Source organism: Geobacillus sp. YF-1 (assembly GCF_052692335.1).
Map to the genome: position 1 here is coordinate 1,251,817 of NZ_CP199850.1, position 57,671 is coordinate 1,309,487.

Annotated in this window: 51 protein-coding genes and 3 pseudogenes (1 of these 54 running past the window's edge); 47 read left to right on the top strand and 7 right to left on the bottom strand. The window is 55.2% G+C overall.

Going from position 1 to position 57,671, the window contains the following annotated elements; translation table 11 throughout:
* Positions 1-42 precede the first annotated feature (42 nt).
* From recA to spoVS, 4 genes are all read left to right on the top strand, one after another.
* On the top strand, positions 43-1,086 hold the full coding sequence (gene recA / locus ACTVIM_RS06340; RefSeq protein WP_033023151.1) for a recombinase RecA: 1,044 nt from the start codon (positions 43-45) through the stop codon (positions 1,084-1,086).
* A 476-nt stretch (positions 1,087-1,562) separates the two neighbouring features.
* Positions 1,563-3,119 carry a ribonuclease Y gene (gene rny, locus ACTVIM_RS06345; protein WP_033023152.1) on the top strand — a complete coding sequence of 519 codons (1,557 nt, stop codon included), beginning with the start codon at positions 1,563-1,565 and terminating at the stop codon, positions 3,117-3,119.
* Positions 3,120-3,217: 98 nt separating this feature from the next.
* Positions 3,218-4,012, top strand: coding sequence for a TIGR00282 family metallophosphoesterase (locus tag ACTVIM_RS06350; protein ID WP_445613974.1), 795 nt, complete (start codon positions 3,218-3,220; stop codon positions 4,010-4,012).
* A 130-nt stretch (positions 4,013-4,142) separates the two neighbouring features.
* Entirely contained in the window at positions 4,143-4,403 is a 261-nt protein-coding gene (gene spoVS / locus ACTVIM_RS06355; protein ID WP_003251598.1) for a stage V sporulation protein SpoVS, read from the top strand.
* Positions 4,404-4,744: 341 nt separating this feature from the next.
* On the opposite strand, the gene ACTVIM_RS06360 is transcribed toward spoVS, so the two are convergent.
* A complete protein-coding gene (locus tag ACTVIM_RS06360) occupies positions 4,745-6,181 on the bottom strand; it encodes a DDE-type integrase/transposase/recombinase (protein ID WP_445613975.1) in 1,437 nt (478 codons plus the stop codon).
* A gap of 167 nt (positions 6,182-6,348) precedes the next feature.
* Here ACTVIM_RS06360 and ACTVIM_RS06365 point away from each other — a divergent pair, with 167 nt between their 5' ends.
* The 22 genes and pseudogenes from ACTVIM_RS06365 (at position 6,349) to ACTVIM_RS06470 (ending at position 33,945) form a co-directional block, all read left to right on the top strand.
* A complete protein-coding gene (locus ACTVIM_RS06365; protein WP_445613976.1) occupies positions 6,349-7,272 on the top strand; it encodes a dipeptidase in 924 nt (307 codons plus the stop codon).
* Positions 7,273-7,430: 158 nt separating this feature from the next.
* The gene (locus tag ACTVIM_RS06370; RefSeq protein ID WP_033023157.1) at positions 7,431-9,203 is read left to right on the top strand and encodes a 2-oxoacid:acceptor oxidoreductase subunit alpha; all 1,773 of its coding nucleotides are present in this window, start codon (positions 7,431-7,433) and stop codon (positions 9,201-9,203) included.
* Positions 9,170-10,036 (top strand): 2-oxoacid:ferredoxin oxidoreductase subunit beta, encoded by an 867-nt coding sequence (locus ACTVIM_RS06375; RefSeq protein ID WP_033023159.1) that lies wholly within the window; start codon positions 9,170-9,172, stop codon positions 10,034-10,036. Before ACTVIM_RS06370 ends, ACTVIM_RS06375 begins: the two co-directional genes overlap by 34 nt.
* A gap of 193 nt (positions 10,037-10,229) precedes the next feature.
* Positions 10,230-11,825 carry a tRNA (N6-isopentenyl adenosine(37)-C2)-methylthiotransferase MiaB gene (miaB, locus tag ACTVIM_RS06380; RefSeq protein WP_033023160.1) on the top strand — a complete coding sequence of 532 codons (1,596 nt, stop codon included), beginning with the start codon at positions 10,230-10,232 and terminating at the stop codon, positions 11,823-11,825.
* Positions 11,803-12,234, top strand: a complete 432-nt coding sequence (locus ACTVIM_RS06385; protein WP_033023162.1) for a RicAFT regulatory complex protein RicA family protein — start codon at positions 11,803-11,805, stop codon at positions 12,232-12,234. Before miaB ends, ACTVIM_RS06385 begins: the two co-directional genes overlap by 23 nt.
* Before the next feature lie 282 nt (positions 12,235-12,516).
* Positions 12,517-13,065, top strand: coding sequence for an outer spore coat protein CotE (locus ACTVIM_RS06390; protein WP_033023165.1), 549 nt, complete (start codon positions 12,517-12,519; stop codon positions 13,063-13,065).
* Positions 13,066-13,160: 95 nt separating this feature from the next.
* Positions 13,161-15,848, top strand: coding sequence for a DNA mismatch repair protein MutS (gene mutS, locus ACTVIM_RS06395; RefSeq protein ID WP_033023168.1), 2,688 nt, complete (start codon positions 13,161-13,163; stop codon positions 15,846-15,848).
* 13 nt (positions 15,849-15,861) lie between these two features.
* A complete protein-coding gene (gene mutL, locus ACTVIM_RS06400; protein ID WP_033023179.1) occupies positions 15,862-17,811 on the top strand; it encodes a DNA mismatch repair endonuclease MutL in 1,950 nt (649 codons plus the stop codon).
* Positions 17,812-18,096: 285 nt separating this feature from the next.
* Entirely contained in the window at positions 18,097-19,116 is a 1,020-nt protein-coding gene (locus ACTVIM_RS06405) for a C40 family peptidase (RefSeq protein WP_033023180.1), read from the top strand.
* Between the two features lie 364 nt (positions 19,117-19,480).
* Positions 19,481-20,830 carry an MDR family MFS transporter gene (locus ACTVIM_RS06410; RefSeq protein ID WP_445613977.1) on the top strand — a complete coding sequence of 450 codons (1,350 nt, stop codon included), beginning with the start codon at positions 19,481-19,483 and terminating at the stop codon, positions 20,828-20,830.
* A 331-nt stretch (positions 20,831-21,161) separates the two neighbouring features.
* A complete protein-coding gene (locus ACTVIM_RS06415) occupies positions 21,162-22,859 on the top strand; it encodes a methyl-accepting chemotaxis protein (RefSeq protein ID WP_445613978.1) in 1,698 nt (565 codons plus the stop codon).
* A gap of 351 nt (positions 22,860-23,210) precedes the next feature.
* The gene (miaA, locus tag ACTVIM_RS06420; protein ID WP_445613979.1) at positions 23,211-24,158 is read left to right on the top strand and encodes a tRNA (adenosine(37)-N6)-dimethylallyltransferase MiaA; all 948 of its coding nucleotides are present in this window, start codon (positions 23,211-23,213) and stop codon (positions 24,156-24,158) included.
* A 35-nt stretch (positions 24,159-24,193) separates the two neighbouring features.
* Complete coding sequence (gene hfq / locus ACTVIM_RS06425) at positions 24,194-24,421, top strand: RNA chaperone Hfq (RefSeq protein ID WP_445613980.1); 228 nt, start codon at positions 24,194-24,196, stop codon at positions 24,419-24,421.
* Between the two features lie 303 nt (positions 24,422-24,724).
* Positions 24,725-25,657, top strand: a complete 933-nt coding sequence (gene spoVK / locus ACTVIM_RS06430) for a stage V sporulation protein K (protein ID WP_033023188.1) — start codon at positions 24,725-24,727, stop codon at positions 25,655-25,657.
* Positions 25,658-25,858: 201 nt separating this feature from the next.
* Positions 25,859-27,433 (top strand): fatty acid--CoA ligase, encoded by a 1,575-nt coding sequence (locus ACTVIM_RS06435; RefSeq protein ID WP_445613981.1) that lies wholly within the window; start codon positions 25,859-25,861, stop codon positions 27,431-27,433.
* Between the two features lie 24 nt (positions 27,434-27,457).
* On the top strand, positions 27,458-28,603 hold the full coding sequence (locus ACTVIM_RS06440; RefSeq protein WP_445613982.1) for an acyl-CoA dehydrogenase family protein: 1,146 nt from the start codon (positions 27,458-27,460) through the stop codon (positions 28,601-28,603).
* 15 nt (positions 28,604-28,618) lie between these two features.
* On the top strand, positions 28,619-29,698 hold the full coding sequence (locus tag ACTVIM_RS06445; protein WP_445613983.1) for a CaiB/BaiF CoA transferase family protein: 1,080 nt from the start codon (positions 28,619-28,621) through the stop codon (positions 29,696-29,698).
* Positions 29,695-31,314: a long-chain fatty acid--CoA ligase gene (locus tag ACTVIM_RS06450; RefSeq protein ID WP_171660256.1), complete on the top strand. Its 1,620-nt coding sequence runs from the start codon at positions 29,695-29,697 to the stop codon at positions 31,312-31,314. Before ACTVIM_RS06445 ends, ACTVIM_RS06450 begins: the two co-directional genes overlap by 4 nt.
* Before the next feature lie 14 nt (positions 31,315-31,328).
* Positions 31,329-31,550 (top strand): annotated as a pseudogene (locus ACTVIM_RS06455) (3-hydroxyacyl-CoA dehydrogenase NAD-binding domain-containing protein); the annotation flags it as partial.
* A pseudogene (locus tag ACTVIM_RS06460) lies at positions 31,544-31,642 on the top strand (3-hydroxyacyl-CoA dehydrogenase family protein); the annotation flags it as partial. The pseudogenes ACTVIM_RS06455 and ACTVIM_RS06460, both read left to right, overlap by 7 nt.
* A 127-nt stretch (positions 31,643-31,769) precedes the next feature.
* Entirely contained in the window at positions 31,770-32,921 is a 1,152-nt protein-coding gene (locus ACTVIM_RS06465; RefSeq protein WP_445614318.1) for a thiolase family protein, read from the top strand.
* 145 nt (positions 32,922-33,066) lie between these two features.
* Positions 33,067-33,945: a DMT family transporter gene (locus ACTVIM_RS06470; RefSeq protein WP_445613984.1), complete on the top strand. Its 879-nt coding sequence runs from the start codon at positions 33,067-33,069 to the stop codon at positions 33,943-33,945.
* Positions 33,946-34,041: 96 nt separating this feature from the next.
* Here ACTVIM_RS06470 and ACTVIM_RS06475 read toward each other — a convergent pair whose 3' ends face one another.
* Positions 34,042-34,656 (bottom strand): trimeric intracellular cation channel family protein, encoded by a 615-nt coding sequence (locus ACTVIM_RS06475; protein WP_033023200.1) that lies wholly within the window; start codon positions 34,654-34,656, stop codon positions 34,042-34,044.
* Between the two features lie 265 nt (positions 34,657-34,921).
* On the opposite strand from ACTVIM_RS06475, the gene hflX reads away from it, so the two are divergent.
* From hflX to glnA, 4 genes are all read left to right on the top strand, one after another.
* Complete coding sequence (gene hflX, locus ACTVIM_RS06480) at positions 34,922-36,166, top strand: GTPase HflX (RefSeq protein ID WP_445613985.1); 1,245 nt, start codon at positions 34,922-34,924, stop codon at positions 36,164-36,166.
* 16 nt (positions 36,167-36,182) lie between these two features.
* Positions 36,183-37,454, top strand: coding sequence for a methionine gamma-lyase family protein (locus ACTVIM_RS06485; RefSeq protein ID WP_342443805.1), 1,272 nt, complete (start codon positions 36,183-36,185; stop codon positions 37,452-37,454).
* A 76-nt stretch (positions 37,455-37,530) separates the two neighbouring features.
* Entirely contained in the window at positions 37,531-37,932 is a 402-nt protein-coding gene (locus ACTVIM_RS06490) for a MerR family transcriptional regulator (protein WP_033023211.1), read from the top strand.
* A 39-nt stretch (positions 37,933-37,971) separates the two neighbouring features.
* Entirely contained in the window at positions 37,972-39,306 is a 1,335-nt protein-coding gene (glnA, locus tag ACTVIM_RS06495; RefSeq protein ID WP_033023213.1) for a type I glutamate--ammonia ligase, read from the top strand.
* A gap of 418 nt (positions 39,307-39,724) precedes the next feature.
* Here glnA and lexA read toward each other — a convergent pair whose 3' ends face one another.
* Positions 39,725-40,348, bottom strand: coding sequence for a transcriptional repressor LexA (gene lexA, locus ACTVIM_RS06500; protein WP_033023215.1), 624 nt, complete (start codon positions 40,346-40,348; stop codon positions 39,725-39,727).
* A gap of 151 nt (positions 40,349-40,499) precedes the next feature.
* Between lexA and yneA the strand changes: the two genes are divergently transcribed.
* The 8 genes from yneA (at position 40,500) to ACTVIM_RS06540 (ending at position 48,817) form a co-directional block, all read left to right on the top strand.
* Complete coding sequence (gene yneA, locus ACTVIM_RS06505) at positions 40,500-40,805, top strand: cell division suppressor protein YneA (protein WP_033023273.1); 306 nt, start codon at positions 40,500-40,502, stop codon at positions 40,803-40,805.
* Positions 40,806-40,824: 19 nt separating this feature from the next.
* Entirely contained in the window at positions 40,825-41,556 is a 732-nt protein-coding gene (locus tag ACTVIM_RS06510) for a YneB family resolvase-like protein (protein ID WP_445613986.1), read from the top strand.
* 105 nt (positions 41,557-41,661) lie between these two features.
* Positions 41,662-41,892, top strand: coding sequence for a DUF896 domain-containing protein (locus ACTVIM_RS06515; protein WP_033023217.1), 231 nt, complete (start codon positions 41,662-41,664; stop codon positions 41,890-41,892).
* 117 nt (positions 41,893-42,009) lie between these two features.
* Positions 42,010-44,016, top strand: coding sequence for a transketolase (tkt, locus tag ACTVIM_RS06520; RefSeq protein WP_144973879.1), 2,007 nt, complete (start codon positions 42,010-42,012; stop codon positions 44,014-44,016).
* A 399-nt stretch (positions 44,017-44,415) separates the two neighbouring features.
* Positions 44,416-44,853: a sporulation inhibitor of replication protein SirA gene (gene sirA / locus ACTVIM_RS06525; protein WP_144973881.1), complete on the top strand. Its 438-nt coding sequence runs from the start codon at positions 44,416-44,418 to the stop codon at positions 44,851-44,853.
* Positions 44,854-44,943: 90 nt separating this feature from the next.
* Entirely contained in the window at positions 44,944-45,156 is a 213-nt protein-coding gene (locus ACTVIM_RS06530; protein ID WP_033023223.1) for a YneF family protein, read from the top strand.
* Positions 45,157-45,278: 122 nt separating this feature from the next.
* Complete coding sequence (locus ACTVIM_RS06535; RefSeq protein ID WP_445613987.1) at positions 45,279-47,042, top strand: ABC transporter transmembrane domain-containing protein; 1,764 nt, start codon at positions 45,279-45,281, stop codon at positions 47,040-47,042.
* Positions 47,039-48,817: an ABC transporter ATP-binding protein gene (locus ACTVIM_RS06540; RefSeq protein WP_445613988.1), complete on the top strand. Its 1,779-nt coding sequence runs from the start codon at positions 47,039-47,041 to the stop codon at positions 48,815-48,817. The genes ACTVIM_RS06535 and ACTVIM_RS06540 overlap by 4 nt, the downstream gene beginning before the upstream one ends.
* Before the next feature lie 85 nt (positions 48,818-48,902).
* Here the strand turns inward: ACTVIM_RS06540 and ACTVIM_RS06545 are convergent, their stop codons facing one another.
* On the bottom strand, positions 48,903-49,082 hold the full coding sequence (locus tag ACTVIM_RS06545) for an aspartyl-phosphate phosphatase Spo0E family protein (RefSeq protein ID WP_033023226.1): 180 nt from the start codon (positions 49,080-49,082) through the stop codon (positions 48,903-48,905).
* A gap of 357 nt (positions 49,083-49,439) precedes the next feature.
* Here ACTVIM_RS06545 and ACTVIM_RS06550 point away from each other — a divergent pair, with 357 nt between their 5' ends.
* The 5 genes from ACTVIM_RS06550 (at position 49,440) to ACTVIM_RS06570 (ending at position 52,495) form a co-directional block, all read left to right on the top strand.
* Entirely contained in the window at positions 49,440-50,147 is a 708-nt protein-coding gene (locus tag ACTVIM_RS06550) for a cytochrome c biogenesis CcdA family protein (RefSeq protein ID WP_033023228.1), read from the top strand.
* 105 nt (positions 50,148-50,252) lie between these two features.
* Positions 50,253-50,609, top strand: coding sequence for a response regulator (locus tag ACTVIM_RS06555; protein ID WP_033023231.1), 357 nt, complete (start codon positions 50,253-50,255; stop codon positions 50,607-50,609).
* A 117-nt stretch (positions 50,610-50,726) separates the two neighbouring features.
* Positions 50,727-51,206 carry a CcdC family protein gene (locus ACTVIM_RS06560; protein ID WP_445613989.1) on the top strand — a complete coding sequence of 160 codons (480 nt, stop codon included), beginning with the start codon at positions 50,727-50,729 and terminating at the stop codon, positions 51,204-51,206.
* Between the two features lie 165 nt (positions 51,207-51,371).
* Positions 51,372-51,626 carry a helix-turn-helix domain-containing protein gene (locus tag ACTVIM_RS06565; RefSeq protein WP_108430427.1) on the top strand — a complete coding sequence of 85 codons (255 nt, stop codon included), beginning with the start codon at positions 51,372-51,374 and terminating at the stop codon, positions 51,624-51,626.
* Positions 51,623-52,495 (top strand): IS3 family transposase, encoded by an 873-nt coding sequence (locus ACTVIM_RS06570; protein ID WP_011231374.1) that lies wholly within the window; start codon positions 51,623-51,625, stop codon positions 52,493-52,495. Before ACTVIM_RS06565 ends, ACTVIM_RS06570 begins: the two co-directional genes overlap by 4 nt.
* A 229-nt stretch (positions 52,496-52,724) precedes the next feature.
* Here ACTVIM_RS06570 and ACTVIM_RS06575 read toward each other — a convergent pair whose 3' ends face one another.
* Positions 52,725-53,159, bottom strand: coding sequence for a DUF2621 domain-containing protein (locus ACTVIM_RS06575; RefSeq protein WP_445613990.1), 435 nt, complete (start codon positions 53,157-53,159; stop codon positions 52,725-52,727).
* Positions 53,160-53,587: 428 nt separating this feature from the next.
* Between ACTVIM_RS06575 and ACTVIM_RS06580 the strand changes: the two genes are divergently transcribed.
* Positions 53,588-54,238 (top strand): cell wall hydrolase, encoded by a 651-nt coding sequence (locus tag ACTVIM_RS06580; RefSeq protein ID WP_445613991.1) that lies wholly within the window; start codon positions 53,588-53,590, stop codon positions 54,236-54,238.
* A gap of 489 nt (positions 54,239-54,727) precedes the next feature.
* Positions 54,728-54,868 (top strand): annotated as a pseudogene (locus tag ACTVIM_RS06585) (PTS lactose/cellobiose transporter subunit IIA); the annotation flags it as partial.
* 504 nt (positions 54,869-55,372) lie between these two features.
* On the opposite strand, the gene ACTVIM_RS06590 reads toward ACTVIM_RS06585, so the two are convergent.
* Positions 55,373-55,519 carry a small acid-soluble spore protein P gene (locus ACTVIM_RS06590; protein WP_011230843.1) on the bottom strand — a complete coding sequence of 49 codons (147 nt, stop codon included), beginning with the start codon at positions 55,517-55,519 and terminating at the stop codon, positions 55,373-55,375.
* Between the two features lie 116 nt (positions 55,520-55,635).
* Between ACTVIM_RS06590 and ACTVIM_RS06595 the strand changes: the two genes are divergently transcribed.
* Positions 55,636-55,896 carry a hypothetical protein gene (locus tag ACTVIM_RS06595; RefSeq protein WP_033022437.1) on the top strand — a complete coding sequence of 87 codons (261 nt, stop codon included), beginning with the start codon at positions 55,636-55,638 and terminating at the stop codon, positions 55,894-55,896.
* 71 nt (positions 55,897-55,967) lie between these two features.
* Here the strand turns inward: ACTVIM_RS06595 and sspO are convergent, their stop codons facing one another.
* Positions 55,968-56,117 carry a small acid-soluble spore protein O gene (gene sspO / locus ACTVIM_RS06600; RefSeq protein ID WP_008879509.1) on the bottom strand — a complete coding sequence of 50 codons (150 nt, stop codon included), beginning with the start codon at positions 56,115-56,117 and terminating at the stop codon, positions 55,968-55,970.
* 234 nt (positions 56,118-56,351) lie between these two features.
* Here sspO and acnA point away from each other — a divergent pair, with 234 nt between their 5' ends.
* A protein-coding gene (gene acnA / locus ACTVIM_RS06605; RefSeq protein WP_033022436.1) for an aconitate hydratase AcnA crosses the window boundary here: on the top strand, positions 56,352-57,671 show its start. It continues 1,401 nt past the right edge of the window; 1,320 of the gene's 2,721 nt are visible here — the first part of the coding sequence; it begins with the start codon at positions 56,352-56,354; the stop codon falls past the right edge of the window.

Below are 57,671 nucleotides of genomic sequence, written 5' to 3' on the forward strand. Positions count from 1 at the left end.
GGTGTATAGTATAAGTAGCCTTACAAAAGGAGGAGGAAATGAGTGAATCAAGATCGTCAAGCCGCGTTGGAGCAGGCGTTAAAACAAATTGAACGACAGTTTGGCAAGGGGGCCATCATGAAGCTCGGTGAGCAAGTGGAACGAAAAGTTTCCGTTGTGCCGAGCGGTTCGCTGGCGCTCGATATCGCGTTAGGCGTCGGCGGCTATCCGCGCGGGCGGATTGTGGAAATTTACGGCCCGGAATCATCAGGGAAGACGACCGTTGCCCTTCACGCGATCGCTGAGGTGCAAAAGCGAGGCGGGCAAGCAGCTTTCATCGATGCCGAGCACGCGCTCGATCCAATCTATGCGCAAAAATTAGGAGTCAATATCGATGAACTGTTGCTTTCCCAGCCCGACACCGGCGAGCAGGCGCTCGAAATCGCCGAAGCGCTCGTACGAAGCGGCGCGGTCGATATTATCGTCATCGACTCGGTGGCGGCGCTCGTGCCGAAAGCGGAAATTGAAGGAGAGATGGGCGATGCCCACGTCGGCTTGCAAGCCCGCCTCATGTCGCAGGCGCTCCGCAAGCTGTCTGGCGCCATCAACAAATCAAAAACGATCGCCATTTTCATCAACCAAATCCGCGAGAAAGTCGGCGTCATGTTTGGCAATCCAGAAACAACGCCGGGGGGGCGGGCGCTGAAGTTTTACGCTTCCGTCCGCCTAGAAGTGCGCCGCGCCGAACAAATCAAGCAAGGCAACGACATGGTCGGCAACAAGACGAAAATCAAAGTCGTCAAAAACAAAGTCGCGCCGCCGTTTAAAACAGCTGATGTCGACATCATGTACGGCGAAGGCATTTCCCGCGAAGGGGAAATCATCGATATGGCGTCCGAACTCGACATCGTGCAAAAGAGCGGTTCGTGGTATTCGTACAAAGACGAACGGCTTGGCCAAGGCCGGGAAAACGCGAAGCAATTTTTGAAAGAAAATCCGCATATTGCCGATGAAATCGCCCGGGCCATCCGTCAACATTACGGCATTGACGGCAGCGAGGCGGGTGGTGAACCGCAGCAAGACGAGTTCGCGTTGCTTGAGGAATAAGCGCCCCGGAGGGTGTCCCGAAAGGATCGGGACACCCTCTTTCGTTGCTCGATATACGTACGGACTGCTTCTGCCGCACCATCGGTTGTGCTGATCTTGAAGGCGGACAACCTTTTGCGTCAGCCCCTTTCCGAGTTCGCTTTCCCAAACGTGACGGCGCGTCTATACGATGCGAAAGATAAGCGTCAGCTCCTTTCCATGTTCGCTTTCCCCTAGGCGGCGGGCGTGGGCCTGTGTAATATCTTGACAATTGCTACGGGCGCCTTTACAATGAACATGTATATTTGTCCATACGCATGGCGGGGTCAAACGATCGTCCGCCGCGGCGGGACGGGAAGATGCCGAAAGCCGCGCGGGCGATCGCTGTGCAAAATGGGTCGAGCCAATACGTTGAAAATGGGAACATCCATCCGCGCCAACGATGGCGGCGCGCGAAAAATGCAGGGGAACATTGAACAGCAAGAGGAGGTGAAACGATGGGTCCAATCATCATCTCCGCTTTGCTTGCCTTAGTCATTGGTGCCGTTGTTGGCTTTTTTGTTCGCAAATCGATTGCCGAAGCGAAAATTGGCGGGGCGAAAGCAGCTGCCGAGCAGCTGATCGAGGAGGCGAAACGCGAGGCGGACGCCTTGAAAAAAGAAGCGCTTCTTGAAGCCAAAGATGAGATTCATAAACTGCGTACGGAAGCGGAGCGCGACATCCGCGACCGGAGAAGCGAGCTTCAAAAACAAGAAAACCGTCTCATGCAAAAAGAGGAAAATCTCGACCGCAAAGACGAAGCGCTCAATAAGCGCGAGGCGCTGCTCGAAGCGAAGGAAGAAGCGCTAAACGAAAGGCAACAGCATATTGAACAAATGGAAAGCAAAGTGGAAATGCTCGTCCAACAGCAACAAGCCGAACTGGAACGTATTTCCGGATTGACCCGCGACGACGCGCGCCAGCTTGTTTTAGAGCGTGTCGAAAAAGAGCTGTCGCATGAAGTCGCCATGATGATCAAAGAGGCGGAAACGCGGGCGAAAGAGGAAGCGGATAAGCGAGCTAAGGCGATTTTGTCGCTCGCCATTCAGCGCTGCGCCGCTGACCATGTCGCCGAAACGACGGTTTCGGTCGTCAATTTGCCTAACGATGAAATGAAAGGGCGCATTATCGGGCGCGAAGGGCGGAACATTCGTACGCTCGAGACGCTGACCGGCATCGATTTGATCATCGACGATACGCCGGAGGCCGTTATTTTGTCGGGATTTGACCCGATTCGCCGCGAAACGGCGCGCATCGCCTTGGATAAGCTCGTCCAAGACGGCCGCATTCATCCGGCCCGCATCGAAGAGATGGTCGAAAAGGCGCGCCGCGAAGTGGACGAACATATTCGCGAAGTCGGCGAACAAACGACGTTTGAAGTCGGGGTTCATGGGCTGCATCCGGATTTGATTAAGATTTTGGGACGGCTCAAATTCCGGACGAGCTACGGGCAAAACGTTTTGAAACACTCGGTTGAAGTGGCGTTTTTAGCCGGGTTGATGGCGGCTGAGCTCGGAGAGGACGAAATGCTGGCGCGCCGGGCCGGCTTGCTTCATGATATCGGCAAGGCGATTGACCATGAAGTGGAAGGAAGCCATGTGGAAATCGGCGTCGAGCTGGCGACAAAATATAAAGAGCATCCGGTCGTCATCAACAGCATCGCTTCGCACCACGGCGACACCGAACCGACGTCGGTCATCGCCGTGCTCGTTGCCGCAGCCGATGCGCTGTCGGCAGCGCGGCCGGGAGCGCGCAGCGAAACGCTGGAAAACTACATTCGCCGCTTAGAGAAGCTGGAAGAAATTGCCGAATCTTACGAAGGCGTGGAAAAATCATACGCCATCCAAGCGGGCCGCGAAGTGCGGATCATGGTCAAACCGGATATGATCGACGACTTGGAAGCGCATCGGTTGGCGCGCGATATCCGCAAACGGATCGAGGAAGAGCTCGATTATCCGGGCCATATTAAAGTCACGGTCATCCGCGAAACGCGGGCGGTAGAGTACGCGAAGTAAAAAGTGGCAGGCTGTTGCCACTTTCTTTTTTTGCCCGTACAATAAACATAAACGGCGATCGCTGACGGTGATCGTGTTGAGGTAGAAAGGGATCTGGGATGAGAATATTATTTATTGGTGATGTGGTCGGCGCGCCGGGACAAAAAATGGTCGAGCACTATGTGCCGAAGCTGAAGGAAAAATACCGTCCCGATGTCGTCATCATCAACGGTGAAAACGCGGCCGGCGGAAAAGGGATCACCGAATCGATTTACCGATCGTTGCTTGCCTGCGGCGCTCATGCCATCACCTTAGGAAACCATGCATGGGACCAGCGCGAGATTTTTGAGTTTATCGATCAGGCGAAGGCGCTCATTCGCCCAGCGAACTACCCGTCCGGCACGCCGGGGACGGGGATCGTCTATGTGGCGACGGAACAAGGGGAAGCGGCGATCATCAATTTGCAAGGGCGGGCGTTTTTGCCGGCGATTGACTGCCCGTTTCAAAAGGCGGACGAGCTAATTGCCGTTGCTTCCGCACGCACGCCTGTCATCATCGTTGATTTTCACGCCGAAGCGACGAGCGAAAAACAGGCGATGGGCTGGTATTTGGACGGCCGCGTGTCCGCCGTCATCGGCACGCACACGCACGTTCAGACGGCTGATAACCGCATTTTGCCAAAAGGGACGGCGTATATTACCGATGTCGGTATGACCGGGCCGTACGACGGCATTTTAGGCGTCGATCGCGAAGCGGTGTTGCGCAAATTTTTAACCGGCTTGCCGGTCCGTTTTGGCGTTAAGGAAGGGAGAAGCCAGCTGAACGCCGTGCTTGTCGATGTGGACGCCAAAAGCGGACGGGCGCTTCAAATCGAGCGGCTGATCATTAATGACGATCATCCTTATTTTGAATAGTTCATCTTTTGAAAATTTTAAAAAATGTGTCCCTCCCTAGCAGGAATAGTTGTTGAAACCGTGAATATAGTTACTAATGAAGACCTTTTCACGAAATCATTTTTCCAAGGGGACGAGGGAGGAACTAGGGATGGAAATATTAAAAGTGTCAGCCAAATCGAATCCGAACTCTGTAGCCGGCGCCCTGGCTGGTGTGCTGCGCGAGCGCGGCGCGGCGGAGATTCAGGCGATCGGCGCAGGCGCGTTGAATCAAGCCGTTAAGGCAGTAGCGATCGCACGAGGGTTTGTGGCACCGAGCGGCATGGACTTGATTTGCATTCCGGCGTTTACCGATATTATTATCGATGGCGAAGAGCGGACCGCGATCAAATTGATCGTTGAACCTCGTTAACTCGATGATTGGCGAATGGTAAAATATAACCTGTTGGCGCCTTCAACCTTGAAGGCAGGCAGGTTATTTTGTTTTTGGTAGCGTCAAAAGTTCTATGAAAACTCCACACAGACCATCCCATTGAGCATCGTGGGGCATGCAGAGAGCCGGATTCGCCCTTGACCAACACCCACCAAAGGTGCGGAAGAGTCGTCAAGGGCGACGGGGACAAAAAAGAAGGCAATAGGAAAGCCGCCCTTGTTTTTACCGAATTTTACCTTTGGCGGTGTTCGGTTGGTCAAGGGTTCGCTTCGCCGAATCCGGCAGGAGTTCTGTTCAACGGGCTCTGGAGGACAAAAAAGTTAGGCTGCCTCGTTTTGAAGGAAGTCCTGAGCCATGGTGATGAGCTTCGTCCACCGGGCCGGCATATGCGGCAGTTCAGCGAGCTCCGGGATGACGACCGGTACCCGGCCTTCGAGCGCGCTATGCGGGCGCAGAAAGTTGAAATACGCCACAAACAGCGTCACAAAGGACACCGAGCCTTCCTCGGCGCCAAACCCATGGGTCGGGCGGTAGTTGCCTTTAAAGGTCCGGTTGAATCGCTCGATGATCTGCTTGAGAGGGCGAAACTCTTCCGAGACCGGATCTTCGTTGGTCAGGCCGATCACCTGGCGGACGTCAAACGAAATCCCGTGCTGGGCAAAGAAGTGTTGCGCCAACAGGTAAATCGGGTTGCCATCCACGACGAACGACAAGTCGTCTGGAAGGGACGGCAGCTTCCTGAGGACATCATTGATCGCCTTGATGGCCGAGAGCGTGTCCCGGTTGGGCGAGACGCGATAGGACAGCACGATCTTTTTGACGGCGTCAAACATAAAGAACAGGTAATGCCAGCGCCCTTTGACGCGAATATACGTCTCGTCCCCACAGAACGAACCGGACAGCTCATACGGGAACCGGTCGACAAAGGGCTTGATCCAAAGCGCGACGCTGTTGGCGTAGTTGAGCACCGTCTGATGGGAGATCGAGACGCCATGGATGTCCTTCAGGGCGGCGGCGGTTTCCCTCGAGGACATCCCAAAGTTGACGTAGTACGTCAACACGAGCCCCAACACGTGCGGCGACGCAGCCAGCCGGGACAAATCGACCTTCGGCTTGATGGGCGACGAGGAAGCCAACGGGAGAAAGTCAAACAAGAACTCCCGAAACAAATACCGCACCTTGAAGGCTTGAGGATCCTGTTGAAACTGTTGGCGCTCTTTCTTCGTCATCCGGCGAAGGTTGGCCTGGTAAAACGGGCAATCGTTGTTCTTGCACTTATAGATGTTGTATTCCTTGCGCTCCTTGATTTTTTCCAACGTCTTTTTGCAGTGCGGACAGCGAAAGACCGCTTGCTTGGTGAATCGGTTCCGGTGGTTGAACCGGCATTGGCACACTTTGCATTGGTATTGCCCTTTTCCGCCGTTATTGGCGTACAGGTAAGAAGAGGGAGCCTGGCAGCGAGGGCAGGTCAACGAATCCGGCACACGGTGTTTCGCCTTCGCGCGGCGCTGGATGGGCCGTAAAGGACGTCTGTGCTGGGCTTCATAGTCTGCCAACAGCTTCCGGTAATCAAGGGTTTCCGGCACATCGATGATCGGAAGGTCATCGACCTGAAGTTTCCGGTACGGCTTTTGGATGGGTTCGTCCCAGTCCTCGAGATGCAAGGATTTCCCCAATATCACACCCATTAAATACACAATGATTTGATATTGGGTCTTGATAATTTCGAGCAAATAGGCTAATAATTGAGGTAACAAAGCTTGTCACTCCTTTGTTTTGGCTGTTGGGTGTCGTTACCTCAATGATGGCCGAAAACAATGGGGGTGGCAAGCTTTTTTTCGTTCAATCGTTGAAACTCAAGGGAAAACCGTGAGTGTGGAGGATAAACTTTTGACAATACCTTGTTTTTTAAGGGGGAGTATACATGATTTTCGACGCCCATTGCGATGCGCTCATGAAACTGTGGCAAGATCGGTCCTTATCGTTCCGTGACGGACGATCGCTTCATGTGACGTTTTCGGGAATGGCGGAAGCCGGGGTGAAGGTGCAATGCTTTGCCATCTACATACCGGAAACGGTGCCGGAAGAGGCCCGGTTCACAGCGGCGCTTGAGATGGCCGATCTTTTTTTCACCCGCCTCATCGATGCCTTTCCAGCGATCAAGGTGGTGCGCACGAAGCGGGACATTGCCTCTCTCAAAGAGGGGGAGATCGGCGCGATGCTGACGCTCGAAGGCTGCGATGCTATCGGCTCAAACCTTATCAAACTGAAAACGCTTCTTCGTCTCGGTGTTGCGTCTGTCGGCTTGACGTGGAACTTTCCGAACGCCGTCGCCGATGGGGCGTGGGAAACGCGCGGCGCCGGGCTGACCGCGTTTGGCCGGCAAGTCATCGAGCTGCTCAATGAAACGAAACGGTGGGTCGATGTGTCGCACTTGTCGGAGCGAGCGTTTTGGGACGTCATCGAGGCGGCCCGCTTTCCGATCGCCTCTCATTCAAACGCGCATCGCCTTTGTCCGCATCGGCGCAACTTGACCGATGAGCAGATTGGCGCGCTGATCGAAAAAGACGGAGTCATCGGCATTACCTTTGTGCCGTATTTTTTGACCGATGACAAACGAGGGGCGACGGTGGCCCATGTGCTTCGCCATCTCGATCATATTTGTGCGCTCGGGGGAGAGCGCCATGTTGGCTTTGGCTCCGATTTTGACGGGATCACCCAGACGGTCGCCGGTCTTGCCTCGGTGAGAGACTACGCCCGGCTTGTTGACGAGCTGCATCGGCATTATTCCGCCGATCAAGTGAAACGGTTTTTGTTCGACAATTTTTATGCACATTTGCCGGAGTGATGAATGTCATTGAACAGCGGCTTGGCGTATCCTAAAATGAAAGGGGAATCATTGACCGCGCCGGCCGCTCGTTTTCAAGAGGGAAGGGAGTGGTCGACTTGTCAGAAAAGTGGTACAATAGCAGTGAAGGTTGGAGCGAACATAAAGGGGTGTAACGTATGATCGAACAGTTGTCATGGAAGGTGGGCGGCCAACAAGGGGAAGGGATTGAGAGCACCGGGGAAATTTTTTCCACAGCCTTGAACCGCCTCGGGTACTATTTATACGGGTACCGTCATTTTTCTTCGCGCATTAAGGGGGGGCATACGAACAACAAAATCCGCGTCAGCACGAAGCCGGTGCGGGCGGTCGCGGACGATTTGGACATCCTCGTGGCGTTCGACCAAGAGACGATTGATTTCAATTTTCACGAGCTTCATAGCGGCGGCATCGTCATCGCCGACGCCAAATTTGATCCGGCGATTCCAGAAGGAACGGGAGTGGCGCTTTACGCCGTTCCCTTCACCGACATCGCGACGGAACTTGGCAACCCGCTGATGAAAAACATGGTCGCCATCGGCGCGACGAGCGCTGTGCTCGGTTTAGACGCCGCCGTGTTCGAAAGCGTGGTGGCGGACACGTTTGCCCGCAAAGGGGCGCAAGTGGTCGCCAAAAACATGGAAGCGATTCGCGCTGGGGCGCGGTATATGGAAAAGCAGCTGGACGGCCGCGGCGAGCCGATGAAACTCGCTCAAGCTGATGGAAAACAGCGACTGTTTATGATCGGCAATGACGCGATCGCCTTGGGGGCCCTTGCCGGCGGCGCCCGTTTGATGGCCGCGTACCCGATCACCCCAGCTTCCGAAATCATGGAATATTTAATCAAAGCATTGCCTCGTTTCGGGGGGACGGTCATTCAGACAGAAGACGAAATCGCTGCTTGCACGATGGCGATCGGTGCCAATTACGCGGGCGTGCGGGCGTTTACCGCTTCCGCCGGACCGGGGTTGTCGCTGATGGCCGAAGCGATCGGACTGGCCGGGATGACGGAAACGCCGCTTGTGGTTGTCGATACCCAGCGGGGCGGTCCGAGCACGGGCTTGCCGACGAAGCAAGAACAGTCGGACTTGCTGGCGATGATTTACGGAACGCACGGGGAAATCCCGAAAATCGTCATGGCGCCAAGCACGGTCGAAGAAGCGTTTTACGACATGGCGGAAGCGTTCAACTTAGCTGAGGAATACCAATGCCCGGTCATCTTCTTGTCGGATTTGCAGCTGTCGCTTGGCAAACAAACGGTCGAACCGCTCGATTACGACCGCGTTGAAATTCGCCGCGGCAAGCTTGTCACCGGGGAATTGCCGCCGCTTTCCGGCAAGGACAATTTCAAACGGTATGAACTGACGCCGGACGGCATTTCGCCGCGCGTGCTGCCGGGGACGAAAAACGGCATCCACCACGTCACCGGGGTGGAGCACGCGGAGACAGGACGGCCGTCGGAAACAGCCGCGAACCGCCAAGCGCAAATGGAAAAGCGGCTGCGCAAGCTCGCGCATCTCCATTTTCCGACACCGGTGCATAAACAGCTCCGCCATGAGGAGCCGGATTTGCTGCTTGTCGGCTTCTTGTCAACGCGAGGCGCGATTGAAGAAGCGATGGAGCGGCTCGAACAAGACGGCGTCAACGTCAACCATGCCCATATCCGCCTCCTTCACCCGTTCCCGGCGGATGACATGCGCCCGCTTGTCGAAAAAGCCAAGCGAGTCGTCGTCATCGAGCAAAACGCGACCGGGCAATTGGCGAGCTTGTTGAAAATGAACGTCGGGCATGCCGATAAAATCGCCAGCGTCTTGAAATTCGACGGCAATCCGTTCCTGCCGGGCGATGTCTATACTAAATGCAAGGAGTTGTTCATGCAATGGCCACCTTTAAAGATTTCCGCAATGATGTGAAGCCAAACTGGTGTCCCGGCTGCGGCGACTTTTCCGTGCAAGCGGCCATCCAACGGGCGGCCGCCAATCTTGGGCTCGAACCGCATGAGCTTGCCGTCATCTCCGGGATTGGCTGTTCGGGCCGCATTTCTGGGTACATTCACTCCTACGGTTTCCACGGCACGCACGGCCGCGTGTTGCCGCTCGCCCAAGGAGTGAAAATGGCCAATCGCGATTTGACCGTCATCGCCGCCGGCGGCGACGGCGATGGGTTTGCGATCGGCATGGGGCACACGGTTCACGCCATTCGCCGCAACATCGACATCACATACATCGTCATGGACAACCAAATTTACGGGCTGACGAAAGGACAAACTTCGCCGCGCAGCGCTGCCGGCTTTCAAACGAAAAGCACGCCGCACGGATCGATCGAGCCGGCGCTGTCGCCGCTCGAGATCGCGTTAAGCGCCGGAGCGACGTTTGTCGCGCAAGGGTTCTCAAGCGACTTGAAAGAGCTGACAAGCTTGATCGAAGAAGGCGTCAAGCATAAAGGATTTGCGTTCATCAACGTCTTCAGCCCGTGCGTCACATACAACAAAGTGAACACGTACGAATGGTTCAAAGAACGGCTCGTCAAGGTGAGCGACATCGAAGGGTACGACCCGGCCAATCGCGAGATGGCGATGCAGACGGTCATGAAATACGATGGGCTCGTCACCGGAGTGATTTATCAAAACGAAGAGCAAAAGTCGTATCAAGAGCTTGTGCCGGGCTACAGCGCAGCGCCGCTTGCTGAGGCGGACTTGAAACTAGACAAAGAACAGTTCGAACAGCTTGTATCGGAATTTATGTAAAAAAGGAAACAACTGACACCCCGTAGGGCTTGTCCCATCGGGGGTTTTTTGTTATCATGATATGTTCCGGGCTTCCGGAACAATTCCCGTTGTGTTTCTTGGCAGTTGACGATATACTATGATAATGTGTAGTTTGGAAGAATTTTGCGAGAATCATGCAATGATGTTGGACAGAAAGGAGATCGCGATTGCGATGAACGAAAAACAACGTTTGGAGCAAACGGGACAAATCAAAACGGAAAGCCATCCAGCGGACAGAAAATCCGCCTTGGACCGGCTGAAAGCGAAAACGTCGAAAGACTATGAGAAATACTTCTCGAGCGTCTTTCTCCCGCCGAATTTAAAAGAAGCGAAAAAACGCGGCAAGGAAGAAGTGCAATATGTGAAAGACTTTGCGATTCCCGATGAATTCCGCGGCATGGGGCGCGGGCGGAAATTTTACATCCGCACGTACGGCTGCCAGATGAACGAGCATGACACGGAAGTGATGGCCGGCATTTTCATGGCGCTCGGCTATGAGCCGACCGACCGGCCGGAAGACGCAAACGTCATTTTGCTCAACACGTGTGCGATCCGCGAAAACGCGGAAAACAAAGTGTTCGGCGAGCTCGGCTACTTAAAGCCGCTTAAAACGACGAACCCGGACTTATTGCTTGGCGTGTGCGGCTGTATGTCGCAAGAAGAAGCGGTCGTCAACAAAATTTTAAAGCAATACCAATACGTCGACATGATTTTCGGCACGCACAACATCCATCGCTTGCCGTACATTTTGCATGAGGCGTACATGTCGAAAGAAATGGTCGTCGAAGTATGGTCAAAAGAAGGGGACGTCGTCGAAAACTTGCCGAAAGCGCGCAAAGGAAACATTAAAGCGTGGGTCAACATCATGTACGGCTGCGACAAGTTTTGCACGTACTGCATCGTCCCGTATACGCGCGGCAAAGAGCGGAGCCGCCGCCCGGAAGACATCATCCAAGAAGTGCGCCAGCTCGCCGCCCAAGGCTACAAAGAAATTACGCTGCTCGGGCAAAACGTCAACGCTTACGGGAAAGATTTCACCGACATCCAGTACGGCCTTGGCGATTTAATGGATGAACTGCGCAAAATCGATATTGCACGCATTCGTTTCACGACGAGCCATCCGCGCGACTTTGACGACCGGCTCATCGAAGTGCTCGCCAAACGCGGCAACTTGGTTGAGCATATTCATCTGCCAGTGCAATCAGGCAGCACGGAAATTTTGAAAATGATGGGTCGCAAGTATACGCGCGAGGAATATTTGGAGCTCGTCCGCAAAATCAAAGCCGCCATTCCGGATGTCGCGTTGACGACCGATATTATCGTCGGCTTCCCGAACGAGACAGACGAGCAGTTTGAAGAAACGCTGTCGCTTTACCGTGAAGTCGAGTTTGACTCGGCGTACACGTTCATTTACTCGCCGCGCGAAGGCACGCCGGCGGCGAACATGAAAGACAACGTGCCGATGAAAGTGAAAAAAGAGCGGCTCAAGCGGCTGAACGACCTTGTACAAGAAATCGCAGCCAAGAAAATGAAGCAATACGAAGGGCAAGTCGTCGAAGTGCTCGTAGAAGGCGAAAGCAAAACGAACCCGGATGTATTGGCGGGTTATACGCGCAAAAACAAGCTCGTCCACTTCGTCGGCCCGAAATCGCTCATCGGCCGATTGGTCAACGTGCGCATTACGCAGGCGAAGACGTGGACGCTGACAGGCGAGCTGGTGAACGAAGCGATGGAGGTGAAAAAGGATGGCAAAGTATACGCGGGATGATGTATTGGCGCAGGCGAAGCAGCTCGCCAAAATGATCGCCGAAACGGAAGAAGTCGACTTTTTCAAACGGGCCGAAGAAAAAATCCATCAAAACGAAAAAGTGCGCGCGCTGATCAACGAGTTGAAATCGCTGCAAAAGCAGGCGGTCAACCTCCAGCATTACGGCAAACGCGAGGCGTTGAAAAAAGTCGAGCAGCAAATTGACGCCATTTACGAACAGTTGTCGCAAATCCCGATCGTCAGCGAATTCCAGCAATCGCAAGCCGATGTGAACGATTTGCTTCAGCTCGTCGCCTCGACGATTTCCAATACGGTCACCGACGAAATTCTCGCTTCGACCGGCGGTGACGTGCTGCGTGGTGAAACGGGTGCCGCGCTTCGTCACAGCAAGCCCGGCGGCTGCCATTAAAACGCTGGCGGAGCGGAAGAGACGGGTCAAAAGCGTCCCTTAAGCGGGGGCGCTTTTTTTTCATCGGCCGATGGAAAAAGGAACATCGATCTTCTCCGGCCTCCTAGCGCTAACCGAAAGGATTGGGTCGGCGCTTCCGCCGCCAGCGGCAAAAAAGAAGGCACATCGAACGGAGCGGGCGCATACAATGAACTATACGGAATAATGATTCATTTGCTGTGCACATTAGCGGAGATGGCGCATAGGATGAAATGAAGATTCATTTGAGGAGGGTTCCGTTCGATGTCTGAATACAGGGAAATTATTACAAAAGCCGTTGTCGGCAAAGGGCGCAAGTTTACGCAATCGACCCATACGGTGACGGCGCCGAACCGCCCGTCAAGCATTCTTGGCTGCTGGATCATCAACCACCGCTATGAAGCGAAAAAATGCGATAAAACCGTCGAAATTCACGGCCACTACGACATTAACGTCTGGTATTCGTACAACAACAATACGAAAACGGAAGTCGTTACGGAAACGGTCTCGTACACTGATGTGGTCAAGTTAAAATACCGTGATAAAGACCATTTAATTAGCGACGACACCGATATTATCGTCCGCGTCATCCAGCAGCCGAACTGCCTCGAATGCACGATTTCGCCGAACGGCAACAAAATCGTCGTCGATGTCGAGCGGGAGTTCGTCGCCGAAGTGATCGGCGAAACGAAAGTATGCGTTGCCATCAACCCAGAAGGCTGCGGCCAAGACGATGATTTCTGCGACGATGATGACCTTGACGAGGAATTGGAAGATTTAAGCCCTGAACTGCTGCTTGGTGAGGAAGAGTAAAACTAGGAAATTTCTTTCCTAGTTTTTTCTTTTGCCGCTTGTTATAATAGTAGCGCAATCAATGAGCCTTCGGGCAAAAAAGGTTGGGAGAAGCAATGCCGTCGTATACACCGATGATCCAGCAATATTTGCATATTAAAGCACAATATCCGGACGCGTTTTTGTTCTTTCGGCTTGGCGACTTTTACGAACTGTTTTTTGACGACGCCATCAAGGCGGCGCAGGAGCTGGAAATCACATTAACGAGCCGCGACGCAGGCGGCGATGAACGGGTGCCGATGTGCGGGGTGCCGTACCATTCGGCGCAAGGATACATTGAACAGCTGATCGAAAAGGGATACAAAGTCGCGATTTGCGAGCAAGTCGAAGATCCGAAAGCGGCCAAAGGGGTTGTGCGCCGCGAAGTGGTGCAGCTCATCACCCCGGGTACGCTCATGGAAGGAAAGGGGCTTTCCGACAAGGAAAACTGCTACTTGGCGGCGCTTACGCCGTTTGCGGATGGTACATACGGATTGGCTTACGCGGATTTGTCGACCGGGGAAGTGCGGCTGACGCTGCTGTCGTCTTGGGAGGAGACGGCCAATGAGCTCCATGCTATTCGGGCGCGGGAGCTCGTCGTTTCGTCAGACAGCGATGACGGATGGGTGCGCGAGTTGAAAGAACGGTTCGCAGCGACCGTTTCTTATGAAGATGAAGCGGCGTGGCGGGACGAGTGGGATCGCGTCGCCGGGCACGTCGGGCAAGAAAAGCTCCGTTCAACGCTTGCCCGTCTGCTTCATTATCTTGTCCGCACGCAGAAGCGCCGGCTTGATCATTTGCAGCCGGCCGAACTGTATCAAGTCGACCAGTATATGAAAATGGACCGGCATTCGAAACAGCATTTGGAACTGGTCGAAACCGTCCGCTTGAAAGGGCGGAAAGGCTCGCTGTTATGGCTGTTGGATGAAACGGTGACGGCGATGGGCGGCCGTCTGCTGAAACAATGGCTCGACCGCCCGCTTGTGAACCGCGAGGAGATCGAACGGCGCCTCGATTTCGTCGAAACATTGAAAGCAGCGTATTTCGAACGTCAAGAGCTGCGCAGCGGACTTCGCAGCGTCTACGACATCGAACGCTTGGCCGGCCGCATTTCTTACGGGAACGCCAACGCCCGCGACCTCGTACAGTTGAAAAAATCGCTCCTTGAAGTGCCGGCGCTCCGCCGGACGGTCGGCGCGCTGCCGCTTTCGGAAGCCGGGCGGCTCGCCGAGCGGCTCGACCCGTGCGAAGAGCTCGTCGAGTTGCTCGAGCGTTCGATTCAAGAACAGCCGCCGCTTTCCGTCAAGGAAGGGAATATCATCAAAGACGGATATGACCAACGCCTTGATCGCTATCGTGACGCGAGCCGCAACGGCAAGGCGTGGATCGCCGAACTGGAGGCGAAGGAGCGGGAAGCGACCGGCATCAAGTCGCTGAAAGTGGGCTACAACCGCGTGTTTGGCTATTACATTGAGGTGACAAAGCCGAACCTTCCGCTCGTGCCAGAGGGGCGCTATGAGCGGAAGCAGACGCTCGCCAACGCGGAACGTTTTATCACTCCCGAGTTAAAAGAAAAAGAAGCGCTGATTTTAGAGGCCGAGGAAAAAAGCATCGAGCTCGAATATGAGCTGTTTGTCGCCATTCGCGAGCAAGCGAAGCAATACATCCCGCGCCTGCAGACGCTGGCGAAAGCCATTGCCGAGCTCGATGTGCTGCAATCGTTCGCCGCGGTGAGCGACGAGCGCCGCTACGTGCGCCCGCAATTTTCCACGGAGCGCGTCTTGGCCATTCAAGGGGGGCGCCATCCGGTTGTCGAAAAAGTGCTCGGCACGCAAACGTATGTGCCGAATGACTGCTATATGGACCGCGAGCGGGAAATGCTGCTCATCACCGGGCCGAACATGGCCGGGAAAAGCACGTACATGCGGCAAGTGGCGCTCACCGCCATCATGGCGCAAATCGGCTGCTTCGTTCCGGCGGAACGGGCGGTGTTGCCGATCTTTGACCAAGTGTTCACCCGCATCGGGGCGGCCGATGATTTAGCGGCCGGGCAGAGCACGTTTATGGTGGAAATGCTTGAGGCGCGCCACGCCATCGTCCATGCGACGCAAAACAGTCTCATTTTATTCGATGAGATCGGACGCGGCACATCGACGTACGACGGCATGGCGCTCGCTCAGGCGATCATTGAATATATTCACGACCGAATCGGTGCGAAAACGCTGTTTAGCACGCATTATCATGAGCTGACCGCACTGGAAGAGACGCTGCCTCGGCTTGTGAACGTCCATGCCCGTGCGGTTGAAGAAAATGGAAAGGTCGTTTTCCTCCATCAAATCGCCGCTGGTGCCGCCGACAAGAGCTACGGCATCCATGTCGCCGAACTGGCTGGGCTGCCCTCTTCGCTCATTGAGCGGGCCCGCTGTCTTTTGGCCGAATGGGAACAATCCACACCGAAGCGGGAAGCGGCGGAATCGTCTGTGCGCAGTCCGCAGGCCGATGAAGAGGACGCGCCTGCCAAAACAGGAGGACAAGCGGGCGGACGGCCGCCGAGCCGGGCGGCGGGCGAAAGAAAAGAGCGGGAGCGAGAAACGGTGGTCGAGCAGCTCACCATGTTTCCCGATCTTGCCCCCGCGCCTGTGGAAACCTCCCTTTCCCAAAAAGAAAAAAAGGTGCTCGCGGCGCTGAAAGACCTCCATTTGCTCGAGATGACCCCGCTGGAGGCGCTGAACAAGCTGTATGAGCTGCAAAAGCTCCTGAAGTAAGGGGGGAGAAGCGATGGGACGCATCCGCAAACTCGATGATTTGCTGGCGAATAAAATCGCCGCCGGCGAAGTGGTTGAGCGGCCGGCTTCGGTCGTCAAAGAGCTCGTTGAAAACGCCATTGACGCCCATAGCACAGCGATTGAAATTGAATTGGAAGAGGCCGGGATGACGAAAATTCGCGTCATCGACAACGGCGACGGAATGGAGGAAGACGATAGCCTTCTTGCTTTTGAGCGGCATGCGACCAGCAAAATTGAAGATGAGCATGATTTGTTTCGCATCCGCACGCTCGGTTTTCGCGGCGAGGCGCTGCCGAGCATCGCCGCGGTATCGGAAGTCGAGCTGGTGACAAGCACGGGAAGCGGCCCGGGCACGAAGCTGGTGCTTCAAGGCGGCCGGTTGTTGTCGCGCGAGCGGGCGGCAGCGCGCAAAGGGACCGATTTGACCGTATCGAACTTATTTTTCAATACGCCGGCGCGCTTGAAATATATGAAAACGATTCACACCGAGCTCGGCCATGCCGTCGATGTCGTTCAACGGCTTGCGCTCGCCCATCCCGACGTGTCGTTCCGGCTTCGCCATCACGGCAAAACGCTCCTTCTGACGAACGGCAGCGGCGATGTCCGGCACGTGCTCGCTGCCATTTACGGTGCCGAGACGGCGAAACAGATGATTCCGATGGAAGCGGAGTCGCTTGATTTTCTCGTCCGCGGCTACCTGTCGCCGCCTGAGGTGACGCGCGCCTCGCGCCATGCCATGTCGCTCGTTGTCAACGGACGCTACGTGCGCAGCGCGCCGCTGGTGAAGGCGATTGAAGCCGGCTACCATACCCTTTTGCCGATCGGCCGCTATCCGATCGTAGTTCTCGCCATCGAAATGGATCCGGTGCTCGTAGATGTCAACGTCCATCCGGCCAAACTGGAAGTCCGCTTCAGCAAAGAAGCGGAGCTGCAAGAGCTCGTTGCATCTGCCATCCGCGAGGCGTTCCGGCGGCGAACACTCATTCCGCCCGTATCAGCGGCCAACAAGACGGTCAAACCGAAAACGGAGCAAGCTTCGTTTACGTTCGCCCATCATGTTCATGAACCGCCCGCGGAGTCGGACAGCCAGAGGGAGAACCGCGAACGGGCAGGGACGATGCCGGGGCTTGACAACGAGGAGGCGAACGCGCGCATCGGTGGGGAAAGCGGACAGACGGGAACGATGCCCCCGTCTGCTGGGCGGCCGTTTTCCCCGTCGCCATCCGCTGACGTTGGAAACGGAGAAAAGGAAGACGCTGCCTCTGCTTCGCCCGTTGCTCGACCGCATGCGGATGGCGGGGACAAACCAGAGGCGCCGCCGCTGCCTGCTGACGGACAAACGGAGACAAAGCAAACTGATCGCCTTCCCCCGCTTTATCCGATCGGCCAGCTGCACGGAACGTACATCTTGGCCGAAAATGAACAAGGGCTGTATATGATCGATCAACACGCAGCCCAAGAACGGATCTATTACGAATATTTCCGCGAAAAACTGGCTCAAGTGTCTAACGAGGTGCAAGAGCTGCTCGTCCCGCTGACATTGGAATATCCGGCCGATGAATACGAGCGCCTCGTCGCCTGCCGCGACGAACTCGCCCGCTGCGGCGTGTTTCTTGAGCCGTTCGGTCCGCGGGCGTTTGTTGTTCGCTCCCATCCCGTATGGTTTCCGAAAGGGAAAGAAAAAGAAATCATCGAGGAAATGATCGCGGACGCGCTGGCAACCAAAACGGTCGATATCAAGAAGCTGCGCGAGCAAGCCGCCATTATGATGAGTTGCAAGCAGGCGATTAAAGCCAACCGTCATTTGCGCGACGATGAAATCTTTGCGTTGCTCGAGGCGCTGCGGAAGACGACCGACCCGTTCACCTGTCCGCACGGCCGGCCGATCATCGTCCATTTTTCAACTTATGAAATTGAAAAGTTATTTAAACGGGTAATGTAAATGGAGGGTGTCCCAAAAGGATCGGGACACCCTCTTTCGTTGCTCGATATACGTGCTGACTGCTTCTGCCGCACGATCGGTTGTGCCGATCTTGAAGGCAGACAACCTTTTGGGCTAGCCCTTTTTGTAATCGTTTTGTAATCTACTTTTCTTCGTTTTGTTACAGACGAGTTGTTTGGATTTTACTATAATGGCTCATGTGCAGGAATACATGCCGAATTTTGTAGAGTCATAGCGAATGTTGTCAAAAACGGATCAGAATATAGACAGCTAGGGGGATGCAGCGTGAAAAAGACGTTTGTGTGGACAAGCACGTTGATCGGTTCGCTGCTGGCCGGCCATTCTGCTTTTGCGGCCAGCTATACGGTGCAAAAAGGCGACACGCTTTGGGAGATTGCGAGGCACTATGATACGACCGTTGAGCGGTTAAAGCAGCAAAACCAGTTACCGTCCGATTTCATTTTTCCAGGCCAAGTGTTGCAAATCGATGAACAAAGCGGGAGCGAACAAGCTGTTACCAATACATACACCGTTCAGTCCGGCGACACGTTAAGCGGCATTGCCCAAAAATTTGGCACGACCGTGGAGGTGTTGCTCCAGCTGAATCCAAGCATTGCCGATCCGAATTTTATCCGCGCCGGACAAGCGCTGCAAGTAGCAGGGCGGGCAAGCGCAAATACATACACTGTCAAGCCGGCGGCCGCGGCTGTGAACGGCCAATACATCGTTCAAAAAGGGGATACATTGTCGGGGATTGCCAACCAGTTTCAAACGACCGTGGACCGCTTGTTGGCGCTGAACCCGCAAATTACGAACCCGCACGTGATTCGTGTCGGCCAAGCCATAAAAGTGGCCGGGGGGATGACGGCTGTCCGCGCCGAACAAAACGTATCGGCCGTCAAACCGGTTTCGGCTGAATCGTCCGTTTCACTGGCTGACCAAATCATCGAAATCGGCGAAAAATATTTAGGAGCGAGATATTTGTACGGGGCGAACCCGTCGCGCACCGATGTGTTTGACTGCTCGTCGTTTACGATGCGCGTCTTTAGCGAGGCGGGCATTTCGCTGCCGCGCTCGTCATCCGCTCAAGCGCAAGCCGGAAGAACGGTGTCGTTTAGCCAGTTGCAAAAAGGCGATCTCGTCTTTTTTGACACCGATTCAAACGGCACGATCAACCACGTTGGCATTTACGCCGGCAACGGGCAAATGATCAACGCGACTGTTTCGCTGGGGGTCACGTATTCATCGCTGACGTCTTCTTATTGGAAAACGCGGTTTGTCAAAGCGGTTCGGGTGCTTAACTAATGGAATAGAGAAGAGGCGTTTGGCCTGTCGCCTAAACGTATCACCGAAGGCGGCGGAAGGCTGCTCGCGTAAAGCGCTTTGTGGCTTTGGCGGGCGGCCTTTTTTATGCCGGTTCGCAGGCAATGAACGGGGCAAGGAGGCTTGACCGCTTTGCTTTGCAAATGGAAAAACTTCATAGGTTTTGTGCTCCGATTTGTCAATGGCCGCTTCTTGGAAGAGCGACGATCATGGAGATCGCCAAGTCGCTTTGTTTTCTGTGTCTAGCTGTCATCGTTTTTGGTTTGCAGCGCATATGATTTTGTGCGCCGGCGTTGGATCGTGTAAAATAAATTATTCGTAGTGGATAAAAAAGGAGGTCATTCGCATGAACAGCCGCTTATCGGTCATGGTCAGCATCGTCTTGGCGATGCTCGTCGCGTCGATGGATACGACCATCATGAATACGACGATGCCGATCATCGCGAACGAACTCGGCGGATTTTCTTTGTACGCGTGGGCGTTCGCATCGTACATGATTACGACGACGGTCTTGTCGCCGATCGCTGGCCGCCTCTCGGACTTGTTTGGCCGCAAAAAAGTATTCAGCTTTGGCATTATGTTCTTTTTAATCGGCTCGCTTCTTTGCGGCTTGTCGCAAAACATGGTGCAGCTTGTGGTGTTCCGCGCCTTGCAAGGGGTGGGGGCCGGGTTTATGATGCCGTTTCCCGCGATTATCGCCGGCGATTTGTTTCCAGTGGAAAAGCGCGGAAAAATCCAAGCGTTTTTTACGGCCATGTGGGGAATTTCGGCGGTGCTCGCCCCGCTGCTCGGCTCGTTGTTTGTCGAGTATGCGACATGGCGCTGGATCTTTTACGTCAACATCCCGATTTGCTTGCTCTCGCTTTTGACCTTGCTTCCGTATCAAGAAGTGTATGAACCGAAGCGGGCGGCGGTCGACTATATGGGCGCGGCGCTGTTTGCGGCGGCGATCAGCTTGCTTTTGCTTGTGACGGTCGTTGAACGAGGGCAATGGTGGTACGGTGCGGCTGGGGCGCTGTTGCTTGTCGCCTTTTATTATTTTGAAAAACGGCAGCCATCTCCGCTCGTGCCGCTGTCGCTTGTCCATCATCGGACGCTGAAATGGATGAACATTAACGGCTTTGTCAGCTGTGTCGCTTTGTTTGGGACGTCAAGCTACATTCCGCTGTTTTTGCAAAATGTCGCCCACTTGTCCGTGTTTATGAGCGGCGTGGCGCTGCTTGGCTCGTCGGTCGGCTGGATGATCGCCGCCGTGCCGGCGGGGAAGTGGATTTTGCGCTATGGCTACCGCTCGCTTCTGATCATCGGCAACGTGCTGCTTGTCGCTTCCGGCCTTTTGCTTGCCTTGCTGAACGAAAGCCATGGGTTTTGGTACGTCTTTTTCATCATGTTTTTGCAAGGACTGTCGTTCGGCTTGACGTCGACCGTTGGGATCATCGGTTCGCAGCAGCTGGCTGACGCTCATGAAAAAGGAATTGCGACGTCGTTTTTTATGTTTTGCCGCAATATCGGCACGGCGATCGGCGTCACAGTGATGGGGGCGTTTTTGGCGCAGGCCCCGACCTTTATAACCGGCATTCACCACCTGTTTTTGTTTGGGTTCATCGGCAGCATCGTTGCTCTTGCGACGTCGTTTTTAATCCGCGATCAAGCTGAGGCGGGCGGCAACACATGGGAGCCGGAAGGGACGGCGTAGGAGGTTAAGGTTTCCTCCGCCGCGGTCGACGGTCAACCCGACCGAACGAGCCGAAATGGACGGCGTAGCCGGTTAAGCCCGGGAAAAAGGATTACAGCCGGCGACAGTCAAAAGGGAGCGGCGGTCGCCTTCCGGTGTGCGAACGGGTAGCGCAAGCGTAACGGCGGACACGGATCACGGATCGGGGTCGGGACCGGACCACGATGCACCAGCGCGCCAGTTTGGCCGCGAAAAAAAGAGGCGTCTCTCCTGCTCGAACAGGCTAAACATTGCCGGCGCGTGATCCGATAATATAGAAGGAGCGGTGGAAATTTACTTGCAGATGGGGGATATGTCAATGAAATTGACCGTTCGTAAAAAACTGTTCGCCGGGTTTGGCCTCGTTTACGTGCTCATCGCACTGCTGGTCGGTTTTGCCTATTACGAAATTTCCGTACTGGACCGTACATATACGGACGTCATCGAAAAAAGGGTGCCCAAGCTAGTCAACACGAAAGAACTTGAGGTGCTTATCCGCCGTGAGGTTGGCAGCATGCGCGGCTACTTGCTGACTGGAGATGCCACATCCAAAGAAAACTTCGAAAAAGCGCATGAAGCGTACAAACAAACGAGCGAAAAACTGGCCGCTTCGTCAACCCAAGAAACGACAAAACAGCAGCTGGCCGAACTCGATTTGCTTGAACAGCAGTTTTATGAGCTCGGGCAAAAAACGTTTGAATTAAAGGATCAAAACAAGACTGAGCAATATACGGCGCTGATCGTGACAACGGGCCGCGATTTAACCACGCAGTTTGAACAAAAAATTGATCAATTGGCCGCGTTGCACGAGCGCGAGATGAAACAGGCGAACCGCGATGCGAGCGCATCGGCGGCGGCGGTTCTCCAGCTTGTTCTTATCGTCGGCGTCTTGACGATCGCGGTGGGGGCGGCTGTCAGCTACTATATCAGCCGCTCGCTGTCCCGCCCGCTGCTTGCTCTCACCGATGCGGCCAAGCGGATTGCAGCTGGTGATTTGCGCGAGGCGAACATAAGCGTGCGCAACCGCGATGAAATCGGCGAGCTGGCTGCCGCGTTCGAACAAATGGCGAACAATTTGCGTCAGGTGATTCAACAAGTGGCGCAAAATGCCGAACAAGTCGCCGCTGCTTCCGAACAGTTGGCGGCCAGCGCTGAGCAGACGAGCAAAGCGACCGAACAAATCGCCATGACCGTCCAGAGCGTCGCCTCGGGGGTCGACCAACAAATGCAAAGCGTTGAAGAAACATCGTCGGTCATTAATGCCATGTCGGAACAAATCGGGCAAGTTTCCGCTCGCGCGCAGAGCGTGGTCGCCATCGCTGCCGACACGTCAAAGCGGGCGGCTGACGGCGGAAAAACGATCGATGCGGGCGTCGCGCAAATGGATACCGTGAACCGCACCGTAGAACAGCTTGCCGGGGTGGTCAAAGGGCTCGGCCATCGCTCCGAACAAATCGGTTCCATTATTGAAGCGATCCGCACCATTGCGGCACAGACGAATTTGCTTGCCTTAAATGCGGCGATTGAAGCGGCGCGCGCCGGTGAACATGGCCGGGGCTTTGCCGTCGTCGCCGATGAAGTGCGAAAGCTCGCGGAACAATCGGCCGCCTCGGCGCAGCAAATCGCCGAGCTGATCGCCGCGATCCAAGAAGAGACGGCTCATGCCGTGGCATCGATGGAATCGGTCGTCAATGAAGTCGCATCCGGGACGAATGTAATCCGGACTTCAGGAGAAACGTTCGCGCAAATTCGCGCTGCCGTCGACGAAGTCGCGGCGCAAATCCGCGATGTATCCACCGCGGTCGGCGAGATGGCCGCTTCTTCCGAACAAATCGTCCGCTCTGTCCGCCTAGTCGCCGATGTCGCCGAATCGACGTCCGCCGGCGCGCAAGAAGTCTCGGCGGCGACGGAGGAGCAGCTGGCATCGATGGAAGAAATTTCTGCTTCTTCCGCCGCGCTGGCGAGAATGGCCGATGATTTGCAGGCGATTGTCCGTAAATTTTCGCTTTGATGGGGCTGACCGAAAAGGTGGTGTCCCTTCGAGATAAGGGCGGCATATCGGGCGACAGAAGCAGTCCGCACATAGATACGGAAACGGAAGAGGGCTGATCCAAAAGACGATCGCCCCTCAAGAAAGACATAACCTATCGTATGGCAGGGAAGCGGCTACTGCTTCTATATAGCGATGAGAGAGGGTGTCCCGCGCCTTTAGGGACACCCCGTTTGCTTGCAGTGAAAGCGCCATGTATAAAAGAACGGCGGGATGGCGAAAACGATAAGAAAGAAATGGTTTCATGCGCTGCCGTTTTTCAGTATAATGGTGTTTGAACAGGAGTTCTGACATGGAAAGCAGTGAAGCGCTATGGGTGGAAAAGTCGTTGTCATCGTGGGGCCGACGGCGGTCGGCAAAACGAAGCTCGGCATTGCGTTGGCCAAAAAGCTGGACGGAGAAATTATCAGCGGCGATTCGATGCAAATTTATAAAGGAATGGACATCGGCACGGCGAAAGTGAAGCCGGATGAAATGGAAGGAATTCCACATCACCTCATCGATATTAAGGAGCCATGCGAACCGTTTTCCGTCGTCGAGTTTCAGCGGCTCGCCCGGACGCTCATCGCCGAGATTTCCGCGCGCGGGCGGTTGCCGATCATCGTCGGCGGCACCGGATTGTACATCCAAGCGGCGATCTATGACTATCAGTTTTCTGACGCCCCGTCCGATGAAGCGTATCGCCGGACGCTGAAGCAGCTGGCGGCCGAGCAAGGACCGGAGGTGCTCCATCGGCGGCTTTCGGCCGTTGATCCGGAAAGCGCGGCGCGCATCCATCCGCACAACATCCGCCGCGTCATTCGGGCGCTTGAAGTGCATCATTGCACCGGGAAACCGTTCAGTGCATGGCAGCGGGGGCAGCAGCGACGGCTTTTGTACGAAACGGCCATCATCGGATTGACGGCGGAGCGCGACGTGCTTTACCGCCGCATTAACGAACGAGTCGATGCCATGATCGCCGCAGGGCTGATCGAAGAGGCCAAGTCCCTTTACGATCGCGGATTCCGCGATTGCCAAGCGGTGCAGGCGATCGGCTACAAAGAGCTGTACGACTACTTTGACGGCCGCGTCTCCCTCGAGGAAGCGATCGAACAATTGAAGCAACATTCGCGCCGCTACGCGAAACGGCAGCTGACATGGTTTCGCAACCAAATGCCGGTGACGTGGTTTGACATGACCGACTTCGCTGCGTTTCCCGCCAGAACGGAGGAAATTTTTCACTACATAGCAGGAAAGCTTCAACTCGAAGCGAATATATAACCATATCTTTAAGAGAGAAAAGAGGAGGACGTTTGATGAAAAATGCCATCAACATTCAAGATCAGTTTTTGAACCAGCTGCGCAAAGAAGGCATCCAAGTGACGGTCTTCTTGTTAAACGGCTTCCAGCTGCGCGGGTACATTAAAGGGTTTGACAACTTCACCGTGCTGCTTGAAGTGCAAGGGAAGCAACAGCTCATCTACAAACATGCCATTTCGACGTTTGCGCCGGAGCGGAACATTCATTTCGATGCCGAGCAATAAGCTGTCGGTACATAACGCCGAACGGAAAGACGCCCCATCGAGCGGGGCGTCTTTTCTGTGAACATGCGGAACTGACACAAACGAAGGGGGACTTCGCATGCGTAAAAGCCTTCCTTGCTGAATAAACATGTATAGACTTTCCTTGTCGCCTTCTTCCCTTTGCCCATTGCTCAGCTGTCCGGCTTCTAGGCGATTGTCACGAATGGACGGCGGCATACGTATATTAATAGCAAAAAGGTGAGGCATCAAAGACGCGGTGAAAATGGCGCGGGGGGAAGAAAACAGGAAGCGAGGTGACGCCCCTTGTCAGAATTGACGATGAATAAGGCGAAAGGGCAAATCAATATCGTGCTCAATTCCAAAACGGTCAACCATCTGATCAAGGAAGAGCCAAGCGACTGGATGGATAGCGAAGAACATCAAGCGCTTCGCAACATTCAGCGGGAGCTTGACCAGCTGATCGGCCTTGAACATGTGAAAAAGATGATCAAGGAAATTTACGCGTGGCTGTACATTAACCGGCTGCGCAAAGAGAACGGGTTAAAATCGAGCCGGCAAGCGCTCCATATGATTTTCAAAGGCAATCCCGGCACCGGCAAAACGACGGTGGCACGCTTGCTCGGCAAATTGTTTTACGAAATGAACGTCCTGTCCAAAGGGCATTTCATTGAAGCGGAGCGGGCCGATTTGGTCGGAGAGTACATCGGGCATACGGCGAACAAGACGCGCGATTTGATTAAAAAAGCGCGTGGGGGGATTTTGTTCATCGATGAAGCGTATTCGCTCGCCCGCGGCGGGGAGAAGGACTTCGGCAAAGAAGCGATTGACACGCTGGTGAAAGGAATGGAAGACTTTTGCGACGACTTGGTCGTGATTTTGGCCGGCTATCCGAAAGAAATGGATTATTTTTTGTCGTTAAATCCGGGCTTGCCGTCGCGCTTTCCGTTGACGATCGAGTTTCCCGATTACACGGTCGAGGAGCTCGTGCAAATCGCCAAGCAAATGCTGCGTGAGCGCGAATATGAAATGACGCCGGAAGCGGAGCGGAAACTATACATTCATCTCGAAGGAACGCTGGAAGCGACCGGCCGCCTCAAGTTCAGCAACGGCCGCTACATCCGCAACTTGATCGAAAAAGCGATCCGCAAACAGGCGGTCCGCCTCCTTCATGAAGGACGCTATGATAAAAAAGAGCTGATGACGATCCGCGATCGCGACCTTGTCATTCAGGCGTAATCTGTCCAGCCGATGCGCTCGTTCTTGGCAAGGACAAGAAACGGGCGCATTTTTTTGCTTTGGAAAAGAGGAATGCTTGAAAAAAAGGAGAATACATAAACAACAAAAGGCCGTTTGTTAAGATAAATAGTCTGAATTATCTGTATTATAAAAACAGCGCCGTTGATTGGCGCAAATCGAACAGAAAAGGAGAGATGCCGCTTGTATATGACGATTGGCGAGATGTTTTCTCAGACCGTGCGAAAGTTTCCAAACCGGGAAGCGGTCGTCGAGGTGGCGACCGGCCGCCGCTATACGTACGCCGAATGGGAGAGGGACGTGAACCGGTGGGCGAATGCGTTTCAGGAAGCCGGCGTGCGCAAGGGAGACCGCGTTTCTACAGTTCTGTACAACACGCTTGAACTCGCCACCGCCCTGTTTGCCTGCGCCAAAATCGGCGCCGTGTTCAATCCGATCAACTTTCGGCTGAAAGCGGAAGAAATCGCTTATATTTTGACCGATGCGGAGCCGAAACTCGTGCTGTTGGAACGGGCGGTTGAGCCGCAGCTCGCCGCGATTCACCACCGGTTTCCGCACATGTCGTTTTGGTCGATCGACGGTGATCCCCCGCCGTTTGCCAAAAGCGCTCATGAACAGGCGGCCCGGGCTTCGGCGGAAGCGCCGCACGTGCCTGTGGAAGAGAGCGATCTGTACGCCATTATGTATACAAGCGGCACGACCGGGCGTCCAAAAGGGGTGATGCATCGGCACCGCGACATGATCGAGCAAAGCGTCCTTTGCCAGGGCGTCATGCGCATCCGCGAGACGGATCGCGGGCTGGCGGCAGCGCCGCTGTTCCATTGCGCCGAATTGCATTGCTGCTTGCTGCCGCGCGTGCATGCGGGAGCGGCGAGCGTCATTTTGCACCATTTTGATGCCAAGCTCGTTCTCGAGACGATTGAACGTGAGCGGATTACGCTCCTGTTTGGCGCCCCGACGATGTGGAACATGATTTTGCAGGAAAATGTAAGCGATTACGACTTATCATCGCTTCGCCTCGGCCTATACGGCGCCGCTCCGATGGCTCCGGCGTTGGTGAGGCAATGCCAAGAGCGCCTCGGCATTGAGCTGATTCAAGCGTACGGGATGACAGAAATGGGGCCGGCGGTGACGTTTTTGTTGGAAGATGAACAGCTCAAGAAACCGGGTTCCGCCGGGCGCGCCTGCCTCAACCATGAAATCCGCGTCGTCCGCGCGCGGGAGGACGGGCCGTCCGACCCAGATGATGTGCTGCCGCCGTATGAAGTCGGCGAAATTGTGATGCGCGGACCGTGCATGATGGTCGGCTACTACAAGCGCGAGGAAGCGACGGAACAAGCGCTGTACAAAGGCTGGTATCATTCCGGCGATCTCGGCTACGTTGATGAAGATGGCTATTTGTATGTCGCCGACCGGGTCGATGACATGGTGATCAGCGGCGGAGAAAACGTCTATCCGCGCGAAGTCGAGGACGTGTTGTATGAGCATCCGAAAGTGCTTGATGTCGCCGTGCTCGGCGAGCCGGATGAGCTGTGGGGCGAAAAAGTCGTCGCCTTCATCGTCAAAAAAGAGGACAGCTTGACCGCCGATGAGCTCGAGCAGTTTTGCCAAACGAGCGACCGCCTCGCCCCGTACAAGCGGCCGCGCGCCTATTATTTCATCGACGCCCTGCCGCGCAATGCGAGCGGGAAAATCCAAAAGTTTTTGCTGCGTGAACAGCTGAAAAAACAGGCGGCGGGCGGAACGGAGAAAAAGTGACCGAACAGAAGAGAGGGATGAACGGTGACAGCTCGCTATTTGCGCGAGGAGCACCAGATTTTCCGCGATGCATTCCGCAAGTTTTTAGAGAAAGAAGCGTATCCGTACTACGACGAATGGGAGCGGCGCGGCATCATCCCGCGTTCGTTTTGGGCGAAAATGGGGGAAAACGGCTTTCTTTGCCCATGGGTCGATGAGAAGTACGGGGGCTTGAACGCCGATTTTGCCTACTCGGTCGTCATCAATGAGGAGCTGGAAAAAGTCGGTTCCAGCCTTGTCGGCATCGGCTTGCATAACGATATTGTGACGCCGTACATCGCCTCGTACGGAACGGAGGAACAAAAGCAAAAATGGCTGCCGAAATGCGTCAGCGGCGAGCTCATTACCGCCATCGCCATGACCGAGCCGGGGGCCGGGTCGGATTTGGCCAACATTTCGACAACGGCGGTGAAAGACGGCGACGCCTACATCATCAACGGGCAAAAAACGTTTATCACCAACGGGATTCATGCCGACTTGGTCATCGTCGCCTGCAAAACCGACCCGCACGCGAAACCGCCGCACCGCGGCATCAGCCTGCTCGTCGTGGAGCGGGATACGCCGGGGTTTACGCGCGGGCGGAAGCTTGAGAAAGTCGGGCTGCACGCCCAAGATACGGCTGAACTCATTTTTCAAGACGCGAAAGTGCCGGCGTCCAACTTGCTCGGTGAAGAAGGAAAAGGCTTCTATTATTTAATGGAAAAACTTCAGCAGGAGCGGCTCGTTGTCGCCATCGCCGCGCAGACGGCGGCGGAAGTGATGTTTTCCTTGACGAAGCAATATGTCAAACAACGTACGGCGTTCGGCAAACGGGTGAGCGAGTTTCAAACCGTCCAGTTCCGCCTCGCCGAAATGGCGACCGAGATCGCCCTCGGACGCACGTTTGTCGACCGCGTCATTGAAGAGCATATGGCAGGAAAACGGATCGTCACCGAAGTGTCGATGGCGAAATGGTGGATTACCGAGATGGCCAAACGTGTCGCCGCCGAAGCCATGCAGCTCCATGGCGGCTATGGCTATATGGAAGAATACGAGATCGCCCGGCGCTATCGCGACATTCCGGTGAGCGCCATCTACGCCGGGACGAACGAGATGATGAAAACGATCATCGCTCGCGAGCTAGATTTGTAGAAAGAGGGAAGGACCATGTTGAACGGCATCGTTGTGCTTGATTTTTCCCAGTACTTGCCGGGTCCGTTTGCGAGCTGGCGCCTCGCCCAGCTCGGAGCCGAAGTGATCAAAATCGAGCCCCCCTCCGGCGACCGTCTGCGCCCGTTCGCCGGGGGGCGGCTGTTTGCCGCCTATAACGCCGGGAAAAAAAGCGTCGCCTTGGACTTAAAGACGGACGAGGGGCGCGAGCAAGCGCGGCGGCTCGCCGCCCGCGCCGATGTGGTGATCGAGAGCTTCCGCCCCGGAGTGATGGCCAGGCTTGGGCTCGGGTATGACGATGTGCGCCGCGACAACGAAGGGATCATTTACTGCTCGATCAGCGGCTTCGGCCAGCGGAGCGGCCGCTCCTTGCTCGGCAGCCATGATTTGAACTATATGGCGCTCTCCGGTGTATTGGCGCAGCTCGCCGATGCACGCGGCCGTCCGGTTCATCCGAAAGTGACGCTGGCTGATTTTATCGGCGGCATGGCGGCGGCGGAGCGCGTTTTGGCGGCGCTGTTCGCCCGCGAGCGGACCGGCCGAGGCGCCTATTTGGACGTCTCGCTGGTTGACGGCTTGGCGGCGATGATGGCGGGCCATTTTGCCATGGAACACGGCGGCGGGCCGAAACATGGCCTTGCCGAACTGGCCGGGGAGGTGGTGTGCTACCAGCTGTATGAGACGAAAGACGGCCGTTATATGAGCGTAGCGGCGCTTGAACCGCACTTTTGGCGCCAGTTTTGCGAAGCGGTCCGCCATCCGGAATGGATCGGAGCGCAGTGGGCGCCGGCGCGGCCGGGAGAGGCGGTATATGACGGACTTGTCGCTTTGTTTCGCGAAAAAACGCTTTCTGAATGGAGTGCCTTCGCGGAAAGGGTCGACGCTTGCCTTGCTCCGGTGCTTGAAACGGATGAAGCGAAGCGGCTGTTTGCCGACGGCCAAGTTCGCCGCCTTGTCGCGATGCAGCCGGATGGCGTGTGGACGGCTGCGCATGGGCCGGATGGCCGGTGGGACGTCGAAGCGCCGCCTGAAGTCAATGAACATGCTGATTTGTTGAAAGGGAGGAATAACCGATGATGAAAACACCGTTAAACATTTCGATGATGCTCGAGCGGGCGGAGATGTTTTTTCCGAAAAAACAAGTCATCTCCCGCATGAAAGGCGGTGTCGTCCGCCATACATACAAAGAGATTGGGGAGCGGACGCGCCGGCTGGCCAGCATGTTGAAGCAGCTCGGGGTGGGAGTCGGCGACCGCGTCGGCACGTTCGCCTGGAATCATCACCGCCATTTGGAAGCGTATTTTGCCATTCCCGGCATCGGGGCGGTGCTGCATACGATCAACATCCGTCTCTCACCGCAGCATATCGCTTACATCATCAACCATGCCGATGACCGCGTTCTGCTGATCGATGATGATTTGTTGCCGGCCATTGAAGCGGTGAAAGACGAGATCCCGAACGTGCGCGCTTTCATCATTATGACCGACGCCGACGAGCTGCCGGAAACGGCGCTGGCGCCGGTGTACCATTACGAGAAACTGCTTGCCGAGGGCGATCCGGCATTCCCGTTTTTGAAAGACCTCGATGAATACCAACCGGCCGGAATGTGCTATACATCGGCGACAACAGGCCGTCCAAAGGGGGTTGTCTACACGCACCGGAGCACCGTCTTGCACGCGATGGCGCTAGGCCTAGCTGATACGCAAGGGCTGTGCGAGCGCGATGTCGCCATGCCGGTTGTGCCGATGTTTCACGTCAACGCGTGGGGGCTGCCGTTTGCCGCCACGTGGTTCGGTTCGACGATCGTCATGCCGGGGCCGGCGTTTACGCCGAAAGTGCTTGCCGAGCTGATTGAAGCCGAGCGGGTGACGATCACGGCCGGCGTGCCGACGATTTGGCTCGGGCTGCTGCAAGAATTGGAGAAAGGCCGCTATGATGTCAGCAGCCTGACGCGCGTCATTTGCGGCGGTTCGGCTGCGCCGAAAGGAGTGATCCGCGCCTTTGAAGAAAAATACGGCATTCCGTTTATTCACGCGTACGGCATGACGGAAACGAGCCCGCTTGTGCTCGTCTCGCGCCCGAAAAGCTATCAAGACGGGCTGTCGTACGAGGAGAAACTCGACATCCGCGCCAAACAAGGGCTGCTTGCGCCAGGGCTTGAAATGAAAGTGATCGGCCAAAACGGGCCGGTTCGCTGGGACGGGAAGGAAATGGGCGAGCTTTGCTTGCGCGGGCCGTGGATCGCCGCCGAGTACTACAACGATGAGCGAACGAAGGAGACGTTCCGCGACGGCTGGCTCCATACCGGTGATGTCGTCACCGTGGACGAAGAAGGGTTTGTGAAAATCGTCGACCGGACGAAGGATGTCATTAAAAGCGGCGGCGAATGGATTTCATCGGTTGATTTGGAAAATGCGCTTATGGCCCATGAGGCGGTGTTCGAAGCGGCGGTCGTCGCCGTGCCGCATCCGAAATGGCAGGAGCGTCCGATTGCCTGCGTCGTGCTGAAAGAAGGCAAAAGCGTGACAAAAGAAGAGCTGTACGACTTTTTGCGCCCGCAATTTGCGAAATGGTGGCTGCCGGACGACATTGTGTTTCTCGATGAAATTCCGAAAACAAGCGTCGGCAAGTTTTTGAAGCGGAAGCTGCGCGATGAGATGGCGGCGCGCTATGCCGATGCGGCGGCGGAGTAAAGGAGGCGAACACCGTGGCCGAAACGATTGCGGTCATCGGCGCTGGAGTGATGGGAAGCGGTATCGCGCAAACGGCGGCGATGGCGGGAAAAACGGTGCATTTCTATGACGTGTCCGAAACGGCTTTGCAAAACGGGCTCGCCTCGGTCGAAAAAAGCTTGCGCCGCTTTGTGAAAGCGGGGCAGTTGTCTGAACAAGAAGCGGAGGCGGCGCTCGGCCGCATCCGCCCGGCGACCGGTTCCGCGCGCCGCAGCTTTTGCGCAAGCTCGTTGAAGCCGGGCATTTAGGGCGGAAAACAGGGAAAGGGTTCTATACGTATACAACATGAACAGGCGCCGCTCACGGAGAGGTGGACAGAAACGGGCCCATTTGGCGGCGCCGCGGTGCGCCGTTCGATCAACGGTGTGGCCGCCGCACCGTCAAGGCGTGGCGTTGACAACAACAAGGAGGCGAAGATGATGCGCGAAGCGGTGATTGTGGAAGCCGTCAGAACGCCGGTCGGCAAGCGGAACGGCGTCTTCCGCGACGTTCATCCGGTTCATCTGGCCGCGGCGGTGTTGGATGAAGTCGTGCGCCGGGCGGGCATAGAAAAAGGACAGGTAGAAGATATCGTCATGGGCTGTGTGACGCCGATCGCCGAGCAAGGATACAACATCGGGCGGCTCGCGGCGTTGGAGGCTGGATTCCCAATCGAAGTGCCGGCCGTGCAAATCAATCGGATGTGCGGCTCCGGGCAGCAGGCGATCCATTTTGCCGCTCAAGAAATCCGCTCCGGCGATATGGATGTCACCATTGCCGCTGGGGTCGAAAGCATGACGAAAGTCCCGATTTTCAGCGACGGCAATGAGCGGACGATTCCGCCGTCGCTTCATGAAAAGTACGAGTTCATCCACCAAGGCGTTTCAGCCGAGCGGATTGCCAAAAAATACGGCCTGACGCGCGCGGAGCTGGATGCCTACGCCTACGAAAGCCATCGGCGCGCCTTGGCCGCCATGCGCGCAGGGAAGTTTCGCGCCGAAATCGTCCCGATCAAAGGGCTTGACCGCGATGGCCGCGAAATCCTTGTCACCGATGATGAAGGGCCGCGGGCCGATACATCGCCGGAAGCGCTCGCCGCGCTCAAGCCGGTGTTTCAAGAAGACGGCGTCATCACCGCCGGCAATGCGAGCCAAATGAGCGACGGGGCGGCCGCTCTGTTGCTCATGGAGCGGGAGGCGGCGCGTCGGTTCGGACTGAAGCCGAAAGCGCGCATCGTCGCGCAAACGGTCGTCGGCTCCGACCCAACGTATATGCTGGATGGCGTCATTCCGGCGACAAGACAAGTGCTGAAAAAGACCGGACTTACGATCGAGGATATCGATCTCATTGAAATCAACGAAGCGTTCGCCCCGGTCGTGCTCGCCTGGCAAAAAGAAATCGGCGCCCCGCTTGCGAAAGTGAATGTCAACGGCGGCGCCATCGCGCTTGGCCATCCGCTCGGCGCCACCGGCGTCAAGCTCATGACGTCGCTCGTTCATGAGCTGGAGCGGCAGGAAGGCCGCTATGGGCTATTGACGATTTGCATCGGGCACGGCATGGCGACAGCGACGATCATCGAGCGAATGTAAAGCGCGACAAAACACATAACGTTCGCACCAGCAGCAGCGGGGCGGCCGCCAAGCCTGCTTTTTTTGCTGAAAACCAAGCGGGACGGAAGCCGGTCGGGTGTGATAAGATGAGGAAAAGCGGACGAAAGGGGGAGCGCTGGGCAAGATGAAGCAACCGGTTCTTGCCTCCATCTATTTATCGCTCGCCGCCGGCATTTGGGGCGGGATGTATGTCGTAAGCAAGTACGTATTGGACTACATCCCGCCGCTGACGCTCGTCTGGCTGCGCTACGGTGTCGCCTTGATCGCGCTAGTCTTGATCGCGGCAATGAAACGCGAGCGCCCGCCAACGCGCGGGCGCGATTGGCTGATGGTGATCGCGATTGGCGTCATCGGCTATGTCATTTCCATTTCGTTGCAATTTGTCGGCACGAAATGGTCGAACGCCCATACGGCTTCGCTCATTACGGCTTCAACACCGGCGTTTGTCGTTTTATTTGCCCGCTGGCTGCTTGGGGAAGCGCTCACGTGGCGGAAGCTTGTGGCGCTGGTGTTGGCGGCGGCGGGAGTGATTGTCATCGTCGGCCTCGGGGGCAGCGGGGAGTCGACGCTGGCTGGAAATATGGCGTTAGTCGGCGCGGCGGTCACTTGGGCGCTGTTGTCGGTGCTGGTGAAAATGGCATCGGCGCGCATGTCCGTTCTTTCCATTACGACCTTCGCCATCTTGGTAGCGTTTGTCGGCATGACGCCGATGTTGATGGTGGAGCGCCCAGGGCTGACGGCCGTTCAATGGAACGCGCCCGTTGCGATGGGCGTGTTGTACCTTGGCATCGTGTCGACGGCGGGCGCGTTTTTCTTGTGGAACAAAGGGATGGAGATGATCGACGCCGGCATCGGCTCGCTCTTTTTCTTTTTTCAGCCGCTCGTCGGCTCGCTTTTTGGCTGGTTGTTTTTGCATGAGCGGCTTGACACGTCCTTTTGGGCGGGCGGGGCGCTCATCGTCGCGGGAGTGGCGGTGGCGGTGCGGAGCGGGCAAAGCGCGTAAGGAAAGCGAAGCGCCCGCGCGGGGGCGTCCCCTGCTTGCCATCTCTTCTTTGGCCATGGTTTGATGCCCAATCACTCGAATCTACGCTGGAAGCGATTACCCGCCCGCTTTTTCCCCCACCGCCCGCCGCGGCAGCTTCCAGCCGTACGTGTATGACAAAATGCGAAGAGCAGCGACGGCAATAAACAGCACATACAGCTCCACGGGCGACTCCGCCCATTTTAAGCCGACGGCGATGCCGGCTAAAATCGCCCAAGCGGCGTAAATTTCCGCATGCAGCACGAGCGGCTTCCTTCCGGCGAGCACATCCCGGATGATGCCGCCGCCGCTGCCGGTCAACACCGCCGCGACGATGACCGCGCTTACCGGATGGCCCATTTTTGCGGCATACAGCGCCCCTTGGATGGCGAACGCCGATAACCCGAGGGCGTCAAAAAAGTTGCCCCACCGCTTCCACGGCGGGAGCATCTGCTTCGGAAACAAATAGACGATCGTCATCGAGACTAAGGCGACAAGAAAGAGCGAACCTTGTTCCCATAACGCCGATACGGGAACCCCAATCAGCAAATTGCGCACGGCCCCGCCGCCAAACGCCGTGACGATCCCTAAAATGTAGACGCCAAGCAAATCATATTCCTCTTCCATCGCGACGATCGCCCCGCTGATGGCAAAGGCGATCGTGCCGATGATGCTCAATATTTCCCACGTCATTCGTGCTGTTCCTTTCCGTGTCGTGTTCTTGTATCATTGTAGAGGCAAAAGCGGCGGGAATCAATCGTTTTTTCGGGAATGAACTAGCCGTGCGCTGCTTGAATTTGGTATGATGAACAAAGAGGACACAGCCGCTTTCGGTCATTCGCGGAAAGCCGAGCGAAGCCCGTGCCGATGGCCGGGATGCGCTCGAGCGTCCGCGCCATAAAAACGGTTGGCGCTCCATGCCGATCACATGGCTGCGCCCGAGAGGAGAAGGAAGGCTATGAGCCGCGAACAAGCCATCATCGTCGGCTGCCAACTTCATGGAATCGATGACGAGCGGTTTCGCTATTCGATGGAGGAGCTCGCTTCGCTCGTTGCGACCGCCAACGGTGAGGTGGTAGCCGAGTTGACACAAAAACGGGAAGCGCCGCACCCGGCGACGTACATCGGCAAAGGAAAAACAGAGGAACTTGCCGCTCTCGTCAAACAGCTGACGCCGGATCTTGTCATTTTCAACAGTGAACTTTCTCCTAGTCAAGCCCGCAATTTGACGAACATGCTTGGCGAGGTGAAAGTGATTGATCGGACGCAGCTCATTTTAGACATTTTTGCAAGGCGCGCCCGTTCGAAAGAAGGGAAGCTGCAAGTGGAGCTCGCGCAGCTTGAGTATCTGTTGCCGCGCCTTGGCGGCCAAGGCGCGACGCTATCTCGCTTGGGCGGCGGCATCGGCACGCGCGGTCCGGGGGAGACGAAGCTGGAGACCGACCGGCGCCACATTCGCCGCCGCATCGACGACATTAAAGCCGAACTGCGTCGCATCGCCGAACATCGCGAGCGGTACCGCGGGCGCCGGCAAAAAAATCACGCGTTTCAAGTGGCGCTCGTCGGCTATACGAACGCCGGCAAATCGACGATTTTTAATCGGCTGACGGCGGCCGATTCGTTCGAGGAAAATTTGCTGTTTGCGACGCTCGACCCGCTGACGCGCCAATGCGTCCTTCCGTGCGGGTATACGGTGCTTGTCACCGACACGGTCGGGTTCATTCAAGACTTGCCGACGACGCTTGTCGCCGCGTTTCGCTCGACGCTCGAGGAGGTGACGGAAGCGGATCTGTTGCTGCACATCGTCGATTCGTCGCATCCCGATTACGCCGAACATGAGCGAACGGTGTTGCGGCTCGTTGCGGAGTTGGGGGCGTCCTCCATTCCGATGGTCACAGTGTACAATAAACGTGACCGGCAGGCGCCAGAATTCATTCCGACGACGACCGAGGCGCTCGTCATAAGCGCGCTTTCTGCCGCTGATATCGAACGGCTTCGCGCGTTTTTGGAGGAGGCGATCAAGCGGCAAATGGTCCTTTACCACGCCTCCATTCCAAGCGGCCAAGGAAAATGGCTCGCACGGTTAAAAGCGGACACGATTTTGCAGCAATGGCGCTATAATGAACAAGAAGGGACGTACGAATGCGAAGGGTACGTGCTCCCGACTCACCCGCTTTACAGGGAGCTGCAATCATTCCAATGATAGAAAGGGTTTACCAATGTTTTGGACAACATGGAAACACGGAGAGACGATCGCTGCGCTGATCGAAGAAGTGGAGGCGCAAATTGCCCCGATCCATCGCTCGATTGAGAGGCTGGTTGACGGAAACCAGCATCGCGTCCTTGACAGTTTCCGCCGCCATCAAGTGAGCGACGGCCATTTCATCCCGACAACGGGCTACGGCTATGATGATGTCGGCCGTGACACGCTCGATCGCATTTACGCCGATGTATTCGGCGCGGAAGCCGGCCTAGTGCGCCCGCAAATCATTTCCGGCACGCACGCGATTGCCATCGCGCTGTTTGGCGTGCTGCGCCCGGGCGATGAATTGCTCTACATCACGGGCGCCCCTTATGACACGCTTGAGGAGATCGTCGGCGTCCGCGGCCGTGGCGTCGGTTCGCTGAACGAGTTTGGCATTCGTTATCGGAGCGTGCCGCTTACGGCGGACGGAGCCGTTGATTTTCCGGCGGTGCGCGAGGCGATCCACGAGCGGACGAAAATGATCGGCATCCAGCGCTCGCGCGGGTATACGACGCGCCCGTCGTTTACGGTCGATGAAATCGCCGAGATGATCGCCTTTGTCAAAACGATCAAGCCGGATGTCGTTGTGTTTGTCGACAATTGCTACGGGGAGTTTGTCGAGGAAAAAGAGCCTTGCCATGTCGGCGCCGATTTGATGGCCGGTTCGTTGATCAAAAACCCTGGAGGGGGATTGGCGAAAACAGGAGGGTATATCGTCGGCAGGCACCAATACGTCGAAGCGTGCGCCTATCGGATGACCTCGCCGGGCATCGGCGCCGAAGTCGGCCCTTCGCTGTACAGCCTGCTTGAGATGTATCAAGGGTTTTTCCTCGCTCCACACGTCGTCGGCCAAGCGCTCAAAGGGGCGGTGTTCACCGCCGCATTGCTCGAGCGGGTCGGGCTTGAGACTTCGCCGTCATGGAACGCGAAGCGCACCGATTTGGTGCAGTCGGTCCGCTTTAATGATCCAGAGCAAATGGTTGCTTTTTGCCAAGCCATTCAAGCGGCTTCCCCGGTGAACGCCCATTTCACTCCGTATCCGAGCGACATGCCCGGCTACGAGGATCAAGTGATCATGGCGGCGGGCACGTTCGTGCAAGGAGCCAGCATCGAGCTGACGGCGGACGGGCCGCTGCGTCCGCCATACGTGGCGTACGTGCAGGGCGGATTGACGTATTCTCATGTCAAAATCGCCGTTTGCTCCGCTGTTCACCGCTTGCTGGAACAGCAGCTCATTTGTTTGTGAGAAAAGGTAACATATAATTGACTGTTTTCTTCACATTATGATAAAATAAAGGTATGAAAAGCGAGGAGGAATTGGCATGAGCAGCCAAATTCGTCGTTCCATGCCATTGTTTCCGATCGGGATTGTGATGCAGCTGACGGACTTATCGGCCCGGCAAATTCGCTATTACGAAGAGCACGGCCTCGTCACGCCGGCGCGCACCGAAGGCAATCGGCGGCTGTTTTCGCTCAATGACATCGATCGTTTGCTTGAAATTAAAGATTTGATTGATCAAGGCGTCAACCTCGCTGGAATTAAGCGCATTTTTGCCGCGCGGCAGGAAGGGCGTCACGAACAGCCGGAAAAAGTCGACAAGGCAGGAAAGCCGAAGCTGTCGGACGAAGAGCTGCGCGAAATTTTGCGGACGGAGCTGCTTCAGGCCGGGCGGTTTCAGCGCGCATCGCTTCGCCAAGGAGATCTCGCTCGCTTCTTTCACTAACGATGGGAAATGATTTCGGAGCCGGTGAGGAGGTTCAAGATGGCAAAATATACGCGTGAAGACATTATGCGCATCGTCAAGGAAGAGAACGTCAAATACATCCGCCTGCAATTTACCGATATTTTAGGCACGATTAAAAACGTGGAAATTCCGATCAGCCAGCTGGAAAAAGCGCTGAACAACAAAATGATGTTTGACGGGTCGTCGATCGAGGGGTTTGTCCGCATCGAAGAATCGGACATGTATTTGTACCCTGATTTGGACACGTTTGTCATCTTTCCGTGGACGGCGGAAAAAGGGAAAGTCGCCCGCTTTATTTGCGACATTTACAATGCCGACGGCACGCCGTTTGAAGGCTGCCCGCGCTATAACTTAAAACGCGTGCTCAAAGAGATGGAAGCGCTCGGCTTCACGGCGTTCAACTTAGGGGCGGAACCGGAGTTTTTCCTCTTTAAGCTCGATGAAAAAGGGCACCCGACGATGGAGTTGAACGACCGCGGTGGCTATTTCGATTTAGCGCCGACGGATTTGGGGGAAAACTGCCGGCGGGACATCGTGCTTGAGCTCGAAGAAATGGGGTTTGAAATCGAAGCGTCCCATCACGAAGTTGCCCCAGGGCAGCATGAAATTGATTTCAAATACGCCCACGCCATCAAAGCGTGCGATGATATTCAGACGTTCAAGCTCGTCGTGAAGACGATCGCCCGCAAGCATGGGCTGCACGCGACGTTCATGCCGAAGCCGATTTTCGGCATCAACGGCTCGGGTATGCACTGCAACTTGTCGCTGTTCCGCAACGGGGAAAACGCCTTTTTTGATCCGAACGGCGAGTTGCAGTTGAGCGAAACGGCGCGCCAGTTTATCGCCGGCGTGCTGAAACACGCGCCGAACTTTACGGCGGTGACAAACCCGACCGTCAACTCGTACAAGCGGCTCGTTCCGGGCTATGAAGCGCCGTGCTATGTCGCTTGGTCGGCGCGCAACCGCAGCCCGCTCATTCGCATTCCGGCTTCGCGCGGCATGAGCACGCGCATTGAGGTGCGCAGCGTTGACCCGTCGGCGAACCCGTACTTAGCGATGGCGGTGCTGTTGGCGGCGGGGCTTGACGGCATTCGCAACAAACTCACCCCTCCGGCACCGGTGGACCGGAACATTTACGTCATGACGAAAGAAGAACGGCTCGAAGAAGGCATTGTCGATTTGCCGGCTACGCTCATTGAGGCGCTTGAAAACTTGAAGTCCGACGAAGTGATCGTCCAAGCGCTCGGCAAGCATTTATTCGAGCACTTCGTTGAAGCGAAAGAAATCGAGTGGGATATGTATCGGACGACCGTCCACCAATGGGAATTGGATCAATACATGGAGCTGTACTAATCAAAAAGAGGGTATCCCAAAAAGATCGGGATACCCTCTTTCGTTGCTCTATATACGTGCTGACTGCTTCGGCCGCACGATCGGTTGCGGTCGATCTTGAAGGCAGGCAACCTTTTGGGTTAGCTCCTCTTTTATATACGTACCGGCGCTTCCGGTCCATGATTGGTTGTGCCTACCCTGAAGCCAGACACCTTGTGGACCGGCTCTTTTTCCTGCGGTCTAACTTGTTCGGCTCGCGCGCTTTTGCCATGCCGCCTTGTGGGCCAGCCCTTTTCCGCGGCCGGCCGCTCACACCCGGCAACCTCGCTGTTCGGGTTTTGGCTCAAGCCCCGTCTGCCTCGTTGCAGCGGCGCGCGGCGTCAGCCGACAAGGTGATGGACGTTTGTCCGCCCCGTCCGCCGTCTTCGTTGCGCTTCCGTTAGCCGATCAGGCGATAGACGCCGATCACCTTGCCGAGAATCGTGCAATCGCGGACGATAATCGGCTCGAGATGAGCGTTTTCCGGCTGCAGGCGGATATGGTCCTTTTCTTTGAAAAAGCGCTTGACGGTCGCTTCATTGTCTTCGGTCATGGCCACGACGATGTCGCCGTTTTGGGCCGATGATTGCTGGCGGACGATGACGTAGTCGCCGTCCAAAATGCCGGCTTCGATCATGCTGTCGCCCATCACTTCAAGCATAAACAGCTGTTCTTCGCCGGCGGCGAGCCGTTTCGGCAGCGGGAAATAGTCCTCGATGTTTTCTACGGCCGTAATCGGCTGCCCGGCGGTCACTTTCCCGATAATCGGCACGGAGACGATGTCCTCGCCCTCTTTTTCCTTCCCGCCATCGTTGTCCAAAATTTCAATGGCGCGCGGCTTGGTCGGGTCGCGGCGGATGTATCCTTTGCTTTCCAACCGCGCCAAATGCCCATGGACAGTCGAACTCGACGCCAGTCCGACCGCCTCCCCAATCTCCCTCACCGACGGCGGATAGCCCTTCGTTTTGACTTCCTGCTTAATAAACTCTAAAATTTGCTGCTGCCGTTTCGACAGTTTCGTCATTCCCTGCACCTCCGGCAAGTCATTTGCCTTCATTATATCATGCCGAAAGGAAAAAAACAAACATAAGTTCGAATTTTTTGTTGACACAAACAAATGTTCCTGATTATAATGAAGGAAAGCGAACGAATATTCTCTTTTTGGGGTGGGGAAAATGAAGAAAACGTTTGTGCACTATCTAGTATTTTCAGTTTTGATGACGCTTTTCACAGCCGCGTTCATCTACGCTGGCAGCCCGGTCGATAAACAGGAATATGTGACGGTGACCGTCGCATCAGGCGATACGCTTTGGGGATTGGCCAAGCAATATGAACAGGAGCACGGCTTATCGCCGGACGAATTCATCCGCTGGGTGGTGGAGGTGAACCATCTTCGCAGTTCCCGTCTCACAGCGGGTGAACAGATCGTCATTCCCGTGTTAAAATCAAAGCGGGGCGGTTCATTGGCCGCCAATCAGTAACAAGAAAGAAGGGATGGCCATGAGGGCGGTCATTTATTGCCGCGTCAGCACGGACAAAAGCGAGCAGGAAACATCGCTGGCTCGGCAGCGGGAGGAGCTTGAACGGCTCGCGGCGGAAAGCGGATTTGAGGTGGTCAAGGTGATCGCCGAGCAGGCGAGCGGTTATGAAGCTGACCGTGACGGCGTGCTCGAGCTGCTCGAACTGTGTGAAGAGGGGCTCGTGGACGTCTTGCTCGTTCAAGACGAAACTCGGCTCGGGCGCGGCCATGCGCGCATGGCGCTGCTTCATTGCTTGAAAAAGCGAGGGGTCAAGCTATACAGCGCCAGCCACCGCGGAGAGATGCCGCTGTCCGAGGCCGATGAGATGGTGTTGTCGATCATTGCGATCGTCGAGGAGTATCAGCGGAAACTACATAACGCGAAAATCAAGCGCGGCATGCAGCGAGCCATCGCGCGCGGCTATCGTCCGGAGCGGAACTTGCGGCGCCAAGGAGAGAACGCGGGGCGCGATCGCATCGAACTGCCGATCGAAGAGATCGTCCGCCTGCGTGCGCGCGGTTTCACGTTTGCCGATATCGCCGCCACGCTCCGAAGCTTTGGCTATGAGGCGTCCAAAGCGACCGTTCATCGCCGCTACCAAGAATATATGGACGAGCGGCAAGCCGAACAGCCCAGCGGCTACGAGCCCGGCACCGAGCGCGATCAGGAATATACGGGCGAGCTGCAAGGAAGGCGCGCTGCGAAGCGATAGAAAGGCAGAGGAAGGCGGCCGAGGCGTCATTGTTGCCATCTTCGCGTTTTAGCAGATAACATAGAACGGAGAACGATCATCCTAACGAATAGGAGAAGATAACGGATGCTTGCCAAACAGAAATTAGACCGCATCAATGAACTGGCCAAAAAGGCGAAAACGTCTGGTTTGACGGCGGAAGAAACGATCGAACAGGCGAAGTTGCGCCGCGAATACATTCAGGCGTTCCGCAAGGCGATGACCGATATGCTTCATACCGTGACGGTCATCGATCCAAACGGGAACGATGTCACGCCGAAAAAGCTAAAAGAAAGTCAACGCCGGCGCCTCCATTAAGTGTTGGCGCCGCGCGGCGGCGTTCCCATGCTTCGTTGGGAAATTAAACGTTGTACAAGGGAGCCCATTTTCTATATGATAGTAAATGACACCATGTTGATGAAAGGGAGGAAGACGATGGCGCATTCAATCGAAGAATTAGCCATTACCACCATTCGAACGCTGTCGATCGACGCGATCGAAAAGGCGAAATCTGGGCATCCAGGCATGCCGATGGGAGCGGCGCCAATGGCGTATGTGCTTTGGACGAAATGGATGAACCACAATCCGGCCAATCCGAACTGGTTCAACCGCGACCGGTTTGTCCTGTCAGCGGGGCACGGCTCGATGCTGCTGTACAGCCTGCTTCATTTAAGCGGGTACGATGTGTCCATGGACGATCTCAAACAGTTTCGCCAATGGGGAAGCAAGACGCCGGGCCATCCGGAATACGGTCATACGCCAGGAGTGGAAGCAACGACCGGCCCGCTCGGGCAAGGAATTGCGATGGCCGTTGGCATGGCGATGGCCGAGCGGCATTTGGCGGCGACTTACAACCGCGACGGGTTTCCCATCATCGATCACTATACGTACGCGATTTGCGGCGACGGCGATTTAATGGAAGGGGTGGCGAGCGAGGCAGCGTCGCTTGCCGGCCATTTACAGCTCGGCCGCTTGATCGTCCTGTATGACTCGAACGACATTTCCTTGGACGGGGAGCTGAATTTATCGTTCTCAGAAAACGTCGCCCAACGCTTCCAAGCCTATGGCTGGCAATATTTGCGCGTTGAGGACGGCAACAACATTGAAGAAATCGCAAAAGCGTTGGAAGAAGCGCGGGCCGATCTCAGCCGGCCGACGCTCATTGAAGTCAAAACGACGATCGGCTACGGTGCGCCGACAAAAGCGGGCACATCCGGCGTTCACGGCGCTCCGCTCGGCGCGGAAGAAGCGAAGTTGACGAAGGAAGCGTACCGCTGGACGTTCGCCGAAGATTTCTACGTGCCGGAAGAGGTGTACGCCCATTTCCGGGAGACAGTGCAAGAACCGGGAGCGAAAAAGGAAGCGGAATGGAACGAGCTCTTTGCCGCTTACGAACAGGCGCATCCGGAGCTGGCCGCCCAGCTGAAGCAAGCGATCGCAGGAACGCTTCCTGCCGGCTGGGAAGCTGTGCTGCCGGTGTATGAAGCGGGCAAAAGCCTAGCGACCCGCTCGTCTTCTGGGGAAGTGATCAACGCCATCGCTAAAGCGGTGCCGCAATTGTTTGGCGGTTCGGCCGACTTGGCGAGCTCGAACAAAACGCTCATCAAAGGCGGCGGCAACTTCTTGCCGGGCAGCTACGAGGGCCGCAACATTTGGTTTGGCGTGCGCGAATTTGCCATGGGAGCGGCGTTGAACGGCATGGCGCTCCATGGTGGATTGAAGGTGTTCGGGGGCACGTTCTTCGTGTTTTCCGACTATTTGCGCCCGGCCATTCGACTCGCGGCGCTCATGGGGCTGCCGGTCACGTATGTGTTGACGCATGACAGCATCGCCGTCGGTGAAGATGGTCCGACGCACGAGCCGGTGGAGCATCTTGCTTCGCTTCGCGCCATGCCAAACTTGTCGGTCATCCGACCGGCCGATGCCAATGAAACCGCCGCAGCGTGGCGGCTGGCGCTGGAAGCGACAGACAAGCCGACCGCGCTCGTGTTGACGCGCCAAGATGTACCAACGTTGCCGCAAACGGCGGAGCTGGCGTATGAAGGCGTGAAAAAAGGCGCTTATGTCGTCTCACCGGCGAAAAACGGCGCTCCGGAGGCGCTGCTCTTGGCGACCGGGTCCGAAGTCAGCCTGGCGGTGAACGCGCAAGAAGCGCTCGCTGCTGAAGGCATTCACGTTTCCGTCATCAGCATGCCATCGTGGGACCGCTTTGAAGCGCAGCCAAAAGCGTACCGTGATGAAGTGATCCCGCCGACCGTAACGAAGCGGCTGGCCATTGAGATGGGCGCCTCGCTCGGCTGGGAGCGCTACGTCGGTCACGAGGGCGATGTGTTAGCCATCGACCGGTTTGGCGCCTCCGCACCGGGAGAAAAAATCATGGCTGAGTACGGCTTTACCGTCGACCACGTGGTTCGCCGCGTCAAAGCGCTGCTTGGAAAATGAGCGGAGAAAGCCGATCTTCCGGACGGATGACGACCTCCACTGCCTAGTTTATTGGGCGGATGTGAGGACATCGACCAGTTTCTTCGTTGCTTCGGAAGAGAGTTCGGGACAGCTGCCCTTGCGCCGCAGCAAGGGCGGCTTGTTTTTTGGCCCGCGGCCGTGCGGCTGAACCGCCTTCGCCGACGTTCGGGATGTCGTGCGTCAGTTACTCGCTTGTTGTTGGGCCGCGGCGGCGCGGCTGAACTGGCTGGGCCAAGCTTTGCCGCAAGCGGCCACAGGTTGAAAGGCTGTGCGCAAAAATCGACAATGTTAGTGAAAAAAATTGCCGGCAATAGACATATTTTTCCCCCCTTCTTTTTCTATAATAAAAACAGATGGAACGGAAATGGGGGATCGAACATGGTTCGTTATTGGATTTATTTGTTGAAGGATGAAGTGGCGGCGCATTATCGCCATCGGACGGAAAAAATTGTCGAACTGCTACGGGAGCATCAACACGCAAAAGCGCCGTTAAAAGCGATTTGCCGCAAGCAAGTGGAGTTCATCACCGAACGGTTGTCGTTTTCCCGTCTCGAGCTCGGCTTGAAACAATCGTTCACTGGACGCGTCGGCAAAAATTTGGAACGCAATATGTTCATTTTGCGCCATGAATCTGGAGAGGAAGCGCTCCTTGTCGTCCAAAAACGTCGTCTGTTGCTTGTCGCCGACAGCGCCGCGCTGGCTGCCGACATCGGACGGGCGCTCGCCAAACTAGCGCCAACGTTTTTGGCGGTGGCTGCCGATTTTGCTGATTACCATTGGTTATGCGCGCCGGCGCCAGGGAGAAAATTCGCATAATGTGAAGATTTTTGCGGCGGAATATTGTCTAATGGCGCATCGTTTAGTACACTGGTTAAAGAGACAACAAGAAGGAGGAAAATCGCTGCGATGTGGGATACGATTCTCGTTGGCGTGCTGGCGCTCATCGCCGGTGTGGCAATCGGGTTTTTCATCGCCCGTAAAACGATGATCAATTATTTGAAAAAAAATCCGCCGATCAATGAACAGATGATTCGGATGATGATGATGCAAATGGGCATGACGCCTTCGCAGAAGAAAATCAACCAGATGATGAAAATGATGAACAACCAGCTGAAATAAGGAAACATAGACACTCGATGAAGAGTGTCTTTTTATTTTGCGAAAATGTCCTTTCAAAATTTTTTCATTTTTGTTACAATGATATAGCGATTGTTCGGCAATCGAAGGAAGGAGATGGGACTGTGCGCGTGTTTCGCGACTTGTTTTGGTTTTTTCGCCAAGAGAAAAAAGCGTACATGACCGGTGTGTTGCTGCTTGTGGTCGTCGCCTTTTTCGAAACCGTTCCGCCGAAAGTGATCGGCATTTTGGTTGACCATATGAAAAATGGAACGATGACGCGCGGCGTGCTTGTTCGCTGGCTTGCCGTCCTTGCCGTTGTGGCGGCGGCTCTCTATGGGCTTCGCTATGCTTGGCGCATTTGCATTTTCGGAGCGGCCGTCAAGCTCACTCGCCAGCTCCGCAATGAGTTGTATGAACACTTTACGAAGATGTCGCCGTCGTTTTACCAGCGGAAGCGGATCGGCGATCTGATGGCTCACGCGACCAATGACTTGCAAGCGATCCAGCAAACGGCCGGCAGCGGCATTTTGACGCTTGTCGATTCGCTAACGCTCGGCGGATTTGTGCTGGCGACCATGGCGGTTTCGATCAGCTGGAAGCTGACCGTCATCAGTCTATTGCCGCTGCCGGTGATGGCGGTGGCGACGAGCCGCTACGGAACGATCCTTCATCGGCGGTTTGTCACGGCGCAAGAGGCGTTTTCGTCACTCAACGATAAAGTGCAGGAAAGCATCAGCGGCGTTCGGGTGATCAAAGCGTTTGGTTATGAAAAACAAGATGTGGAGGCGTTTCGCCGTCAATCGGAAGATGTGGTGGCTAAAAATATCGCTGTCGCCAAAATTGATGCGCTCTTTGACCCGACGATCGGCTTCCTTGTCGGGCTGTCGTTTTTCCTCGCGGTCGCGTTTGGAAGCGAAATGGTGTTGACCGGCGAACTGACGATTGGGGAGCTCGTGTCGTTTACCACCTATCTCGGCTTGCTCATTTGGCCGATGTTGGCGTTCGGCTGGCTGTTTAACATCGTTGAGCGCGGGCGCGCCTCGTATGACCGGGTGCGGGCGCTGCTGGCCGAGCAGGATGAAATTCACGAAGCTCCCGATTCCATCGATGTTCCCCCGCGCGGCGACATCGAGTACGACATCAAGCGGTTCGCCTATCCCGGGGAGATGAGGACGGCGCTTTCGGACATTCGGTTTCGGCTCAAGAGCGGGGCGACGCTTGGCGTTGTCGGCAAAACCGGGGCCGGGAAAACGACGCTGCTTCGTCTGTTGCTGCGCGAGTTTGACGGCTATGACGGAGAAATTCGCTTCGGCGGCCGCGACATTCGCAGTTACACGCTGTCGGCGCTCCGCTCGGCGATCGGTTACGTCCCGCAAGACCATTTTTTGTTTTCGGCTTCCGTGCGCGACAATATCGCCTTCGCCCAACCGGAGGCCGAGGAAAAGGAAATCGTGCGGGCGGCGCAGCTCGCCCATATTCATGAGGACATTCTTCAATTTCCAGACGGCTATGCGACCGTTGTCGGCGAGCGCGGCGTTTCTTTGTCAGGCGGGCAAAAACAGCGGTTGTCGATCGCACGGGCGCTGTTGACAAATCCGGAAGTGCTCATTTTGGACGACGCGTTGTCGGCGGTTGACGCGAAAACGGAAGCGCGCATTTTGGCCGCCTTAAAACAAGAGCGGCGCGGCAAAACGACGATCATCGCCGCTCATCGTTTAAGCGCGGTCGAGCATGCCGATTGGATCGTGGTGCTCGATGGCGGACGAATCGTGCAGGCCGGAACCCACGAGAAGCTTGTGGCCGAAGACGGCTGGTATCGCGATATGCATCAGCGCCAACAGCTCGAAGCGTTCGTGGAAGGATCACAGATCGGAGGGATGGCATGAACGGACAGACGTTGACGGCCAAAGAACAGCGGCGAGTCCTTTGGCGGTTGCTTTCTTACATGGGGAGATACAAAAAGGAAGCCGCGCTTGCGTTTTTCCTTCTTCTTTTGTCCACGGCCGGCGAGCTTGCCGGACCGTACTTGGTGAAGGTGTTCATCGATGATTATCTCATGCCGGGCCGCCTGGCTTTTGAGCCGGTGGCGGCGTTGGCTGCCGCTTATCTCGGCGTGCTCGGGGCGAAAACCGTGATCACGTACTTTCAGCTTGTTGAATTTCAGCGGCTCGCTTTATATATTATTCAAGCGTTGCGGATGGACGTGTTTTCCAAGGTGCATCGCCTTGGGATGAGCTATTTCGACCGAACGCCAGGCGGCAGCATCGTCTCGCGGGTCACGAATGACACGGAAGCCATCAAAGACATGTTTATTAGCGTTTTAGCGGTGTTTGTGCAAAACGGTCTGTTTGTCATTGGCGTGTTTATCACCATGTTTGTGCTCAACGTCCGGCTCGCGTTGTTTTGCCTGTTCATTCTGCCGGCCATCGCGCTCATTATGCGCACGTATCGCCGTTACAGCTCGGTATTTTATCAAGACATGCGCGAGCGGCTGAGCGAACTGAATGCCAAATTGAATGAGTCGCTGCAAGGGATGGCCATCATTCAAGCGTTTCGTCAACAGCAGCGCCTCTACCGGGAGTTCGCGGCTGTGAATGAGGCGCATTACCGGGCGGGGATGCGAAACATCCGCCTTGACGGGCTGTTGCTTCGGCCGGCGATCGATGTGATCTATATGGCTTCGATTATGGTTGTGCTTGGCTTTTTTGGCATTTCGGCGCTCGAAAGCCCGGTTGAGATCGGCGTGCTTTACGCTTTTGTCAACTATTTGGAGCGCTTTTTTGAGCCGGTGACGCAAATGATGATGCGCCTGTCGCTGTATCAACAGGCGATCGTTTCCGCCTCGCGCGTCTTTGCCCTTCTTGACCGTGAAGAGGAGGCGCCGTTTCATCCGGAACAAGCTCCGTATACGATCGAGCGCGGTGAAATTGAGTTTCGCGATGTCAGTTTTTCTTACGATGGCAAACGAGATGTCGTAAAGCGCGTGTCATTTGTGATTCAACCCGGACAGACGGTCGCGTTTGTCGGCCATACGGGCAGCGGCAAAAGTTCGATCATCAACTTGCTCATGCGCTTTTACGAGTTTGACCGCGGCGATATTTTGCTTGACGGCCGGTCGATCCGCGATTATTCGCGCGCCGAGCTCCGCCGCCGGCTAGGCCTTGTCTTGCAAGATCCGTTTTTGTTTTACGGAACGGTGCGGGACAACATTCGCATGTACAACGAAACTATCGATGAGGAGCGGGTGAGGGCGGCCGCTCGATTGGTGCAGGCCGAGCCGTTCATTGAGCAGCTGCCAGGGGGCTACGACCATGTGCTCGCTGAGCGCGGGGCGACGTTATCGAGCGGTCAGCGCCAGCTTCTTTCCTTTGCGCGCACGATCGCCGCTGATCCGAAAATTTTGGTGCTCGATGAAGCGACCGCCCATATTGACACGGAAACCGAGGAAGCGATTCAAGAAGCGCTCGCGCGAATGCGAAAAGGGCGGACGACGCTGGTGATCGCCCACCGTTTGTCCACCATTCAAGACGCGGATCAAATTTTCGTCCTAAAGCGCGGCGAAATCGTTGAGCGCGGCACGCACCAGCAGCTCTTGGCGCAACGGGGGATTTATTATCAAATGTATTTGCTGCAAAACGGCCTTGTCGATGCCCGCCGCTAGGCGGGGCATCGGCAAGGTTTTTCGTTTTGGCCGCCGGCAGCGTTCGATGGGCGCTTTTGGGCAAAGAAAAAGCGCCGGTTCCGCTTTAGCGGGAGGCGCTTTGCTTTCGCTCGTTTCTTTGCTCGCGCTGATAAGCGTTGAGCAGCGTGTCGAGTTCTTTGCTGATTTTCATGGCGGCCGGCGAGTTCAGGCCGGTTTTGGCGACGATATCGACAAGCTCCATCCGTTTTTGTTCAATCAATGTCAATAAGCTTTGTTTTGGCACGAAAAATCGCCCTTTTCCTCTTGTATTTTATACTATTTTACCAATGAATACAAAAATGGAAAATAGAAAAATTGTCCAAAAAACATGAGAAACGCATTATACGAAAGGGCGGATTTTTGCTAAAATAGAAATATAGATCGGTTGTAATAAACCATTTCCGATCTCCATGTCCCGTCTTTATCATCTAACAAGCTGGCAAGGTGACAAGAAGAGCGAGCAATGCTACGTAAAACAAAATGAGAATTTCCGATTTTTCATTGCGGGTTTCATCATAAGTACAAGCCGTTATGAGAGTCATCAGCGGGATGGAAAACAAAATGGCAACTTATATAGAAACGACTAGGAGTGAATTCGCCCGTGAATCAATTGAATGTGTTTCTCGCATTTGGCGCCGGGTTTTTGTCATTTCTTTCCCCGTGCACTCTGCCGCTTTATCCGGCGTTTTTATCCTATATTACCGGCATGTCGGTCAGCGAGCTGAAAGAAGAAAACGCGATGCTCAATCGCCGCAGCCTATGGCATACGGGTTGTTTTTTGCTCGGATTTTCGCTCATTTTTGTTTCGCTCGGCTTCGGCACCTCGCTAATCGGACGCTTGTTTGTCGATTACCAAGATGTGATTCGGCAAATCGGCGCCGTGGTGATCGCCGCGCTCGGTCTCGTCGTGGCCGGGGTATGGAAGCCGGGATTTTTGCTGCAAGATCGGCGTGTATCGTTTCGTGAGCGGCCCTCCGGCTATGTCGGCTCGATGCTGATCGGCATGGCGTTTGCCGCCGGCTGGACGCCGTGCATGGGCCCGATTTTAGTGGCTGTCGTGGCGCTGGCGGCCACCCATCCCGGGTCGGGAATCCTCTATATGCTCGCTTATGCGCTCGGTTTTGCCGTCCCGTTTTTCGTACTGTCGTTTTTCCTTGGCAAGCTGCAATGGATTCATCGCCATAGCGCGTCCATGATGAAAGCGGGCGGCTATGTCATGATCGCGATGGGCGTGATTTTGTATTTTGATTGGATGACGAAACTGATTGGGTATGCGACGAGCTTGTTTGGCGGCTTTACCGGGTTTTGATTTTACAACATTTTCGTGGAAAACGCTATGTCGCCTTTGACCGAGCAATGAAGGCGCTTATGTTTTGCTTTTACAAGATTTTCGTGGAAAAGGAGAGAGTGGGATATGGCTTCTGTTTTAGTGGTCGATGACGCGAAGTTCATGCGGGTGACGTTGGCGCGCATTTTGCAGAAGGGGCATCATGAGGTAGCCGGCGAGGCGGAAAACGGCAAGGATGCGGTGGAATTGTACCGTCGTCTGCGCCCCGATCTCGTCATTATGGACATCACGATGCCGGTAATGAACGGCATCGAGGCGGTGCGGGCGATCAAGGAGTTGGATCCGGGAGCGAAAATCATCATCTGCTCGGCGCTCGGCCAGCAGCGCATGGTCGTGGAAGCGGTCGAGGCGGGGGCGGCGGATTTCATCGTCAAGCCCTTCGAAGAACAACGCGTGCTGGAAGCGGTCGCCCGCCTTTTATAAAAAGACTTGCACTTGGGAAAGGGAGTTTCTGGGTATAATCGGCACGCGTGGTGGTAGGCAAGCGAAACGGTTTTTGCTATAATAACGTTGTCCAGCTACTTTTGTCGGAAGAAGGTGATGGCTTTGACGCTCGTTACCTCGCTCATGGCCGTCGTGATGGCGTTTTTCATCTTTTTTGTGCGCATAAAGGCGTCGGAAAAGCCGACCAACGCCAAAAAAATCATTTTGCCGCCGCTGTTTATGAGCACCGGCGCGCTGATGTTTATTGATCCGGTGTTCCGGGTCACGCGCGGCGAGCTCATCGAAGCGGTCGTTCTCGGGTTGTTTTTTTCGTTGTTCCTCATCAAAACATCGAAATTTGAAGTTCGCGGCCATGACATTTATTTGAAACGTTCGAAGGCGTTCATTTGGATTTTGCTCGGGTTGATCATCATTCGCCTCGGTTTGAAAACGTATTTAGGGCGGACGATTGATTACCGCCAATTAAGCGGGATGTTTTACTTGCTGGCGTTTTCGATGATCGTCCCGTGGCGAATCGCCATGTACGTTTCATATCGGAAGCTGGCCGCGCGGTTGAAGCCGCCGGTCCTCACATAAATGATGGCGTCCCGAAAAATGATATTATCCCTCTAGTGTAGACAGTTGGGAAAATGCCCATACTGTCAGTAAAAACACTGGAGGGATTTGTTTATGTTCGAGACCAAGCAAACACCGAAAGGGAAGACCACTTATTCCGTGGAGTTTAAATGGAGGGCTGTCCAGATGTACATCGAAGAAGGATGGGGATATAAGCGGATATGCCAAGAGTTAGGGATTCCCTGCACGAAAACGATCAGACTTTGGGTAAAACGTTACCATGAACATGGTCTAAAAGGGCTCGAAGAACGGCGCGGGACATCCAAGTCTCCATTCAAGGGAAGGCCTCGAAAAAAAGAGTGCAGTTTAGAGGAAGAGAATCGAAGACTGAAAGCAGAGAATGATTATTTAAAAAAGTTACGAGAGCTGGCAAGGAGGTGAAACCGAAAGAGCGGTTCTCGATCATTCAGGAGTTATCCAACACCTATCCGATTGCCTGGCTATGCCAACTGGCCGGTGTGTCAAGAAGTGGATACTATCGATGGATGAACCAGCAGGGAATCGTCACAGAGAAGCAAAAGGAAAATGAACAAATCAAACAAATGATCCTCGAATGCCATCAAAAGGTCAATGGGATCTATGGATACTACCGCGTGAAAGCATGGATAAAACGAAATTATGGGAAGACCGTGAATCATAAGCGAGTGTACCGACTGATGAAAGAGTTGGGGGTTCAGGCCAAAATCCGTCGAAAAAAGCCGAAGTATAAAGCGGGAAAGGAGAATATCGTAGCGTCGAACGTGTTAAACCGTGATTTTGTGGCCACTGCAGCCAACCAAAAATGGGTGACGGATATTACCTATGTGCCATTTCAAGGAACCTATTTGTATCTGTCTGCTATTAAAGATCTGTACAACAATGAAATCATTGCGTATCGCATCAGTCGTTCGAATGACTTAAAATTGGTGATCGAAACTGTCAAGGATGCCATCAAAAAACGGGATGCGCGAGGAGTCCTTCTCCATAGCGATCAAGGCTCCCAGTACACATCCCGCCAGTACCATCAACTGCTGAAGGCTCATCATATCATTCCTAGTATGTCCAGAAGAGGAAACTGTTTAGACAATGCCTGCATGGAAAATTTTTTCGGGCATTTGAAATCGGAAATGGTGGACCTTCCCACCTTTGAAACGGAAGAGGAAATGATCGAGGCGATCGATCAGTACATGTATTTTTATAATTATGAACGGTGCCAGAAAAAACTAGACTACCTCAGCCCAGTGGAATACCGAATTGCCCAAGCAGCCTAGCAGACGAACGGCTGAGAATGTCTCCTTCTTCAGCTTGCCAACGATGAAGTGGAATGAAGGAGACGTTGTCAAGTGCTTTCCTTGACAACGTTTCCTCATTCCACTATCCTAACAAGCAGCTGAAGAAGGTGGGTATTTTTCACACTGTCTACTTGACAGGGATATGTTCAAAACGAGCGGGGCGCTTTTTTACGCTCGCGAACCGCTTTTTCGGGAAAGCAGCGAACGGTCAGCGGCTTTCTAGCAAATGCTGATAAGGAGCGAGATCGATGTTTTTCGCCTGCAATGTCCGAATCAAAAATTTGTGGTCGCGCTTCGGCGTTGCGATGATGTAACCGCGAATCAACAGGTCGCGCGTGATGCGCGGCGCCCGTTCCTTCAAGGCAAGTTCACCGATTTTGCCGGCGATCTTTTGCCGCGCGACGTCACGGAACAATTCGGGCACGGGACGAACGAGTTCCTCAAGAAGCGCTTTTTCTTCTTCCCCCCATAAATGACGCGTCTGTTCAATGTAATACTCCTGCCAGTCCAGCTCCGATTTTCCGTCTTCTTTCGGCAGTCGCTTTAAAAACTTGCGGAACATGAAAAAACCGCCAATGGACATCATGACGAGCAAAAAAACGACCCAAAACAGAATAAACCAGAGAAACCATCCCGTCAGCATGATCCCCACTCCCATGCGTTAATTCGGTGCTATGCGCCCTTTGCCATGTCAAGCCATTGGGTGCGACGGCCGCCGGGTTGTATTCCAACCAAAAGGCGATCCCGCTTTCCGACTGGATTTGGCGCAAGATTCGTCTATTATTATGTCGAAAAGCGTGCCGTTTGGCAAGTTTGGCGCCGCCTCGGCTCAAAACGCGCTCCCGCTGTTTTGCCACAAAGAAACCGATAGCGGCGCCTGTCATCGATCGTAACGCAACTGTAACGCAACTGTAAAAAAGCTTGTCCCGCCTTAGAACAACAAGCGTTCGCAAGGTAAGCCTAGATAGGAATGGAAATGATAGACAGTGACGTCCTTCCCGCCGCCTGCTAATCTATCTAATAGACAAAGAAGCTAGGAGGAACGTGTAGAGCTAGGGAGGGATCGAAGGAATGAAAAAGACGATGATCGCGCTCGCTGCCGCCTGTTTTCTGGCGTTCGGCTGGCAGGGGGCGACGACGGAAGCGGCTGGCTCGTATACATACTATCAAGTAAAAAAGGGCGATACGCTGTCAGCGATCGCCAAGCGATACCATACGACCGTTTCATCGCTGCGTGCGCTAAACGGCTTAAAGCATGACTTCATTTACGCTGGAGAACGGCTGAAAGTTCCGACGGCAGGGAAACGGACGGCTTCGGCGCCGGCAAAGAAGAAATCGATCACATTAAGCGCCGCTGACCGGAAGCTGCTCGCTCAGTTGGTGCAGGCGGAGACCGGTTCGAGCGAGCCGTTTGCCGGCAAGGTGGAAGTGGCGCTTGTCGTTTTCAACCGCACAACGCATCCAGAGTTTCCAAAAACGGTGCGCGGCGTCATTTATCAAAAGACGAAATCCGGTTATGCGTTTGTGCCGGTCAAAACGGGAAAGTTGACCGGCATTCGGCCGACCAAGCAAGATTACGCGGCCGTTGACAAGGCGTTGGCCTTGTTTCCGAGCGACCGCCGCGGCTCACTTTATTTCTACAATCCGAAAGTCACCAAAGACAAATGGATGTTGTCGCGCCCGGTGACGATTCGCATTGGGCATCACGTCTTTACGAAATAAACGGTTCGGCTTCAAAAAGGATGGCCGGTTGAGTAAAGCACAGCCGACCGACAAAGAGGAGAGCGTTTCCCCGCTTTTGGGGACGCTCTTTTTTTCTACGAAAGTCGCTCTTCGACGAGTTGTGATGTTCATGCTAGTGCAGGGAAAAACATGTTCCGCCGCCATGTTGTTGAGAAAAAGCGGGGTTTTCTGGCTTCGTGAGGGTCAACCGTGTTCTCGATGTTTTCGCACTGACGGTCATGACACCGCTGACAAAGGCGGGCGCTTTTCGACCGGTGGAGCGGTGTCCGGCCAGCGGATCGGTTCAACGTTTCCGCGGGAAGACGGCAGGAGTTTGCCGGTGCGGTTGCGAATGTGTTGATCAAGGGGGGAGCGGCTGTGAAAAGAGTCGATCTTGTCTACGAAACGCTGCAAGAATGGGAACGGAATGGGAAGCGGTGGGTAAGCGCTGAAGAGTTGGCTCTCGCTCTCGGGTTGGACTGAGCATCGCTGCTGCAACAAGAAGCCGGCGGGCAATCGACCGTTGTGACACTGCTCATGGTGCACGCTCAAGACCATTTAATGACCGCGATGGCAGTCAAAGAGTTGGCCGCGGAAGTTATCGAACTGTACGAACGAATGACTCCGTAAGCCGTTCCCCTTGCCCGCGATCGTCTGGGAGAACGGTGAAAAACGGCTGATTCCCTTACTCAATGGGGAGAATAGACGAAAAGCAGGATCGATGCAACAAGGTTTTTCGAATTGAGAAATGACACGGTAAAGCCGTATTTACGATTCAATCACCAGCCTCCTAGAAGGCCGGTGATTGAAGGAAGCAGGCCGTTTACCGGCCTCGTTTCTCAAATAGAAAAGCCCTGTCGCATCGGTATCGCCTTTCACACGCTCCCCCCATTGCTCAAAAGAAACAACCGTTTTTCACCGACTTTCTAGGCAAGGGGGCAGAAAAACAAATCGATTTTGTATACCATAATATTATTACGTAAACTCGTTGAGGCCGCGGCGAAACACCAGTGTCCAAAAGCAACGCCGGAAGTACAATCCGGTTCAAGGTGTGAACAAGCGACGCCGGACGAACCAAACAAGGGAGCGGCGCCCTATGACCGGGCCGAAGCGGTCAGCGCCGCTCCAAGATGTTTACATGTCGTGGCTTGTATTATGCTTTTGCCGCGTATGGTTGCGGTTTTTCACTTTTTTCGAACCGTCAAGCGGCTCCGGCTGCCCGGGATTGTCGCCTTTTGGCGCGTTTTTGCGCATATCTTTGCCATCGTTTTTGTTTGTCATTGGTTGTCCCTCCTTTGTCCGTTAGCATGCGGCGTTGTGCTTTCGCTTATTCAGCGCATAATTTGCGCCCAGTTTGAAACGATAAGTAGTGAACGACCGCGAAGGAGGGACGAGCGATGGTGTATCATAAAACGAAACAGGACGCGTTTCAAGCGGCGCAAAAGGCGACGATGGAAGCGAAAGAATGGCACGATCACTTGGTGCGCGATCAAGCCGACTACGGCCACCAGCTGGCCCATCTGCGTCAGGAAATCAACGAGGCGTTCGCCCAAATTGAAAACGCGCTCGAAGTCGCCTCGGAAACACAGCGCGTGCAGCTCGAGAAATTTCGCAGCGACTTGCAGGCCATTGTGGAGGAAATCAATCAAAACGAGTAAGGGAATGCCGGCGGCGGACATTCCCTTTTTTGTGCGCTATGGCAGGCCGGGATGGCGGAGCGGCCGCCACGCTACTGGTTCTTTTTTCGTTTTTTGTTGTTTTGGCGCTGCGCTTCAGTCAGCGGTTCATTGGAAAACTCTTCGTTGTAGCCGGCGCCCATCCCTTGCGCTTTAGCCGCGTTCATGCCGGGAATGACGTGATTGGCTTTTCGTTTGGCCATTTCGTTCACCTCCGGTTGTAGTTTGTGATGAAACAAGGGGATTATTCCGACTAGGGCGTGATAAGAAAACAAGGAGGAAGGTCATTAGAAATCCATGATTTACAGTCCTTCCCGTTTTATAATAAGATAAAGTCGTGCCAAGCTTTGCGAGGAATGCGAGAATGGATACGATTTTTTCGACTTTTGCGCAAAAAAATAGTATAGTATTATTGTGAAGTGAAGGGGGTTGTACATATGGCGAAACAAGATGTATTCAACGCCCGCTCTTCATTCGAAGTCAACGGTAAAAAATACAATTATTACCGCTTGCAAGCGCTTGAAGAAGCGGGCATCGGTCAGGTGAGCCGCCTGCCGTACTCGATCAAAGTGTTGCTTGAATCGGTGCTTCGCCAAGTCGACGGCCGCGTCATTACGAAAGAGCACGTCGAGAACTTGGCGAAATGGGGAACGCCGGAAATGAAAGATATCGACGTGCCGTTTAAGCCGTCGCGCGTCATTTTGCAAGACTTCACCGGCGTGCCAGCCGTCGTCGATCTGGCTTCCATGCGCAAAGCGATGGCCGATTTGGGCGGAGATCCGTATGAAATTAACCCGGAAATTCCGGTCGATCTCGTCATCGACCACTCGGTGCAAGTCGACCGTTACGGGTCGGACGATGCGCTCGAGTACAACATGGACTTGGAATTTCAACGGAACGCCGAGCGGTACAAGTTTTTGAAATGGGCGCAAAAAGCGTTTAACAACTATCGGGCTGTTCCGCCGGCTACAGGAATCGTCCACCAAGTGAACTTGGAATATTTGGCTAGCGTCGTTCATGCAGTCGAAGGGGAAAACGGCGAGTACGAAGCGTTCCCGGATACGCTTGTCGGCACGGACTCGCATACGACGATGATCAACGGCATCGGCGTCCTCGGCTGGGGCGTCGGCGGCATCGAAGCGGAAGCTGGCATGCTCGGCCAACCGTCCTACTTCCCAGTGCCAGAAGTCGTCGGCGTCCGCCTGACGGGCAAGTTGCCGGACGGAGCGACGGCCACCGACTTGGCGCTTAAGGTGACGCAAGTGCTCCGGAAAAAAGGCGTTGTCGGTAAATTCGTCGAATTTTTCGGACCGGGCGTGGCGACCTTGCCGCTTGCCGACCGGGCGACGATCGCCAACATGGCACCGGAGTACGGAGCGACGTGCGGCTTCTTCCCGGTCGATGCTGAAGCGCTCGACTATTTGCGCTTGACCGGCCGCGACGAGCATCACGTTCAAGTCGTTGAAGCGTACTGCAAAGCGAACGGCTTGTTCTACACGCCGGACGCGCCGGAGCCGGTGTTTACGGACGTCGTCGAAATCAATTTGTCGGAAATCGAAACGAACTTGTCCGGACCGAAACGGCCGCAAGATTTGATCCCGCTCTCGAAAATGAAACCATCGTTCCGCGAAGCGGTGAAAGCCCCGCAAGGCAACCAAGGCTTCGGCCTGACGGAAGCGGATTTGGAGCGGGAAATTACCGTCGAGCTGAACGGTGAACAAGTCAAGCTGAAAACGGGCGCGGTTGTCATCGCGGCG

What these genes read in the sequence shown, in the direction of transcription:
- rny (WP_033023152.1), top strand. Translation starts at nt 1,563, where the DNA reads ATGGGTCCAATCATCATCTCCGCTTTGCTTGCCTTAGTCATTGGTGCC.
- ACTVIM_RS06350 (WP_445613974.1), top strand. Translation starts at nt 3,218, where the DNA reads ATGAGAATATTATTTATTGGTGATGTGGTCGGCGCGCCGGGACAAAAA.
- spoVS (WP_003251598.1), top strand. Translation starts at nt 4,143, where the DNA reads ATGGAAATATTAAAAGTGTCAGCCAAATCGAATCCGAACTCTGTAGCC.
- ACTVIM_RS06365 (WP_445613976.1), top strand. Translation starts at nt 6,349, where the DNA reads ATGATTTTCGACGCCCATTGCGATGCGCTCATGAAACTGTGGCAAGAT.
- ACTVIM_RS06370 (WP_033023157.1), top strand. Translation starts at nt 7,431, where the DNA reads ATGATCGAACAGTTGTCATGGAAGGTGGGCGGCCAACAAGGGGAAGGG.
- ACTVIM_RS06375 (WP_033023159.1), top strand. Translation starts at nt 9,170, where the DNA reads ATGGCCACCTTTAAAGATTTCCGCAATGATGTGAAGCCAAACTGGTGT.
- miaB (WP_033023160.1), top strand. Translation starts at nt 10,230, where the DNA reads ATGAACGAAAAACAACGTTTGGAGCAAACGGGACAAATCAAAACGGAA.
- ACTVIM_RS06385 (WP_033023162.1), top strand. Translation starts at nt 11,803, where the DNA reads ATGGCAAAGTATACGCGGGATGATGTATTGGCGCAGGCGAAGCAGCTC.
- ACTVIM_RS06390 (WP_033023165.1), top strand. Translation starts at nt 12,517, where the DNA reads ATGTCTGAATACAGGGAAATTATTACAAAAGCCGTTGTCGGCAAAGGG.
- mutS (WP_033023168.1), top strand. Translation starts at nt 13,161, where the DNA reads ATGCCGTCGTATACACCGATGATCCAGCAATATTTGCATATTAAAGCA.
- mutL (WP_033023179.1), top strand. Translation starts at nt 15,862, where the DNA reads ATGGGACGCATCCGCAAACTCGATGATTTGCTGGCGAATAAAATCGCC.
- ACTVIM_RS06410 (WP_445613977.1), top strand. Translation starts at nt 19,481, where the DNA reads ATGAACAGCCGCTTATCGGTCATGGTCAGCATCGTCTTGGCGATGCTC.
- ACTVIM_RS06415 (WP_445613978.1), top strand. Translation starts at nt 21,162, where the DNA reads ATGTCAATGAAATTGACCGTTCGTAAAAAACTGTTCGCCGGGTTTGGC.
- miaA (WP_445613979.1), top strand. Translation starts at nt 23,211, where the DNA reads ATGGGTGGAAAAGTCGTTGTCATCGTGGGGCCGACGGCGGTCGGCAAA.
- hfq (WP_445613980.1), top strand. Translation starts at nt 24,194, where the DNA reads ATGAAAAATGCCATCAACATTCAAGATCAGTTTTTGAACCAGCTGCGC.
- ACTVIM_RS06445 (WP_445613983.1), top strand. Translation starts at nt 28,619, where the DNA reads ATGTTGAACGGCATCGTTGTGCTTGATTTTTCCCAGTACTTGCCGGGT.
- ACTVIM_RS06450 (WP_171660256.1), top strand. Translation starts at nt 29,695, where the DNA reads ATGATGAAAACACCGTTAAACATTTCGATGATGCTCGAGCGGGCGGAG.
- ACTVIM_RS06465 (WP_445614318.1), top strand. Translation starts at nt 31,770, where the DNA reads ATGATGCGCGAAGCGGTGATTGTGGAAGCCGTCAGAACGCCGGTCGGC.
- ACTVIM_RS06470 (WP_445613984.1), top strand. Translation starts at nt 33,067, where the DNA reads ATGAAGCAACCGGTTCTTGCCTCCATCTATTTATCGCTCGCCGCCGGC.
- ACTVIM_RS06475 (WP_033023200.1), bottom strand. Translation starts at nt 34,656, where the DNA reads ATGACGTGGGAAATATTGAGCATCATCGGCACGATCGCCTTTGCCATC.
- hflX (WP_445613985.1), top strand. Translation starts at nt 34,922, where the DNA reads ATGAGCCGCGAACAAGCCATCATCGTCGGCTGCCAACTTCATGGAATC.
- ACTVIM_RS06485 (WP_342443805.1), top strand. Translation starts at nt 36,183, where the DNA reads ATGTTTTGGACAACATGGAAACACGGAGAGACGATCGCTGCGCTGATC.
- ACTVIM_RS06490 (WP_033023211.1), top strand. Translation starts at nt 37,531, where the DNA reads ATGAGCAGCCAAATTCGTCGTTCCATGCCATTGTTTCCGATCGGGATT.
- glnA (WP_033023213.1), top strand. Translation starts at nt 37,972, where the DNA reads ATGGCAAAATATACGCGTGAAGACATTATGCGCATCGTCAAGGAAGAG.
- lexA (WP_033023215.1), bottom strand. Translation starts at nt 40,348, where the DNA reads ATGACGAAACTGTCGAAACGGCAGCAGCAAATTTTAGAGTTTATTAAG.
- yneA (WP_033023273.1), top strand. Translation starts at nt 40,500, where the DNA reads ATGAAGAAAACGTTTGTGCACTATCTAGTATTTTCAGTTTTGATGACG.
- ACTVIM_RS06510 (WP_445613986.1), top strand. Translation starts at nt 40,825, where the DNA reads ATGAGGGCGGTCATTTATTGCCGCGTCAGCACGGACAAAAGCGAGCAG.
- ACTVIM_RS06515 (WP_033023217.1), top strand. Translation starts at nt 41,662, where the DNA reads ATGCTTGCCAAACAGAAATTAGACCGCATCAATGAACTGGCCAAAAAG.
- tkt (WP_144973879.1), top strand. Translation starts at nt 42,010, where the DNA reads ATGGCGCATTCAATCGAAGAATTAGCCATTACCACCATTCGAACGCTG.
- sirA (WP_144973881.1), top strand. Translation starts at nt 44,416, where the DNA reads ATGGTTCGTTATTGGATTTATTTGTTGAAGGATGAAGTGGCGGCGCAT.
- ACTVIM_RS06530 (WP_033023223.1), top strand. Translation starts at nt 44,944, where the DNA reads ATGTGGGATACGATTCTCGTTGGCGTGCTGGCGCTCATCGCCGGTGTG.
- ACTVIM_RS06540 (WP_445613988.1), top strand. Translation starts at nt 47,039, where the DNA reads ATGAACGGACAGACGTTGACGGCCAAAGAACAGCGGCGAGTCCTTTGG.
- ACTVIM_RS06555 (WP_033023231.1), top strand. Translation starts at nt 50,253, where the DNA reads ATGGCTTCTGTTTTAGTGGTCGATGACGCGAAGTTCATGCGGGTGACG.
- ACTVIM_RS06560 (WP_445613989.1), top strand. Translation starts at nt 50,727, where the DNA reads ATGGCTTTGACGCTCGTTACCTCGCTCATGGCCGTCGTGATGGCGTTT.
- ACTVIM_RS06565 (WP_108430427.1), top strand. Translation starts at nt 51,372, where the DNA reads ATGTACATCGAAGAAGGATGGGGATATAAGCGGATATGCCAAGAGTTA.
- ACTVIM_RS06575 (WP_445613990.1), bottom strand. Translation starts at nt 53,159, where the DNA reads ATGCTGACGGGATGGTTTCTCTGGTTTATTCTGTTTTGGGTCGTTTTT.
- ACTVIM_RS06580 (WP_445613991.1), top strand. Translation starts at nt 53,588, where the DNA reads ATGAAAAAGACGATGATCGCGCTCGCTGCCGCCTGTTTTCTGGCGTTC.
- ACTVIM_RS06590 (WP_011230843.1), bottom strand. Translation starts at nt 55,519, where the DNA reads ATGACAAACAAAAACGATGGCAAAGATATGCGCAAAAACGCGCCAAAA.
- ACTVIM_RS06595 (WP_033022437.1), top strand. Translation starts at nt 55,636, where the DNA reads ATGGTGTATCATAAAACGAAACAGGACGCGTTTCAAGCGGCGCAAAAG.
- sspO (WP_008879509.1), bottom strand. Translation starts at nt 56,117, where the DNA reads ATGGCCAAACGAAAAGCCAATCACGTCATTCCCGGCATGAACGCGGCT.